Genomic DNA, 57112 nt, shown 5'->3' on the forward strand with positions numbered 1-57112 from the left:
CTCATCCTGCAAGTCATTAGCGATGTCCGTCAGTTTCTCTACCCACGCTAGCACTTCAAGCTCCGACGGCGTTAGTCCCTCTCGAGCGATGTCGGGTAGTGAGAATTTTTTTGGAAGAGTCACGAGTGCGGATCAAATGATGTTGGTGCGACAAACGTTAACATCGTCATCCGCAGTTTACAAGCGCAATCATGAGCGCACGCAACGAAGCTATCGGCTACCTCGACCGCGTGCGCAGATCAAATAACACAGCACGGCGCGTGGTGCTCGCCCCGGGTTATTGAGAAGTTACTTGGTTCACTGGGCTTGAGAATGTCCGGAAGCTGCTGAGCGACGACGTCTTCACGAGTTCGCTCTGGCAAACCGTGGTGTTTGTTGTCGGTTCAGGTGCGTTTGGCGCAACGGTTCTCGGGCTCGCGCTCGCACTGCTGATGCAAAAGGCAAGCGGCGTGGTCGGCAGGGCGGTTTCTGGGATGGCTATTCTCGCGTGGAACCTGCCGCCTATTACGATTGCCGTCATCTGGTACGCAGCAACGACGAGCGGCGGTACATTCCCGCGCATCCTGGGCGATACAAATCACGACTTGCTTTACGCCTACCCGATGCTGGTGGTGTCTATTGCCAATGTCTGGTCGCTTGCCGGGCTATCGATGATTATGTTCTCGGCCGCTTTGCGGAGCATTCCGACCGAGATGGTCGAGGCGGCGATACTTGAGAACGCGAGTGCGACGCAGAGACTGTTCCGCCTGACGCTACCGATGCTCAAGCCGACCATCTTGATGTCCGCGCTCCTGATGACGCTCTTGACCTTTGCGAACTTCACGCTGGTTTATTTGATGACCGGCGGGGGGCCCGACAATCAGACCAATATCCTGCCCATCTACTCATATTTGCAAGGCTTCAAATTCCATAGATTGGGGTACAGCGCGCTTCTTGGAAACGTGATTGTGCTGCTCTCGTCGGCGCTTGGATTGGCCTTCGTGCTCATCGCTCGCCAATACCGCCCGGGGCAAGTTCGCAAGAACAAGCTGAAGGCCATGTCCGCCTAACCTGTTGGAACCAGCATCATGAAGGAACACAGAATGGAACTGTCTGCTCAAAAGATGACGGGAGACTCCGCGCCTCCTGCCGCGCGGGTCAAGCGACGGGCCGAACCGGTGTCCGGCAGGCTATTAGCAAACGTCATTTTGTTGCTTATCGGCGCGTATTTCGTGATCCCTGTCTTGTGGCTTGCGGTGGGCGCCGTCGACAAACACGCGGGTTGGCAAATTCAGCTACCGACGCTGACTTTAGACAATTTCGTCGATGCTCTGTCGCACGGAAACGCGCAAGCACTCTGGAACAGTGTGATTGTTTCAACCATAGCGGCAATCGTTTCGACGGGAGCAGGAACCTTGGCCGCCTACTCGTTTTCGCGGCATCGTATTCCATGGAAAGGCCCCATTCTGCTCGGTATCCTGTTCCTGTCGGGCGTGCCCATTACGATTCTTATCGTGCCGGTGTACAAGATGTTCGCGCGGTACGACATGCTTTCCATGGTCCCGACAGCGGTACTTTTGGGCGTCACGTCGCTGCCGTTCGCCATCTATCTCATCAAGAACACTATTGACGCGATTCCGCAAGACCTTGAAGAGGCAGCCTGCATGGAGCAGGCGGGCACCTTCCGCATTCTTCGCTCGATCATCGTTCCGCTGGCCATGCCGGGCATTGCATCTGCAGCCATCTTCAGCTTCGTCAATGCCTGGGGCAACTTCCTCATTCCGATCGTACTGATTGCTGACCAATCGAGCCAACCCGCACCCATCGCGATCTACAGCTTTATCGGCTCTGCCACGATTCGGTACGGACAAATTGCCGCTTTCTCCATTGTTTACTCGATGCCCGTCATCGCCCTCTACTTCGTGATGTCGCGTTATTTCAAAGGTGGATTCTCGCTAAGCGGTGCCGTACGGGGTTGATAAAAGTGTAGCGTCATGCGTCAGCTGATGGAGTTGGTGTCCGACGGAGGAGGCAACGTAGGGGTTGTTGAGTCCGTCGGATGCGGGTGATGCGCTCAGTGCGTCGAAGTGCGTCGATGTGCGTCGCGAATCGGTCCGGTGCGAAATTGAATTGGCTTTTTTTAGCGCGAATACTGGTGCGCGAGGGCGTAGCGTGAGTGAATGCGTCATGGCCTTTCGTGCGTCAAAATATCGGGAGTGTCGAGTGAAGTTAACAGGCGGCCAGGTTATCGCGAAGGCATTGCGCGCGTACGGGGTGCGATATGTCGCTGGTGTGCCCGGCAATGGAAATAGTGGGGTTCTTGAGGGTCTCAATACACCAGGCGCTAGCGTTCCCTTTATCAGGGTCGTGAACGAGCAGAGTGCGGTCCATATGGCGGACGGTTACTTCCGTGCATGTGGTAGTGCGATGGCTGTCGTGCTTCCTGCAAAAACCGGAATTTTTATCGCCTCTGCGGCGCTTTCGAATTGCCTGTCTGATTCCTGTGGGGTGCTCCTGGTCACTGGAGACCGGGTTAGCGATGACACGACCACCGGCTCAACCAGCTCGACGCAGCCCGCCTCAGGATGGGACGCAGATTCAGCATGCGGCGGCCTCAAACGGTCCTGGAAGGTGCGCGCTTTCTCGGAGCTCTCGCAAGCAATGCATCATGCTTTTGCTAGCGTGCTGGGGGCGAGGCCGGGGCCCGTCCATCTCGAGGTTCCTCTGGAAATTCAGAAGCACACGGACCACGTGCACTCTGAGTCTCTTCAGAACCGACTCGCGCAGGTAGGGCTGCAAGGGGACCCCGCGCTCTTTGAGCGGGCAGCCAGTCTGCTTGCGAGCGCAGAGCGTCCTATCATTCTTGCGGGTGGCGGAGTCGTGGCTGCGGACGCTACATCCGAACTCAAAGAATTGGCCGAAGCCCTTTTGGCGCCAGTGCTGGTTGCGGGTAACGGCATTGGAGCAATCCCTGACGACCACGACCTCAATGCCGGATCCGTTGGCTCGGCGGGAAACGGCTGTGCAACCGCGCTCTTGGGCAAGGCCGATGTCATTGTCGCTGTGGGCAGCCGTCTATCGGACCTGCCCGACATCGATGGCGGTCGGTGGAGCGTATCCGAACTGGCCGGGAAAAAGCTTATCCAGATTGATGTCGAGAGAGACGAGATCGGGAAATGCTGCCCCGTCGAGGTCGGCATTGTTGCCGACGCGAAAAGTGCACTAGCCGACCTCAAGTCCGCATTGAACGGAAAACTGAAGCGTGCTACCGGCGCAAGAAGACAGGCATTCATTGAACTCATGCGGGAGCTGCGTGGGCAATGGCTAAATGCGGTCGCCAGCAAGTCTGGAGCGCACGAAACCTTGATAAGCGCGCCGCGGCCTTTCCTTGAACTCCGCAAGGTGCTCTATCGCGACGCAATTGCGGTCATTGGGTCAGGCGCTCTTGCGCATATCGCGCGTGAGCATTTCCCCGTCTATGTTCCGCGTACCTTCCTGTCGCCGGGAGCCTCTGCGGCCGGTGGTTGGGCTGTTCCTGCTGCCATAGGCGCCAAGCTCGCGATGCCTGCGAGGCAAGTGGTATGTGTGGTTGAAGATAGCGATTTTCTTCAATCGATGCAGGAAATGGCGGTTAGTGTCATGCATTCCATTCCTGTGGTTTTCGTAGTCTTCAATCAAAGTGGGCCGGAATTTGTATCGGGTGCAGTCGGTTCGCTTGGGGTACGGCGGACCATGGGTGAATTCTCCTTGCCGGACGGGCGCCCCTACTCACTTGCATTCTCGGAGATCGCAAGAAGCTTTGGACTTGATGCATGGCGCGTCGAACATGCTTCTCAATTGGAGGGGGTGTTCCGGCGTGCGCTTGATAGCACCGGACCCGCCCTGGTCGAAGTGATGGTGGCGCGGCATGAAACCCATTCGCCACAGAGTCCTAACGATGTGCAACTGCACGCTGCACAACAAGCTAGTGTGGCTTAAGCCAGACCCGTCTGACGATGCGAAGGGGCGGTACGTTTCGGCAGTCGGGGCGATGAATTGACGCGAGCATCAACGTCGTCTCGCTTTATAAGCGTCACAGTGCGTCATATCCGGGGTCTCTCGCGAAATTGAGCTGGCTTTTTTCTCGACTGATACTGGTTTCGCGCTGCAAAAGTGACGCGCTTTTTCACGCATTGATTTCGGACTCCGAATGCAGAGTCTTAGCTAAGTAAGAATTTTCTCGGTGAAGAATTCACTCAATTCTGAGTTGCATCATAAGGGGTAATTATGTCGTTTTTTCTGAAGTCGGCTACCACCCAACCCACTGGCGAAGCTGACACCAGGCAGGTCCGTCGCGTTGTCGAGGAGGTGATTGCCGACATCTCCGCGCGCGGGGATGACGCGCTGCACGAGTACTCCGCGAAGTTCGATAAGTGGAATCCGACGCAGTTTCGTCTGTCGCAAGAGCAAATCGACGCCTGCATTGCCGAGCTGACCGAGCAGGAAATCGCGGATATTAAATTCGCGCAAGAACAAGTTCGCAACTTCGCGCGCCATCAATTGGCATCGATGCATGACATCGAAGTCGAGACATTGCCGGGCGTCATTCTTGGTCACAAAAATGTTCCCGTCCAGACTGTGGGTTGCTACATCCCCAGTGGTAAGTACCCACTGGTCGCATCGGCGCATATGGGCATTGTCACGGCGAAGGTAGCGGGTGTGGACCGTGTGATCGCGACGTCGCCTCCTTTCGAGGGTCGCCTGAGCGCTCCGGTTATCGCTGCAATCCATCTTGCCGGCGCCGATGAGATCTACTGCATCGGAGGCGTACAAGCCGTGACCGCAATGGCACTTGGGATTGGCGAATTTGCGCAAGTTGACATCATCGTTGGCCCGGGTAACGCTTACGTTGCCGAAGCGAAACGTCAACTGTTTGGTCAGGTTGGTATTGACCTGTTCGCAGGCCCGACGGAAACCATGGTTATCGCGGACGACTCGGTCGATGCCGAACTTATCGCGACGGACCTGCTTGGCCAGGCTGAACATGGACCGACTTCTCCGGCAGTGCTCGTTACGACCTCGCGGAAACTCGGCGAAGAGACGCTTGCGGAAGTTGAGCGTCTGCTGAACCAACTCGACACCGCTGAGATAGCTCGCCAGGCGTGGGAAGGCTACGGCGAAATCATCATTTGCGAAAATGACGAAGAAGTGATTCGCGAGTCGGACCGCGTCGCATCAGAACACGTGCAAGTGATGACGCGCGACCCGGACTTCTTCCTGAAGCGTCTTCGCAACTACGGTGCGCTTTTCCTCGGCGCCCGCACGAACGTTGCCTATGGAGACAAGGTTATCGGCACGAACCACACGCTGCCGACATCCGGTGCTGCACGCTTCACGGGCGGCTTGTGGGTGGGCAAGTTCCTGAAGACTTGTACCTATCAGCGAATCCTCACTGACGAAGCGTCCGTACTTGTCGGCGAGTACTGCTCGCGCTTGTGCATTCTTGAAGGGTTCTCGGGTCATGCGGAGCAGGCAAACATCCGCCTGCGCCGCCTTGGCAACATTGACGTGCCCTATGGCAAGGCGGCTCCTGTGCCGGCTGCGACAGCCAAGCGCTGACCCGTCGCTGCGTACTTCGCTAAGACTTGGCTTCGAAGCGAATGCGCTAACCGTGCACCGGTCGCAGCGCGACCTGTGCACGCGTTTGCCGCCAGCTTTGGTGTGACACGCGATAATTGAAAGCGGGAGGCTCGTTGTTGCCAACATAAGCGCCTCCCAAGTCGGCATAGTCAAATATCGGTCCGAGCGAATTTTGCCGTCTCTTCCAGCAGGGCGCGATGCAGCGCAGGCGTGGCGGCGGCGATGACACGGCCATCGCTTGATGGCGTCAACGGATTGCCGTTCCAATCGGTCATAAGGCCTCCGGCGCCATTGACAATTGGCACGACGGGAAGATAGTCGTACGGCTTTAGACCTGCCTCGACGACAGCATCAATGTTACCGGCCGCGAGCATCGCGTAGTTGTAGCAATCGCCACCGTATCTCCGGAAACGCGCCTGGCGACTAAGAGAATCGAACACTTGAAACTCCGTTATGCTGAACATGTCCGGCGAAGTAGCGAACAGGTTGCACTTTCGAAGGTCATCGCAATGGCTCGTTCGGATGACATCCCCGTTGCGCTCGGTTTGGCGTCCAAGCGTAGCGACATAGCGCTCGTCGAGCGCTGGGACATCTATGATGCCAAAGACAGGTTGCGCGTCCTTCAGCAACGCGAGAAGCGTTCCCCAGAGCGGTATGCCACTGATAAAGCTCTTGGTGCCGTCGATAGGGTCAATGACCCAGCAAAGCTCTGCCGACAAATTGACCGACCCTTGTTCTTCTCCGAGTATGCCGTGCGAGGGATAGGTTCGCGCGATCCGGTCTCGAATCATGGCTTCGATTTCGATATCTGCCACCGTGACGGGGCTGGCATCGGCCTTCTGCGCAATGTCGATGGGCTGTCGAAAATAGCGCATGCCAATAGGGCCGGTTTCGTCTAGCGTCGAGCTGGCAAACTGCCGATAGTCTTCGAATAAATTCATAAATCCTTGAACCTGAGAGCGGGGCGTCGAGAGCCACCTTGAAAATAATTCGTTAAGGCCGCAACGCCCCGAGAAGTTGTTTAATTGTAGTCTGCAGTGGTGCTGTAATTGAATGCGCGGACGATAAATTGCACACCAGTGTCGGCATCTGCGCTTGGCGTATTTGTCTAAGTAGTCAATGTCAATGCTGAGGACCGTGATGAGCGAGATGGGTCAACTCGAGATTCAAGTGAGGCGAATGGTGCGTAGTGCGTTGGCCGAGGCGGTCGACGAGAAACGTATCGCCGGCGGCGTAGTTTTGGTTGCACTGGAGAGCGTTGTCATTGCGCAGGAGGCCGCGGGCTTTGCAAATCAAGCGCTTGCCATACCGATGCACATAGATACGCGCTTCAGACTGGCATCAGTGACAAAGCCAATCGTCAGCCTCGCGGCGATCAAACTCCTGGACATTGGCGTCCTTGGTTTGCACGAGCCAGTCTCGGATTGGTTGCCCTATTTCCGGCCGTCCCTCGCAGATGGGCGGCCGCCGGACATTACTCTGCACCATCTGCTGTCGCATTCGTCAGGGCTAAGCTATGGTTTTCAGGAGCCCCCAGGCTCAGAATATGAGCGTTTCGGCATTTCTGATGGGTTGGACTGTTCTGGCCTGAGCCTCGAAGAGAATCTCCGGCGGCTGGCCGCAGCGAAGCTCAAGTTCGAGCCAGGAACAGCATGGCAATACTCTCTCGCGCTTGATGTCGTCGGTGCAATCATTGAGCGGGCGACGGGACGTACGCTGCCGGATGCTATCGATGCATTGATATCCGGTCCGCTTGGACTGGACTCTCTTGCATTCACTGTTGAATCAAAACCTGAGCTTGCGGTTCCTTATGTCGATAGCCTGCAAACGCTGACCGTGATGCCCGAACCGGCGGAAGTTGTGCCCCCGGAAGGGACGAACGCAATCCGTTTCTCTCCTCGTCGCGCGCATACGGTTGGAGAATTTCCGTCTGGTGGCGCAGGGATGGCAGGCGGAGCGTTAGACATCCTGAAGGTCCTTGAGATAGTACGCAAGGAAGGCGCCGGGTTCATGGACGCAAAGCTTGCGCGCCTGATGGGCAGTGCTCAAGTCGGAGCGGACCTGCGAGCGCGAGGCGATGGGTGGGGATTTGGATACATGGGGGCTGTGTTAATGGACCCCTCCGTGCTGAAAACCCCGCAGCGTGTTGGAACAGTAGGGTGGGGCGGAGTGTACGGGCACAGCTGGTTTTTTGACCCCGCAACGAGGCTGACAGTCGTGTCATTGACCAACACAACCTGGGAGGGTGTTGGAGGTCGATTTCCACAGGACGTTCGAGACGCCGTCTATGCAGCTCTCAGATGAAGGGATGCTTTATCAGTCACCCCGGACTTTGCAATGTGATGCTAACTTTACAGCCGATAGCCTTGGCGTGGTCGGGCCGAGCACTATTGGCTTCGGTCAGTGCAGGGCATTAACTGGTAATTTCGACTCGTGTGCCATCGGGGGCCACTATCACAGCCTCATAGAACCCATCGCCCGTGCGACGAGGGCCAGACAACAAGATTCCGTTTGCCGCGCAACGCTTGGCCAACGCGTCGACAGCATCGGCATTGCCAAGCGAAACCGCGATATGGTCCCAGCCGAGGCACTCATCAGCTGCTTTTTCGGCGACCCAAGGCCCCGTCATCAGTTCAATCTGAAGCGAGTCCGGTGTTAGCCTGATGAAGCACGATGTGAATCCAGGACGCCGGGCGCTATGGTAAAGCGGTCCGACTTCGGCATTAAAATACTTACGCCAGAATTCGGCGGCAGTTGTAATGTCGCGTGTCCACAATGCCACATGTGCTAATCGCATACTTTCCTCGTTAGTTTCTCTCAACTGCTCGGATTGACGCGCAGCTGTGAGTTCCTTCATTGCACTGTTGCAGCGACTGCGGATCAGCGGATCAGCGGGTCGCGCTAGACAGTCGGGTTTTGCGAACAGACGTACGGCCAGGGCAACACCGCTTGATTCAAGTCAGTGAGAATGCAGGGGCGTGCCCGTGCTTTGGAAGCGTTATCTCTCATCGTCTTCGTCAACGATTGCCCCAGGCAGGGCGCTCACAATGCGTAGCGAAACCCCACGGTAGCCATCGAGAGAAATTCTCAGTGTGCCTAACTCTTCAAGGTCACCAACAACGGACTCCGCAAGCATGTCGACGACTGGACCAGAAGCAACGCCTGGCAACAATATCAATTCGTCGACAGTGCTTGCGCTGAAATTAAGAGCTGTCACTTGCGTGCCTTTGCCCGCAGGAAGTTCATGAACCATGACGAGCAGGCTGGGCGAGGTGACATCGGGTATGGCTATCTGTTTGCTCGAAGCAATCTTATAGGCTTCGCGCACTGATAAGAGGTGTTTAAGTTGTGAGGCAAAGGAATTGGGATTAGCCAGCTGTTCGGGTAGGGGGCCGTATAAGGCTATTGTCTTAGGGATGCCTTCTCCGGATACGGCTGCGTCCGGATTCTCACCAGTCAGGTCGTAGGCGCCGCGATGAATCCACCGGGTATCGCCGTCTGCCATGCGTTCCTCGACCTTTGCAATGGGTAATGGCAATGCGCCCACAAGGTCCCAACCTGAGATTGCAAAGACGCCGGGTTGAAGAGCGTTATACATCGCAAGCAGCAAGTGAATTTGCTGGATGTTTTCCTTGTCCTGCTCGGTCATGGAGTCCAGCTCACGAATGTTAAGCGCGGCAGTGATAATGCTCGCAGTCGTGCAGGAAACTCCATTTGTGACGAATCTCAGGTTGTAAGGGGCGTGTTCACCGCTTAGGCGTTCGTACATCGTTTCGCGGATGTGTTCGCGGAGAATGTTTCCAGGCCATGTCTGGCCTTGAAACGTGAATGTAGTGTTTGCATGCAAGGTCCAGAAATGTACGAGTTCGAGTGTCAGCTCATCATGATTCTGAAGCGCATGGATCAGGGATCCGGGGTCTATTCCGTACTGGTGCACCGTTTTCAGCATGAGTCGGAGAAACTCGGTATCGCCTGTCAACAGTGCATGCTGATAAGCCGGGCGCGTGATGAAATCATAGGAGAGGTCGGCACCGCCTTTTGACATCGCTGCGATGTCATCGACGGTGAGATTCAGCTCCTGAAAGCTGAAGCCTCCGGCTTTACGTATTGCTCCTCCAAGCAACTGATTGCTGGTAATCGAAAGCGGATGGCTCTCGGACCAGGCATTGCCATGTGGCCGGCGCTCAATGCCCAGAAAACCATTTGCGTCCAAACGGATCCCGCGCGCCCCAAGAACATCGAGGCAGTGGAGGGCGTCCCCAATGATCAGCTGCTGTGCGGCGAAGGTCGGGTCCAGCCAATTAAGCGAGGGCTGTCCCTCTTTGAAGTAGTGCAGGTAGACCCAGCGTCGGGGCACGCCATCGACCCCGACGACGGGAGGCGTTGCGCTCCAATCAGTTTCTTTGATTCCTGGCTCAAAAAAGATGACACGTTGAAGCTGTCCAACTATGTAGCACTTCTCCTTGAGTGCATCCACAATCTTTGGCGGCAAGTTGACCGCATCTCTTCCTTCGGGAACATCAGGAAGAATGCTCCAGTCATCTGGCTTGATTTCGACCATGTGATAGAGGCCGGGATAGTCGCCGTAGTTCATCTCGGCTAACCGGAAGTCGGCTCCCTTTCCTGTGTGCGATGGGATGACGTCGTCGATGACAACTGCATTGTGAGCCGCTGCCATTCTGCTCATCGCGACGAACTCTTCTTCGGTGCCAAAGCGCGCGTCGATTCCGAGACCGATGCGGTCGAAGTTGCCGTCAATCGACGGCGTGAAAGTCTGGCCTGTGAGTCCACCCGCCAGCTTTGTTGGGCCGGGGTGAACAGCTTGGATACCGATTGAGGACAATGCGCGCCAAAGCGCATCGCTGCCGAGGGTTCGAAGGACGGAGTCGCCCGGTGCCGTGATGACCGCCCCGGGATAAGCCGTGAACCACACTGACGACATGGCGCAGGCTATTCGAGGTCTGGACTCGGCATACGGGTGTAACCAGAGTCTGGCTTGTCCGGCGTATGTGCGGGCGCGGGTACGGAGTTGATGAAGCATCGAATGACTGACGAGCCACTCAACATATTCGGCGACTGGAGTATTCACGGCAGGCCTCTTCGGGAAAATGCTGTTTGTGCGCTCACGAAAAATCTCAACTTACGCGCAGTGCTCTCTTGCAAAGGCTATACCCAAAGATGGCTAGGAGCGGTGCGATTTGCAGCGAAAAAGGGATCTGCTTCAAAGTGCGCAAACTTGCGTCACATCGCCTTGATGGCGGGTATGGAAGCGCAGACGTTGCGTTGCGATTTCGCGCATATTGGCGTCACTCAGCGTCGCCTTGCTTCCGAGCCGAGCTATCTTGGGCATCGGTGGCCGTCGAGTCACCGCGCAGTTCGCTTCCATTGAGATGTCTGCAGAGTACTGCACGCAAACCGGCCGTCGTCGCATCCTTAAAGAGGCCATTGCGTTGCGCACATGGTTTCCGCCCACGCGACCGACGCGTTGGTCGTTCTTTCCCTTCACAATGGATGAGTGGCAGAGGGAAAATCTCCTGGTTAGGCGTTGTCGTTTAAATAGTCTGCCTTGCAGAAGTGCGTAAGGCCCCGTCTAACTTGACGATGCGGTTAGTTGGCGAGTAAGAGAACTCCCAGAACGAATATCGATCTGATAAAGATTCTGGGAGTTTCGGAGTGGTCGCCAATGAGCACGCCTGATTTCTTTCGTAGTCGTCTGGACGCGATGATTGATCTGCGTCACCCGCTTGCCGTGTTGGCAACGAAGATGTCGTGGGCTTCAATCGAAACGACGCTTGCTCCCCTGTTCGAGCGACGCTCACGCGATGGGCGCGTGAGCGAAGCGGTTGACCTGTTTGGCTCGAACTCACTGGAACTTGCCGGTGGCGTCAGTGCGGCTGGACGTCCGCGCTTGCCGATGCGGCTGATGGTGGGTCTGCTGTACCTGAAGCACGCCTACAACGAGAGTGACGAAACAGTGTGCGAGCGCTGGGCGCAGGACGTGTACTTCCAGTTCTTTTGCGGCGAGGAGTATTTCCAGCCGCGTCTGCCGTGCGACCCGACCAACCTGGTGCGCTTTCGGCAGGCGCTGGGCGAAGCCGGTGTCGAGGAGCTGCTCGCGGCGACGATCGCGGCTGCGGTGCAGATGAAGGCGGTGACGCCGGTCGAATTCGAGCGCGTGATTGTCGACACCACGGTGCAAGAGAAGGCGATTGCGTATCCGACCGACAGCCGTCTGCTGGAGGTGGCGCGCGCCAGACTCGTTCAGTTGGCGCAACGCGCAGGGTTGGGGCTGAAGCAAACGTACGCGCGCGAAGGCAAGCGGCTGCGGCGCCGCGCAGGCGGGGATGCACATGCGAAGCAGTTCAAGCGCCTGCGTCGTGTACTCAAACGTCAGCGCACAGTCTTGGGACGGTTGCTGCGCGATATCGAACGCAAGCTGTCCGGGGCTTCGGACGAACGGCAGCCACAACTGCGCGTCTGGCTTGAGCGGGCCTGGCGCATTTGCCGCCAACGTCCAAAGGACAAGAACAAACTCTACGCACTGCATGCGCCTGAAGTTGAATGCATTGGGAAAGGAAAGGCACGCCAGCCCTACGAGTTCGGCGTCAAGGTGAGCCTCGCGATCACGGAGAAGCACGGGTTGATCGTCGGTGCCTGGGCGTTCCCTGGCAACCCCTATGACGGCCACACACTGGCCGAGCAACTCGAACAGAGCTCCATTCTGTTGCAGGACCTGCCCGGTACACCGCAGCCGAAGACCGTATTGGTCGATCTCGGGTTTCGTGGCGTCGACTCGGAGGTATCACCAGTACACCTGATTCATCGTGGAAAACACAGGACGCTGACCAGCACGCAGCGCCGCTGGCTCAAGCGACGGCAGGCGATTGAACCGATCATCGGCCATGTGAAGCACGATCACGGTATGCGTCGTTGCTGGCTAAAAGGGCAAACCGGCGATGCGCTGCATGCCGTGCTGTGCGCCACGGGCTACAACCTGCGCTGGCTGTTGCGGGCGATTGTTCGCCTGGGTCTGCGGCCCATCTTTTTTATCCTCGCCTGGCTGCATTGGATCGTCAATGTCCCGTCGCATCCGCTGCTTGCGCACCGGAAACGCTTCCGGCGCCTAACCTTCCCGCTCCCACAAAATGCCCCGATCGGCGTCGTGCATCAAGCAAACTGAATTTTGCAGGGCCGACTAAATACAAAGACTTAAAATTGTCTAGCAGTGGGTATTATTCGGAAAAAACGGCTGCGCAATCGCCCGGGCTAAGGAGCCTTGCAGCGTACCCGCATAATGCGGGTTCATTTTCAGCCAGCGGCAGACCAGGAGACATTTCCATGAGCACACGCGCGTTGTTTCGCGAAGACGCCTATTTGACGCGCTGCGAAGCGTCGATCACGGCTATCGACGAGCTGGGTATCCATCTCGATCAAACCGTGTTTTATCCGCTGGGCGGCGGTCAGGCCGGTGACGCCGGATCGCTGACGCTGGCGGATGGCACACGCATCGAAATAGCGGATACCCGCAAGGCCAAGTTCGAAGGCGCGACGCCCGATGACGCCGTCCACGTGCCTGCGCCGGATCAGGAAGCACTGTTCGCGAAGCTGCAAGTGGGCGATCGGGTGACGGCCGGGATCGACTGGGAGCGGCGCTACCGTCACATGCGCCTGCACACAGCGACGCATCTGCTGTGCGCGGCGCTACCGTATCCCGTCGATGGCTGCAGCATCACCAGCGGCTATGCGCGCATGGATTTCGCGACGGTCGAACCGATCGAACGCGAGGCGCTGGAAATACGCTTGCGCGAGCTGATTGGCGGCGCGCATCCGGTGGCGACCGAGTGGATCACCGACCAGGAGATGGAAGAGCGTCCCGAGCTTGTGCGCACGATGAGCGTAAAGCCACCGGTCGGCATGGGGCGAGTGCGTTTGCTGCGCATCGAGGGTATCGACTTGCAGCCATGCGGCGGTACACATGTTCGCAATACGAGCGAGATCGGTGAGCTGCGGATCGCGAAGGTGGAGAAGAAAAGCGCACGCACGCGGCGTCTCGTGATCGAGTTCGCGTGATGCTCGACGCACGCGCGCAAGCGGTGCTCGACGTTTGGTTCGGTGCGCCGGATTCGGCGGAGTTTGGCCACCCGCGCAAGGCCTGGTTCAAGAAGGACGCAAGCTTCGACGCCATGCTTCACGAGCGCTTCGGCGCTTTGATCGAAGAAGCATTGGAAGGTCGGCTTGCATCGTGGTCCGCGACACCGCTCGGCGCGCTGGCGTTGATCGTGTTGCTCGACCAGTTCACCCGCAATTGTTTTCGCAGCACGTCGCGTGCATTCGCCGGTGATGCTGAAGCGTTAAAGCGGGCTCGTTCGCTGGTTGATTCGCGCGACGAGCTCGCATTGCCGACGATTCATCATCGCGTTTTCGCTTACATGCCGTTTGAGCACGATGAAACCTTGGCAAGCCAGCGCGAAGCCGTGCGTCTGTTACAAGCGCTCTTCGATGAAACCGGCGACGAGGACGTCGAAGACTTTCTGCAATACGCGCGCCGTCATGCTGAAGTGATCGAGCGGTTTGGCCGCTTTCCGCATCGCAACGTTACCCTCGGCCGCGAGACAACGGCTGCAGAACACGCGTGGCTCAAGAAAAAGGGCGGCTTCTAGCGTTCCAACGTTTTAGCGCTTCAACGCCCGCCGGCCACGTCGAGCAATGCGCCGGTCACATACGCCGACGCATCCGATAACAGCCACACAATCGATTCCGCCACTTCATCCGCCGTACCGGGCCGCCCCAGCGGCGCGAGCGCGCCCAACTGCGCTGCGCGATCGGGCTTGCCGCCGCTTGCGTGAATCTCGGTATCGATCAAACCGGGCCGGACGGCATTCACGCGCACGCCTTGCGGACCGAGCTCTTTCGCGAGGCCGATCGTCAAGGTATCGACGGCGCCTTTCGATCCCGCGTAATCCACATACTCGTTCGGCGACCCAAGCCGCGCTGCCGCTGACGACACATTGACGATCGACCCGCCGCGTCCGCCACGTTTGGTCGACATGCGCCGCGCCGCTTCACGCGCGCAGAGATACGCGCCGAGCACGTTGGTATCGAAGACGCGTTTCATGCGCGCGAGGTCCATATCGGCGAGCGCGGAACCGGGCGCGACAATGCCCGCGTTGTTCACGAAGCCATCGATAGGACCGAACGCGCGCACTGTTGCATCGAATAGGGCTATCACGTCGGCCTCTTCGCAGACGTCGCCCTGGATCGCGATCGCGCGGCCACCGGCGGCTTCCACACGGGCAACGGTTTCATCGGCGGCGCTGCGGTTGGTCGCGTAATTCACGCCTATCGACCAGCCGCGCGCCGCGCACAGCAACGCGGCGGCACGGCCGATTCCGCGGCTGCCGCCCGTGATCAACACTACCTTCGACATGGTCAACTCCTCGCTTGGGATATCAAACCGCGTCGCGTTTCTCGGGCCAGCGGTCCACCAGTGGCGGTGTGTAGGCCTTGAGCGCTCCGATAAGCTTCACGGGATCGGCGTTGACTTGCAGCATGTCGAGGAACGGCGCGCGCATGAATCCTTCTTCCACCGTATGGCGCAGCATGGCGAGCAGTGGATCGTAATACCCGTTCACGTTCAGCAGCGCGACCGGCTTTTCGTGATACCTGAGCTGCGCCCACGTGTAGACCTCGAACAGCTCTTCGAACGTACCGACACCGCCGGGCATCGATACAAACGCATCGGCGAGATCAGCCATTTTCTTCTTGCGCTGATGCATGTCGGGCACGACGTACAGCTCCGTCAAACCTTTATGGCCGACTTCCTTGTTCATCAGCAATTCGGGGATCACACCGATGGCGCGGCCACCCAGCGCGAGGACTTCGTCGGCGATGGTGCCCATCAAACCCACGCTCCCGCCGCCGTAGACCAGCGCGAGATCCGCTTCGACCAACGCGCGGCCGAACGCTTTTGCCGCTTCGGCATAGACCGGCCTGGCTCCATTGGCGGAGCCGCAATATACGCAGACTGCTTTCATTAAATAGGTTCCTTAGGGGCGCCGTCTTCCTTCGGCGCGCGGTAATCGGCAAAGACGCGTTCCGGCATTTTCCCCGACACGAGGTCGTCGAAAATCTGCCGTGATCGCCCGCGGAGATAGGGCGCCATCACCGAGATAATTTGCAGGCTCGCTTGATGCAATTCCGCGCGGATCGTGTCCTGCTCGTTGTATTTGCGCGGATTCATGACGAACTGGTACGACAGCCAGTATGTCGCGATCACCCCCATGTTGGTCGCGATCACCTTGATTTCAGCGGGTGTTGCAACCATTTCGTGATCGGTGACCAGTGCCTCGCACAACTGCTGCGCGAAGTTGACCTTGTGAGTGATGATCTGTTTGAAATGCGTTTCCAGCGTGCGGTTGCGGGCGAGCAGATCGTTCAGGTCGCGATACAAAAACCGGTACTGCCACAGGAAATCCGCCATGTACTGCAGGTACGACCACATCTCGTCAATCGTTGGACGATGGTCTTCCGGAAAGCGCAGCCGCTTTTCGATCTGCTGTTCGAACTGCGCGAAGATGCTGTTGATGATGTCGTCTTTGTTGCGGAAATGGTAGTACAGGTTACCTGGACTGATTTCCATCTCTTCGGCGATGGTGGTCGTCGTGACGTTCGGTTCCCCGATATCGTTGAACAGCTTCAGCGATAGTTCGAGAATCCGTTCACGGGTGCGGCGGGGAGGTTTTGCTTCCATGTCGTCCGGACCTGGTTGACCGGTTCCGGGTGGGGGCGGCCGGGTGCGGCCAGCGTGACAGCTTGGGTGACAGCGTCACGAACCCGGAATCGGTGGGTATCTTGGATATCGGACGATTATAAACGGCTGAGTGGGTGCGGAGTCTGCGCAGGGGGCCAGATGCGTGCCGCATGGTGTTAAAAGGCGTTTAAAACAGCATCAGAGCCCATCGCCAGAGTAATGGGCCGACTATCAGGCCCCAGGTGAGCACGCATACCAGCAGGGCGACCATGACCGCCGCGCTGCCGAAATCCTTCGCCCGTTTGGACAGTTCGTGCCGCTCCAGCGAAATCCGGTCTATCGCCGCTTCCACGCTCGAATTCAGTAATTCCACCATCAGCACCAACAGCACGGACGCCAGCAACGCCGCACGTTCAACCGGCGAGACCGGAACGAAGATGCCGCACGGCACCAGGATAGCGGCGAGCGTCAGCTCCTGGCGAAACGCACTTTCTTCGCGGATCGCGACGCGAAAGCCGTTAAGCGAGTTTTTCATCGCGTGCCAGGCGCGGGTCAGTCCGCGGTTGCCCTTGTAGGGATTGAACGGCAACGGAGCGAGCGGATCGTCGGCGCTCAGGGGTTCGCCCGGATGCGGCGAGCCCTCGATGTCGCCGTCTTCGTCGTCATTGCTGAAGGGTTCCCGGTGTATCAAGAGCAGGGATTTCGCTTGCACGGAAGGTTTGGCTTTCACGTTGCGCTTCTTTGAAACTTGCTGTGGTTGGTCTGACGCACGCTCGAAGGCGCTCTGTGGGGCGGGATGACTTCACGAGCGAGCGCTGTGCAGAATTCACCAAAGGCGAGTCTGCCGGCGGCTTGTTGCAGCTGCGGGCGGCCACATCGCATTGTTGCCTTCCTTGGCAGGAGGGTCTCGAACCGCACAGCGCCTTTTAACACCCGCCACGTTGCGCTGAGAGCATCGCGGATTCAATCATGCAGTTGCCCGCGCGAAAGCCAGATTACGCCGTTGCCTGGCTTTGCGTCGCGCCGCGAGTCGCAAGCGGTTTCAGATTAGACGCGAATTGCTCCGATGCCGCCCGCCACGAGAACTTCTCCGCCCACGCACGGGCATCGGCTCGTTCAATCTTCAGTGCCCGCAAACACGCTTCGCGCAGGTCTTCGTCAAGCGCGCCCGGGCCATCGGTGCCGAGCACATCGATCGGGCCCGTCACCGGGTACGCCGCGACCGGCGTGCCGCATGCCATTGCTTCGAGCAGCACGAGGCCGAAAGTATCGGTGCGGCTTGGGAACACGAATACATCAGCGGCCGCGTAGACCTTCGCCAGTTCTGCCTGCGAGAGAACGCCAAGATAGTTCGCGTTCGGATAGCGCGATTTCAGTTCGGCAAGCGCCGGTCCCTCGCCCGCGACCCACTTCGATCCCGGCAGATCGAGCTTCAGGAAAGCCTCGACGTTCTTCTCGACCGCAACGCGCCCGACATACAGAAAAATAGGCCGCGTCGTGTTGAGGACCTTCGAATCCATCGGTTGAAAGATATCCAGATCTACACCGCGTGTCCACAAGACCACGTTCGTGAAACCGAACTTCTCGAGGTCATTTTTTACAACGGGCGTGGGTGCCATCACCGCTTGCGAAGGCTTGTGGAACCAGTGCAAAAACGTGTAGGTTGCCGCGAGCGGGATGTGAAACCGTGCCTGCACGTATTCAGGAAAGCGCGTGTGATATGCGGTCGTGAACGGCAATTTATTGCGCAGGGCGAATGACCGCGCCGCCATGCCGAGCGGACCTTCCGTCGCGATATGCAGCGCATCCGGCGCAAATTCTTCTATGCGTTGCGCGACGCGACGGCGCGGCAGCAGCGACAGGCGTATCTCGGGATAAGTCGGGCATGCGATGGTCCTGAATTCGAGCGGCGTCAGCAATTCCACGCGATGTCCCAGCGCAGTCAGTTCGCGGCTGGTGCTTTTCAAGGTGCGCACGACGCCGTTGACTTGCGGTTCCCATGCGTCGGTAACGATCATGATTTTCATTCGATGGCCTCGATAGGTGAAAGCGCTCAGGCAGTTGCCCCGGCCTTTTGCGAATGGTGTTCAGGAGAGCGCAGGATGGTCCAGTAGATGATCTTCAACTCGCCTTCGAACGTCTCGACAAGCGCCGACAGGCTTTCCACCCAGTCGCCGTCATTGCAGTACAGGACACCGTCGATATCGCGGATTTCAGCTTTATGAATGTGGCCGCAGACAACGCCATCGCAGCCGCGGCGGCGCGCTTCGTCGGTCATCACGTGCTCGAACTTCGAGATGAAGTTCACCGCGTTCTTGACCTGATGCTTGAGGTACTGCGATAGCGACCAGTAGTTCAGGCCGAAGCGGCTGCGCACCCGGTTGAACCAGCGGTTGAGCAGCAGGATCAGCGTGTAGAGCGTGTCGCCGAGATAAGCGAGCCACTTGGCGTGCTGGATCACACCATCGAAGAGATCGCCATGCACGATCCACAGGCGTTTGCCTGCAAGCGTGGTGTGGAAGGCCTCGCTGCGTACATGGATGTCGCCGAAAGCGAGGTCGCAGAACTGTCGCGCGGCTTCGTCGTGATTGCCCGGAATGTAGACGACCTGCGTGCCCTTGCGGGCTTTGCGCAGCACTTTCTGGATCACGTCGTTGTGTGCTTGCGGCCAGAACCAGCCTTTGCGCAGTTGCCATCCGTCGATGATGTCGCCCACCAGGTACAGGTACTCGGAATCGTTATGGCGGAGAAAATCGAGTAGATAGTCCGCCTGGCAGCCACCGGAGCCGAGATGGATATCGGACAGCCAGATCGTGCGGTAGCGATGGTCGGCTGGTTCGTCGTCGGGCCGCAAGGCAGCCTTGGAAGTGGCCTGGGGAGCGAGGCTGGCGCCCGTGGCGTCTGGGGGAGGGGGTGGCACGACGTCGGTGCGGAACGCGATGGCTTCGGCATCGCGGAGGGTAATGCCTAGGAGGTGACTCGCAGACGATTTAGTGGCCATGGGCACGCGCAACGGGTTGCAGTGCGGCCATTGCGCCATGCCCGCGTGACGAAGCCATGACAGTCACGAAAACTTCCCATTACTAAAGATAGCGATAGCAGCGGCGAGTAGGGGGTGAAGGAGGAAAAACGCCGCGAATTGTGGGGCTACGACGTGCTTTGCGGGACCGATGTCGAGCCGGTCCGGTTGACTTTGCGGGCGCCTGCGTCGTATGACCCCCCGATGTTTGTACGCGATTTCGTTTCGTGATCGGGTTCGTTCAGCCAGAAATTGCCTTGGCTGACTATCGTTGCTGAGAAGCTACGGTCGCGCGAAAACTGACATGACGTTTGGAACAATAAGACATGCATGAATCGCCGATGACCGAATGCAATACATCGCCCCAAGAACATGCGGAGCTGAGAGACTTCATCGTGTTGGCATAGCCTATACTTTCGGATTTACGTTGGAATCCTATGCAAATACATAGTGCAACAGTGGGACCGGTCGTTCGAATGTCGACGTGCAAAGTATGCAACGAACCGGCGCCTCTCTACGGCGTCACCGACTTCAACAAGAGTTGCGAAGAGCGGCGCGGACGCTATCTGCCGCTCACCGGCGTGCCGGTTTATTACAACCGATGCGATGCCTGCGGCCTCATCTTCACGACCGCATTCGATCATTGGAGCAAGGCTGACTACCTGCAGCACATTTATAACGATGATTACGTGCTGGTCGACCCTGACTACATTGATTCGCGGCCAACGGGTAATGCCGCTTTCATTCTCGATTTCATCAAGAAAGGCCAGGGGTTAAGGTGTCTCGACTATGGTGGCGGCAATGGCACGTTGACATCGTTATTGGGGGAGGGCGGAGTGGACGGGCACAGTTGGGATCCGATGGATGAAGAAGGGGTGCCACCGTCAGGCTCATTCGATTTCATCAGCGCGTTCGAGGTTCTGGAGCACACGCCCGAACCGCTGGCGACGGTCCGGGAAGCGCTCGGACTGCTAAACGGGCGTGGTGTATTGCTGTTTTCCACGTTAACGATCGATCACGTGTCGCCGCGGGGGATGGACAACTGGTACATCGCGCCTCGCAATGGCCATATTACGCTTTATACGCGACGGTCATTGCAGGCGATGTTTGCGGGATTGGGTTATCGGATCCATCACTTCAACGACAACCTGCATATGGCACTGAAGGAAGATCCAGACTGGCTGAGCTGATACCGGGAAAAGCAAGGTGAAGAGAAGGCTGGATCTCAGCGCTTAACTGAGGCGTCGGATGCCTGAGCTATTTCGTCTTGCCGTGATCCACGGCGGTTCGACGTTGCGAATGCTGGATTAAACCGTCGGCGGGGCCACGCCCACGATCCGCGTTCCGGCCAGCCGGTCATGCAAAAACTGTCGTGCCGGATCGAGCCATACCGCTGCTGCCCAGAGCCCGATCCACACGGTGGTCACTACAAGCGTGGTCGGAACGGAAAGCTTGAGCATCGGGTGCAATGCCAGCGGCGGCAAGAACCATAACCACGCAAACACATAACGCGCGATGGCGCGTGCGGTCGAAACCGGCGCTCCGCGCGCATCAACTACCTTCAGTCGCCAGGTTTTCATGGGGAGTGTCTGCCCGCCATGCGTCCAGAAGTAGACGAAATAAACCGCGAGCACAAACCCGATCCATGCCATCAGCAAATTGTGATGGGTGAGTCCGTTGCGTTGCTGGGTGAGCGTGCTGAACAGATATCCGGCGATAAAAACGATCCCGAACAGGATTACGCCCTCATAGAGCATCGCAGCCAGGCGGCGTCGCAGCCTGGGGGCGGTCGAATCGGGAGACTCGACAGATTGCAGAGAGGATGCGCTCACTTTTGCCTAAGACCCGTTGAATACGGACGGCGCCTGCTGCGGCGAAACCGGAATTGGCGTGGCCGGCACAAAACTGGCGGCGCCGGGAACAGCGGGTGCGGCGGGCGCGGCGTGTGAACCTGATGCCCCCATTTCAGCAACAGCCTCCGAAGCACGTGAATGCTCCCGGGCAGTCATCAGCCGGTCGATATCCTTGACTTCGGTTTTACCGGACGGTGGCGCGCTGACCACGGTCGGGCGGCGTGGTCTCTCAGTCGCGGCGAGTTTTTTCTTCTGATCTTCCGGGAGCTTTTGATAAGCATCCCAAGCGCGCTCCCGTTTTTCAGCGGGTACGGACTTCGAGACCTGATAATTTTCGCGCGCCACCTTGCGCTGGTCCGGCGTCATCCTGACCCATTCGGTCATTCGTTCATGCAGATGTTTTTGCGCATCGGGCGACATCTTCTTGTATCGCGACGCTATCTTGATCCAATTGCGCTTGCGCTCCTCGCTGAACTGATCCCACTGGGAGGCGAACGGCGCGAGCGCGATCCGTTGCGCGTCGGTGAGTCGGGCCCATGCCATAGGACTTGTGGGAGAAGAAAGCGAAGAAAGCGGCGACAGGACTTCGCCCGCGCTCGCCCCGACCGGGGCGGCAGCAACGGGCACCGCCGAAGCGGACGAGTAGAAACGCGGATAGGTGGCAGCAAACGCGACAAGTCCCGCAATTGCGCACCCAAAGACAATCGCGAGGCCGCGCTTGTAACTCACCCGATGACTCCTGCAGTCTTAATGATTGCGCGTCAGGTACGCGTTGAAACCGTGGTCGAGATAGGCGTCGAGCGGAAGATTGTCGCTGAGCATGGCGGCGTCGATATCAGCGAGTTCCGCGGTGCGCTGCTGGTCCTCGAAATAAGCGATGCCAGCCAATCCGATCACAAGGGCGAGCAGCGGCCAAGCCAACGCGAGACGCGAGAAGCGGCCACGTTTACCCGCATGGCCGTAGCCGGCCGGGCCGAGCGAACCCGGACCGGCCATGCCCGCTCCGGCGAGCGCAGGCGCGAAAACCGGCGCCGCGACAGCGACTTTTTCCGGTTTCTTGCGCGCGATCGCCGTCCGGCGAGCCGCCGCCAGCTTGTCGAGCGAAGCGGCGGGCAGCGAATTGATGTTTTCATCGAGCGCGCGGCGTACCTTCAGCGCGAACTCGGTTTCCTTGTGATCGAGAGCGTTGCTCATAGCGTGATTCCTTTCGCCTTCAGCGCGTGTGCCAGCGCGTGCGTGGCCCGCGAGCAATGTGTTTTTACGCTGCCTTCAGAGCAGCCCATTGCAGCGGCGGTTTCGGCGACATCCATATCCTCCCAGTAACGCATGAGAAACGCTTCCCGTTGACGTGCTGGTAGTTTTTGGATCTCCGCGTCGATCAGGTTGAGCACCTGTTCACGCTCGAGCCGGCTCTCGCTGCTTTCCGCACCGACCGTCCCATCCTGCGATTCGAAGGTTTCCAGGGGGTCGAATTCATCGTCGTCGGCGTTGCCGAACGAGGAGAACAGGCTTACCCACGTATTGCGGACCTTTTGTCGCCGGAAATAGTCGTGCGTTGCATTCTGCAGGATACGCTGAAACAAAAGGGGCAATTCGGGCGGAGGCCGGTCGCCATATTTTTCGGCGAGCTTGATCATCGCATCCTGAACGATGTCGAGCGCCGCATCGTCGTCGCGTACGGTGTACACCGTCTGCTTAAACGCGCGTCTTTCGACGCCCGCCAGAAAATCGGCGAGTTCCTTGTCTGATGCCATCCGTGAGGCCCGGCGCAACGAGCGTGCGTCGATAAAGGTTGGTGAGAGGTTAAAGCCTGCGGATGCTAGCAAACTTTTGAGTGAACAGCGAGGAAATGCGCCGCTGTTACAGGCTGAAACACAGCGCTTTCTTCATTATTTCGGATATATCCGAGCCTTTAAGGTCCGATTCCGGCGCGTTTCAGGTGGTATCGCGAAGTTTTTCCTTGACGAGCTTTGTTGGCTCGGGCTATTGTTTCCGACTCGCATCAAAAGTGAACTGTCTCTTTGAGGCGAGCCCAAGAAGCCCGCTTCCCATTTAGACGCGCCGCTTGAACCCGAGCCATAAGCCCGGCAGAGAGCACCCAATCAATTTTTTGCCGAAAATTCGAAAGGTGAATGTATGAATATGCCCAGCGCGGAATTCTCCACGTCGGATACGACTCCCCCCCTCGAAGCTGAATCCATCGGTGGCACCGTGCTCATGCGCGCGCTCGCCGACGAGAAAGTCGAGTTCATTTGGGGCTATCCCGGCGGCTCGGTACTCTATATCTACGACGAGTTGTACAAGCAGGACGAGATCCAGCATATCCTCGTGCGCCACGAACAGGCCGCGGTTCATGCCGCCGACGCCTACGCGCGCTCCACGGGTAATGTTGGTGTCTGCCTCGTGACATCCGGCCCCGGCGTCACCAATGCGGTGACCGGTATAGCCACCGCCTACATGGATTCGATCCCGCTCGTCATCATCAGCGGCCAGGTTCCGACGGCGGCAATCGGCCAGGATGCGTTCCAGGAGTGCGACACGGTCGGCATCACGCGTCCCTGCGTCAAACACAATTTCCTCGTCAAAGACGTGCGCGAGCTCGCCGCGACCGTCAAGAAAGCGTTTTATATCGCCCGTACGGGACGTCCCGGCCCGGTGCTGATCGACATTCCGAAGGACGTGTCGAAGACGCCGTGCAAGTACGAACCGATCAAATCTGTCTCGCTGCGTTCGTACAATCCGGTGACCAAAGGCCACTCGGGCCAGATCCGCAAGGCCGTGCAGTTGTTGCTCTCGGCGAAGCGTCCATACATTTATACGGGCGGCGGCATCATCCTGGCGAATGCAGCGCGTGAACTGAACCAGTTCGCCGACCTGCTCGGTTATCCGGTGACGAATACGTTGATGGGCCTGGGCGGTTATCGCGCGGACAACAAGAAGTTCCTCGGCATGCTCGGCATGCACGGCACGTACGAAGCCAACATGGCCATGCAGCATTGCGACGTGCTGATTGCCATCGGCGCGCGTTTCGACGACCGCGTGATCGGCGATCCGGAGCATTTCGCGTCGCATGCGAAGAAGATCATTCACATCGACATCGATCCGTCGTCCATTTCCAAGCGCGTGAAAGTCGATATTCCTATCGTCGGCGACGTGAAGGAAGTGCTGAAGGAACTGATTGAACAATTGCAGACAGCCGAACACGGTCCCGACACGGCGGCGCTGGCCGACTGGTGGAAGGACATCGAGGCATGGCGTTCGAAGGACTGCCTCAAGTTCGACCGCGCAAGCGAGATCATCAAGCCGCAGTACGTGGTCGAAAAGGCGTGGGAGCTGACCGACGGCGAAGCATTCGTCTGTTCGGACGTTGGCCAGCATCAAATGTGGGCGGCGCAGTTCTACCGCTTCAACAAGCCGCGTCGATGGATCAATTCGGGTGGTCTCGGCACCATGGGCTTCGGCCTGCCGGCGGCGATGGGCGTGAAAATGGCGCATCCGAACGACGAGGTGTTGTGCATTACGGGCGAAGGCTCGATCCAGATGTGTATCCAGGAATTGTCGACGTGCAAGCAGTACAACACGCCGGTCAAGATCATCTCGCTGAATAACCGCTATCTCGGCATGGTTCGCCAATGGCAGCAGATCGAATACAAGAAGCGTTATTCCAGTTCGTACATGGACGCGCTTCCTGACTTCGTGAAGCTGGCTGAGGCTTATGGCCACGTGGGCATGCGCATTGAGCACACGCGCGACGTCGAGCCGGCGCTGAAAGAAGCACTGCGCCTGAAGGATCGCACGGTGTTCCTCGACTTCCAGACAGATCCCACCGAAAACGTATTTCCGATGGTCCAGGCAGGCAAGGGCATCACGGAAATGCTGCTCGGATCGGAAGATCTATAACGCTGTTTTCCCAAGCGCGGCTCGCGTGCGCCCGTCTTCACAAAAGACGATCGTGGCGCGCGGGTTTTGCGGGAACACGCTTATTCACTGGATAAATCAGGAACGTCAATCATGAGACACATAATTTCCGTGCTGCTGGAAAACGAACCGGGCGCGTTATCGCGTGTCGTCGGGCTCTTTTCGGCGCGTGGCTACAACATTGAAACCTTGACGGTGGCACCGACCGAAGACAGTTCGCTGTCGCGGCTGACCATCGTTTCCATTGGCTCGGATGACGTGATCGAACAGATCACAAAGCACCTGAACCGCCTGATCGAGGTGGTGAAAGTGGTCGACCTGACAGAGGGCGCCCACATCGAGCGCGAGCTGATGCTGATCAAGGTGAGAGCGGTCGGAAAGGAACGGGAAGAGATGAAACGGATGGCGGATATCTTCCGCGGCCGCATTATCGACGTCACCGAAAAAAGCTACACGATGGAACTGACGGGCGCGAGCGACAAGCTCGACGCATTTATTCAGGGGCTGGACGCAACGGCGATTCTCGAGACCGTGCGCACAGGCAGTTCCGGCATCGGCCGGGGCGAGCGAATCCTGAAGGTCTGAGAGCGCCTGAACAACGCGTACGTTTTTTAGCACCCAATTTCACAAATTAAATTCAAGCAAAGGAACCACCATGAAAGTTTTCTACGACAAAGACGCTGACCTCTCCCTCATCAAGGGCAAGCAAGTCACGATCATCGGTTATGGCTCGCAAGGCCATGCACACGCGCTGAACCTGAAGGAAAGCGGCGTGAACGTGACGGTCGGTCTGCGCAAGAACGGCGCATCGTGGAGCAAGGCTGAGAAGGCCGGCCTGAAGGTCAAGGAAGTGGCTGAAGCCGTTAAGGGCGCGGACGTGGTCATGATGCTGCTGCCGGACGAGCAGATCGCTGAAGTCTACAAGAACGAAGTGCATGACAATGCCAAGGAAGGCGCTGCACTGGCATTCGCGCACGGCTTCAACGTGCATTACGGCCAGGTTATCCCGCGTGCTGACCTCGACGTGATCATGATCGCCCCGAAGGCGCCGGGCCACACGGTTCGCAGCACGTACTCCCAGGGCGGCGGCGTTCCCCACCTGATCGCTGTGGCGCAGGACAAGTCGGGCGCAGCTCGCGACGTCGCATTGTCGTACGCAGCAGCTAACGGCGGCGGCCGTGCCGGCATTATCGAAACGAACTTCCGCGAAGAAACGGAAACCGACTTGTTCGGCGAGCAAGCTGTGCTGTGCGGCGGTACGGTCGACCTGATCAAGGCCGGCTTCGAAACATTGGTGGAAGCGGGTTACGCGCCGGAAATGGCGTACTTTGAATGCCTGCACGAACTGAAGCTGATCGTTGACCTGATCTATGAAGGCGGCATCGCCAACATGAACTACTCGATCTCGAACAACGCCGAATACGGCGAATATGTGACAGGTCCGAAGATCGTGACGTCGGAAACGAAGAAGGCAATGAAGCAAGTGCTGACGGACATCCAGACCGGCGAGTACGCAAAGAGCTTCATCATCGAGAACAAGGCCGGTGCGCCGACGCTGCAATCGCGCCGCCGCCTGACGGCTGAGCACCAGATCGAAACGGTGGGCGCCAAGCTGCGCGCCATGATGCCGTGGATCGCGGCAAACAAGCTGGTTGATCAGTCGAAGAACTAAGCAGCTTTAGAACTAGCAGCCAGGAACTAAAAAAGCTGAACGACCGGCCTCATGGGCCGGTCCTAGTGAAGACCGCAAGCCGTCCGGTGTCGCTTGGCGCCGGACGGCTTTTGCTATCCTACGGTTTTACTAAAAACATAGAACTCGTTCATGAACTATCCACATCCGATCATCGCGCGTGAAGGCTGGCCGTTTATTGCCATTGCGGCTGTCATTGCCGTGTTGATCCAGGCCATCGGCGGCTTTGGTTTTGCCTGGCCGTTCTGGCTATTGACGATCTTCGTCGTCCAGTTTTTCCGTGACCCCGCCCGGCCAATTCCGGTTCAGGCGAACGCCGTGTTGTGTCCCGCCGACGGCCGTATCGTCGCTGTGGAGACCGCGCACGACCCGTACGCGGGCCGCGAAGCGCTGAAGATCAGCGTGTTCATGAACGTGTTCAATGTCCACTCGCAGCGCTCGCCGGTCGATGGCGCCATCAGCAAGGTGGAGTACTTTCCGGGTTCGTATCTCAATGCCGCCGTCGACAAAGCTTCGACCGAGAACGAACGCAATGCCATCGTGATCCAGACTGCGGCGGGGCATACGGTGACCTCGGTGCAGATCGCCGGACTGATCGCACGGCGCATTTTGTGCTACGTCCATGTAGGCGAGCCGCTTAACCGTGGCCAGCGTTATGGCTTTATCCGCTTCGGATCGCGGGTCGATGTGTATTTGCCGGTGGGCAGCCGTCCGCGGGTGGCGATTGGCGAGAAGGTGTCGGCTTCGTCTACCATCCTTGCCGAGTTCGCAGAGTAATCAGCCAGAGAATCAAAGCAAGTAAAGCGGTAAAACCAGGCTGCATAACGGAGGACTCGATGGCGGCACTCAAACCGCGCCGAACGCGAAGCACGGCAACACCCCCGCGGGCGTTTCGCCGCAATAAATCGGCGCAGGACATCGGCGTGCTGGAAACGCGGCGTGCGAAGCGGCAACAGTTTTTGAGGAAACGCGGCATTTACCTGCTGCCCAACGCGTTCACCACGGCCGCGTTGTTCTGCGGCTTTTTTGCCGTCGTTCAAGCCATGAACGTACGCTTCGAGATCGCGGCCATCGCGATCTTCGTAGCCATGGTGCTGGACGGCATGGATGGCCGGGTCGCGCGCATGACGCATACGCAGAGCGCGTTCGGCGAGCAGTTCGACAGCCTCTCCGACATGGTCTCGTTCGGCGTGGCGCCCGCGCTGGTGATGTACGAATGGATCCTGAAGGACCTGGGACGCTGGGGCTGGCTTGCGGCGTTCGTCTATTGCTCGGGTGCTGCATTGCGCCTCGCGCGCTTCAATACGAACGTGGGCGTAGTCGATAAACGCTATTTCCAGGGTCTGCCGAGCCCGGCGGCGGCGGCGTTGATTGCGGGTTTCGTGTGGCTCGCCACCGATAACCGCGTGCCGCTCAAGCTGGTCTGGCTGCCGTGGGTGGCGTTTGCGCTGACCATCTATGCCGGTGTCACGATGGTGTCAAACGCGCCGTTTTACAGCGGCAAGGCGCTCGATGTGCGGTTCCGCGTCCCGTTCGCCGGCGTGTTGCTGGTGGTGGTGGCGTTTGTGCTGGTATCGTCGGATCCGCCTTTGATGTTGTTCGGCTTGTTCGTGCTGTACGGTTTTTCCGGTTACGCATGGTGGGGGTACATGGCCATGCGCGGCCGGCCAAATCCGGCCAGATCGTCTGAAAAAGCGCATTGAAAGCACAGCGCGCATCGGCTAGAACCCGGTGCGCGCTGTTTGCTTTTGCGCGCCTCGTGGCCTGAAAGCATGCGGGTAACCCCTGCAGCCAACCTTGATTGCCCCGATCGGAAAGCCCAATTGCACGCTCTCAAAAATCTCGCTATAGTCTGTAAATGATTTTTTTCGCCCATCCCCTCTCGTCTTTCCTAGCTGGTGCGCCGCTACGCGCGCTACCGCTACTAGCGCGCCTGCCGCGCTAAACTTCCCGCCTCCCGTCTGCTCGTTCGTGGTTTTCGACGCCAGCGGTGGCGCGAACACCCGGATTCCGTATTGTTTTTCCCCTTCGTTTTCAAAACTCTAAAACTCCCCACTGGAGCCCGACATGGCAGACAAACTGATCATTTTCGACACGACCTTGCGCGATGGCGAGCAATCCCCCGGCGCGTCGATGACCAAGGAAGAGAAGATCCGGATCGCGAAGGCGCTCGAACGGATGAAGGTCGATGTGATCGAAGCTGGCTTCGCTGCCAGTTCGAACGGCGATTTCGACGCGATTCACACCATTGCCGGCTTGATCAAGGACAGCACGATCTGTTCGCTCGCCCGCGCCAACGATAAAGACATCCAGCGCGCCGCCGACGCCCTGAAGCCCGCCGATCACTTCCGCATCCACACGTTCATTGCCACGTCGGCGCTGCATATGGAAAAGAAGCTGCGCATGAGCGCGGATCAGGTCTACGAGCAGGCGCGTCTCGCCACGCGTTTCGCCCGCAAGTTCACCGACGATGTGGAGTTCTCGCCGGAAGACGGCAGCCGTTCGGATCTCGATTTCCTGTGCCGGGTGCTGGAAGCAGTGATCGATGAAGGCGCGACCATCATCAATATTCCCGATACGGTCGGCTACGCCGTGCCGGAAGGCTACGGCAACTTGATCAAGACCATCCGCGAACGCGTGCCGAATTCGGACAAGGCGGTTTGGTCCGTGCATTGTCACGATGACCTCGGCATGGCGGTCGCGAATTCGCTGGCCGGCGTGCACATCGGCGGCGCGCGTCAGATCGAATGCACCATCAACGGTCTGGGCGAGCGCGCGGGCAACACGGCGCTGGAAGAAGTGGTGATGGCGATGAAAACGCGCAAGGATTATTACGGGCTGGAACTTGGTATCGATACAACGCATATCGTGCCGACCTCGAAGCTTGTCTCGCAGATCACCGGTTTTGTCGTGCAGCCGAACAAGGCTGTGGTCGGCGCGAACGCGTTTGCGCATGCTTCCGGGATTCACCAGGATGGTGTGCTCAAAGCGCGCGATACCTACGAAATCATGCGTGCCGAAGACGTGGGCTGGTCGACCAACAAGATCGTGCTCGGCAAGTTGTCTGGCCGCAATGCGTTCAAGCAGCGCCTGGAAGATCTCGGCGTGACGCTGGAATCGGAAACGGATGTGAACGCCGCGTTTGTGCGCTTCAAGGAACTCGCCGATCGTAAATCCGAGATTTTCGATGAAGACATCATGGCGATCGTCTCCGAAGAATCAGCGGAAATGCAGGCGAAGGAAACGTTCCGCTTCGTGTCGCTGGCTCAGCACTCGGAAACGGGCGAGCAGCCGCATGCACGTGTGGTGTTTGCTGTCGATGGCATTGAAGTGCAGGGCGAGGCGCGCGGGAACGGTCCGGTCGACGCCACGCTCGTCGCCATCGAATCGAAGGTTTCAAGCGGTGCGGAACTGGTGTTGTATTCGGTGAATGCGATTACCACGGGCACGCAGGCTCAAGGCGAAGTGACCGTGCGTTTGTCGAAGAGCGGCCGGATCGTGAACGGCGTGGGCACGGACCCGGACATTGTGGCGGCGTCGGCGAAGGCGTATCTCGCGGCGCTCAACAAGTTGCATTCGAAGGTTGAGAAGCTGAATCCGCAGCTTTCCTAAATTGATTCGATGAATCAATTCGATTGAGTAAAGCGCGTATCCGGCGCTTCATCGGTTAAAAAACGGCTCTCGCCAAAAACGAGGGCCGTTTTTCATTGCAGCTTCATTAGACGGACGCTCGTTTAAAAAACGCCATGCGTTGTTGCAAACCCGGCCGTTCGCGCGCCGTGCGTTCAAGCTGGCGGCATTCCACATGGATGCTGCGCTCGGGGGCATCGGCGACGAATTGATCGATGAGTTCACGCACGTCGGGATCGACGAAATCGGCGCGGCTCGCATCCACGATGACGGTCGCGTTGTCCGGAATTTGCCGCAGGTGGTGCTTGAGCGACACCTTGCCGAGAAACGACACGTCCTTGCGAAACGACAGCAGGAAGTGATCGTCATGCTGCGCGATGGTGATAGGCCGCTGCAGATTCGCGCGAATCGCCATTCCGATACTGCACGCAATACCCAGCAGGATGCCGATCAGCAGATCGGTCGCGAGCACGCCCACAATTGTCACGATGAACGGCGCAAAGCGTTCGAATCCCTGCTTTGCAACGGCCGCGAACAACGAAGGTTTTGCCAGCTTAAGCCCTGTGAAAATCAGGATCGCGGCGAGACAGGCCAGGGGAATCAGGTTGATCACCGCTGTCAGCGCAAACACGCTCGCGAGGAGCAGTAAGCCGTGCACGACAGCCGACCAGCGGCTCTGCGCGCCCGCGTGGACATTGGCGGAGCTACGCACAATGACCGAGGTAATCGGCAACGCGCCGATCGCGCCCGCCATCATGTTGCCGATACCTTGCGCCTTGAGTTCGCGGTCCGGATGCGCGGTGCGCTTCTTCGGATCGATCCGCTCGACAGCCTCAAGGCTCAGCAACGTTTCCAAACTTGCGACGATGGCAAGCGTCATCGCGAGGCGCCAGACATCTGGATTGACGAGTTGCTCGAAATTCGGCCAATCCAACGCAGCGTTCAACGCGGCGAACGAAGCCAACGACGGCAGCGAAACACGATGCTCCGCCGGAGGCGCAAAACCCGGCGCGGCGTAATCGAGCGCCAGCGTGATCACGATGCCGAGCATGACAACGGCGAGCGGCGCGGGCACGGCGCGTACGAGCGCGAAGCGGCGCATCGCTTTCGTTTCCCAGCCGGCCAGAATCGCGATCGACACGACGGCTACCGCGCACGCGGCAAGCGACATCGCGCCGAACGGCGTCGTAATCGTGCCCGGCAATTGCGCCGCAACCTGAGCGCCGCCGTTGGCAAAACCGGCAGCAAGCGGCACCTGCTTGAAGATCAGCAACAAGCCAATGGCCGCGAGCATGCCTTTGATGACCGACGACGGCACGTATGCCGCGAAGCGTCCGGCCTTCAGCACGCCGAAACCGAACTGGATCACGCCCGCGAGCATCACGGCCATCAGGAAGGTCGAAAAACTGCCGAGCTTGGCAATGCCATCCACGACAATGACGACCAGTCCCGCCGCCGGCCCGCTCACGCTCAGGTGCGAGCCGCTCAGCAGCGCGACGACCAGCCCGCCAATGATGCCCGACAACAAGCCGGCAAACGGTTCGACGCCGGATGCGTTGGCAATGCCGAGACATAACGGCATCGCGACAAGAAAGACGACAGTGCCCGCGAACAGATCGCGCGGAAAGGTTGCAAACGTTTCACGTAGTGTCATGAGTTTTTTTGGGCGCGAGTTGGGCCATGCGATGCCGGGAAGGTATCGCATGGTGAAGGTTTTAAACGTGGGATTGAGCGGCTAGTGCGACTAGCGGCTGATGGCTTCGATCACGCGCTGGGCTGCCCCAGGTGCAGGTTCTGCCGCTTTCGCCGCTGCATTTGAAGAGCCCGCGGGCGCTCCCCCGGTTTCTGCACCGGCGGGGTCTCCAGATGAAAGCACCTTGATGCGGCCATCGCGCAAACCGAAGATCCAGCCATGAACGCGCGGTGGACGCTCGGCGTCGCGCACGATGGGGGTGTCGCGCAGCGCACTCACTTGTTCGAGCACACTCAGTTCCGCCAGTCGGTCGATGCGTGAATCCATCGTGCCGATGACGTCGAGTTCGCCGCTGTGCTCGCGCGCCAGCGCACACAGCGGGGCAATGCGGCGGTTGACGTGGTGCAGGGCGTCGGACAACGGCAGCAATGAAGCGCGCACGCCGCCGCACCCGTAGTGTCCGCACACGATCACGTCGTCCACTTTCAGCACCCTCACCGCATACTCGAGGACGCTCATCATGTTGTCGTCGGTGTCTGAAAACAGGTTGGCGATGTTGCGATGGACGAACAGATCGCCCGGTTTGGAATGGGTGATGGTTTCCGCAGGTACCCGGCTGTCCGAGCAACCAATCCATAGGACGGTCGGACTTTGGCCCTGGGCCAGGGTTTCGAAGAAATCCGGGTCGCTGGCGGCAATTTCAGCCGCCCAGCCGACGTTTTCAACCAGCATGCGTTTGGGTCGACTCATGGCTATCAGCTCCAAAGCGTAACAACAGGACACCATTGCAACAGTGAGATCACCGCTGGAAATGGGCTTCCGGCATCATAGCTTCGTCGCGACGAAACCTTACAAATTACTTTCGATGAAAAGATTCCGGCAGTCAAGGTCAAAAAAATGCCGCTTTTTCGGGCGGCATTTTTTTTCTTCGACAAAAAATTTCTTCGATGCTTGCAAGTGATATCAGAAGAAATTCCTTTGATCGGGATCGTGGAGCGGGTCGGGCGTTTTTTGCGTCAGGCGCAGCGTGCCCTGATCGTCGAAGTAAAAGCTGTACATCATGTACCAGACGTTCGCCTCCATATACCGGTACGTCCAGACTTCGCGTTTCATCAACGGGAAGTAAGACGTCTCCACCGGACGGCCGAAATTGATCAGCACGTCCTTGCGCGTCCAGGTACCGATCTGCGCTTTGTAGAACTCGTTTTCATCGAGGACCTGACGCACGCTTACGATTTTTCCCGATGCATCGATATCCGCCGCCGTGGTCACCTCGCCCAGCGGTTGAGTCGGCCACATCAGGCGGCGGCCACCGTCCGGCAGGTCATAGACCTCTCTCGGCGGCCCCAGCTTCGCCGTGATCGTGGACGAGTCCGCGCCCGCCTGATAGTTCTGCCACGGCTGTGCGCACGCTGTGAGCAGAAGGGCGAGTGCCATTGCTGCCGCGGGTTTTCGTATTGCCTTGCTCAACATCGAAGCCTCCTTCGTATTCGTATCCACGCCGTAGCCACGACTGGTCGTGGTTTTTCTGCTGATCTGCGCTGCATTGCCTATTTTGACATGCGGGGTAGGCGGGTGGTTTTGATCGCGGTCGCCGGTTCGCCTTTCGTTCGGAGCAGGGCGTGCATGCGGTTGTAGATGAAACGCGCAGGCTCGGGTGGCTATTCCATTTCCGTTCGCATTTTCTCAGGCGGTTGCACGCAGCGTGCCGAACGCCCTATGATCCGCGATTCGCCTTGCTGTCATTTATTCACGGATGGACTGTAATGGACTGTATGGGTCTCGGCCTTGGCTTGTCGCGCGTGGTTTCACACAACGCCGGTAAGCGGTGTCTGCCGGCACGGTGGTCCCGGCTGCTCAGCCGCGCATCGCATGCAGGCAAGCGCCTGAGCGGTCTGTTCGGTCAGTTAATTGTGGCGTCTTGCGTTGGCAGCATGTTGGTGGCTCCCGCGTGGGCGGCGGATGCCGCTCCCGGCTTGCCCCCCATTCGCATTGCGATGATCGAAGGCATGTCCGGTCCGTTCGCGAACGCGGGCGCGGCCGTCGAGCGTAATTTGCGCTTCGGTGTCGAGCGCTTAAACGCGAACGGCGGCGTTACCTTGCCCGATGGCAAACACACGTTGCAACTCGTGGTCCTCGACGGCAAGGGCAGCAGCGAAGCCAGCCTCGTCCAGTTGCGTGCGGCCATTGACCAGAATATCGGCTTTGTCATGCAAGGCAACAGCTCGGCGGTTGCCGCGGCGCTTATCGACGCGATCAATAAACAAAATGCCCGCGATCCGGAACACCGGGTGGTGTTCCTCAATTATTCCGCCGACGACCCCGCGCTCACCAACGCGGATTGCAGTTTCTGGCATTTTCGCTTCGATGCCCACGCCGGCATGCGTATGAATGCGCTCGCCGATGTCATCCGGCAAGATCAATCGGTAAAGAAAGTCTATTTGTTCAACCAGGACTACAGCTTCGGCCACGACGTCAGTCATGAAGCCCAGCGTGCGCTCAAGGAGCGCCGTCCGGACATCGCGGTCGTCGCCGATGAATTCATCCCCGCCGGCCGCGTGAAGGACTTCGCGCCGTACATTGCCAAGATTCGCGCAAGCGGAGCCGACGCGGTGATCACCGGCAACTGGGGCAACGACCTGACGCTGCTCGTCAAAGCCGCCCGCGAGCAAGGGCTCGACACGCATTTCTATACGTTCTACGGCAACAGCCTGGGGGCGCCCGCCGCTCTGGGCGACGCCGGCGTAAAACACGTCGTGGCGGTGGCCGACTGGCATCCGAACGCAGGCGGCGCGGCGTCGGATGCTTATTACGAAGCGTTCCGCACCCGTTTCCCTGCGCCCGCCGACGATTACCTCTTCCTGCGCATGCCGCTCATGATCGAGATGCTCGCGCAGGCCATGGAGAAAGCGCACAGCGCCGACCCGACCGCGGTCGCTCGCGCGCTGGAAGGGATGAAGCTGGACAAGGGTTTCCAGGCGACAGAAATGCGCGCCGCCGATCATCAACTGATCCAGCCCCTTTACGTGATCGAAATGGATAAGGCGGGCTCGTCCGGCGTCAGCGGTGTGCGTTTTGACAACGAAGGTTCCGGCTTTGGCTTTCGGACCCTGCTCAAGATACCGGCAGCCCAGACAGCGATGCCGACTACGTGCCAGATGAAGCGCCCGGCGTCGTAAAAACAGCGAGCTTGGGCGCAGGCCTATTGCATCATTTCACCCGTCGTCCCGAACCGGGTCGACGGCACAAACCGCTGTGCTATAATTCGCGACTTGCCGTATTGGGAGCGGGTTGGAAAGATCGTAAAGCCCAAGATTGTAAAACCCGCCCGTATAGAACCTTGTCCGGCAAGTGAATCAGAGTTTGTCCAAGTAATGTAGAAAACCCACGGCACGGCCCTTCTTCCGTGACCGCCTGTCCGTTTCAAAGGAAAATCAAATGTCGACCGTAGCAGCAGTTGCTCATGCAAAGAAGTCCGACGTCGTCGCAGAATATGCGCGCGCCGCTAATGACACCGGATCGCCAGAAGTGCAAGTTGCACTGCTGACCACCCGTATCAATGAACTGACCGTTCACTTCAAGGCTCACACGAAGGATCACCACAGCCGCCGCGGCCTGCTGCGCATGGTGAGCCGCCGTCGTAAGCTGCTCGATTACCTCAAGGGCAAAGACGCTGACCGTTATCGCTCGCTGATCGAGAAGCTGGGCCTGCGCAAGTAAGCGGCCAGCGTTCACACCGAAATGCCTGTGTCAGTCTGCTGATACAGGCATTTTGTTTTTGAACGGCGCGCTCTTCATGGGCGCAGAAGTGAAAGTAGCGGGAAATATCGAAGGCTTGCATTAAAGCCAACCCCGGATCGGAAGCCGATTCGACTACAGGGCCGGGCCTCGCGGCAGAGCTTTGTGTCATTCCAGCGCGTCATGCGCATCGCGTGTCGTGTTGCGTTGGAATGACATACACCCCTCTTTTCGCGCGGTTCCGGTCATCGCTTGGCTTCGCAGTTTTTTCAGTGTGTGCACGGAATCCGGATGCTCCGGAGTCCACGACAACACGCTCGGACAAGCGCGAGGCATAACGAAGAAGGAGTGAGAATGTTTAAAAAGATCGTCAAGGAATTCAAGTGGGGACAACACAACGTTCGCCTGGAAACAGGGGAAATCGCGCGCCAGGCAAGCGGCGCCGTGATCGTTGATATTGAAGATACCGTGGTGCTCGCGACGGTTGTCGGCGCGAAGACGGCAAAGCCGGGCCAGGATTTCTTCCCGTTGACCGTCGATTACCTGGAAAAGACCTACGCAGCCGGCAAGATCCCGGGTGGTTTCTTCCGTCGCGAAGGCCGCCCGTCGGAAGGCGAAACGCTGATCTCGCGCCTGATCGACCGTCCGTTGCGCCCGCTGTTTCCGGAAGGCTATTACAACGAAGTCCAGGTGGTGATTCACGTTCTGTCGCTGAATCCCGACGTGCCCGCCGACATCCCCGCGCTGATCGGCGCGTCGGCAGCGCTGGCTATCTCCGGCCTGCCGTTCAACGGCCCGGTGGGCGCTGCCCGCGTCGCGTATATCAACAATGAATACGTGCTGAACCCGACCCGTCCGCAAATGAAGGAATCGGCGCTCGATTTGATCGTCGCCGGTACGGAACGCGCGGTGTTGATGGTGGAATCGGAAGCGCAGCAACTGACTGAAGAAGTCATGCTGGGCGCCGTGGTGTTTGGTCATGATCAAATGCAAGTCGCGATCGACGCGATCCACGAACTGGTTGCCGAAGGCGGCAAGCCGGAATGGGACTGGACGCCGGCACCGAAGAACGAGCCGCTGATCGCGCGCGTGGCGGAATTGGCACAAGCCGATTTGAATGCCGTCTATCAGATCCGCGACAAATCGGCTCGCACCGCGAAGCTGAAGGAAGTCTACGCAGCAACGACCGCGAAGTTGACCGAAGACGCAGTGGCAGCAGGCCAGACGCCGGCTGACAAGGCGACCATCGGCAACGTGATGTTCGACATCGAAGCAAAGATCGTCCGTACGCAGATTCTGAACGGCGAACCGCGTATTGACGGCCGCGACACCCGCACCGTCCGTCCGATCGAAATCCGTACCGGCGTGCTGCCGCGTACGCACGGTTCGGCTCTGTTCACGCGCGGCGAAACGCAAGCGCTCGTGATCGCGACGCTGGGCACGAAGGGCGACGAACAGAACATCGACGCGCTCGAGGGCGAGTATCGTGAACGCTTCATGCTTCACTACAACATGCCTCCGTTCGCGACCGGCGAAACGGGTCGCGTCGGTTCGCCGAAGCGCCGTGAAATCGGTCATGGCCGTCTGGCCAAGCGCGCATTGGTTGCAGTGCTGCCGAGCGCCGACGAATTCGGCTACTCCATCCGCGTTGTATCGGAAATTACGGAATCGAACGGTTCTTCGTCGATGGCATCGGTCTGCGGCGGCTGTCTCGCATTGATGGACGCTGGCGTGCCCATGAAGGCGCACGTCGCAGGTATCGCGATGGGCCTGATTTTGGAAGGCAACAAGTTCGCGGTGCTGACCGACATCCTCGGCGACGAAGATCACCTCGGCGACATGGACTTCAAGGTGGCCGGCACGGCGCAAGGCGTGACCGCGCTGCAGATGGACATCAAGATCCAGGGCATCACGAAGGAAATCATGCAGGTCGCGCTCGCGCAGGCGAAGGAAGGCCGCATGCATATCCTGAGCAAGATGACGACCGCTGTTCCGGGTACGAACACGAACCTGTCGGATTACGCGCCGCGCATGATCACCATGAAGATCAATCCGGAAAAGATCCGCGACGTGATCGGCAAGGGCGGTTCGGTGATCCGTGCGTTGACCGAAGAAACCAACACGACCATCGACATTTCGGACGACGGCGTGGTGACCATCGCGAGCACGAGCAGCGAAGGCATGGCGGAAGCGAAGAAGCGCATTGAGAACATCACGGCTGAAGTGGAAGTGGGTCAGGTCTACGAAGGTCCGGTACTCAAATTGCTGGACTTCGGCGCGATCGTGAATATTCTTCCGGGTAAGGATGGTCTCCTGCACATCTCGGAAATTGTCAACGAGCGCATCAAGGACATCAACGACTACCTGAAGGAAGGCCAGATCGTGAAGGTCAAGGTCATCCAGACAGACGAAAAGGGTCGTGTCCGTTTGTCGGCGAAGGCTTTGTTGAACGAAGGCGGCGCGCCTGTCGAGCCGATCCAGCCGACGCAGCAGTAATGCGGTAAGTTCGGAGTGGCCGGCGCGTGAAGTTCGCGCGCCGGCCGTTTTTGAATGCGATGGTCAAGTGAGATGGTTCGCATGTGATTCGATGTTATTGCGGGTTTCGGGGCAATGAGCCCGCAATGCCATGGGGTTATGCATCGGTGTTGGGCGAGTGAGTGTGACTTGAAGGGAATAAGCAGATGAAAGCCATCGAAATCACCGAGTTCGGCTCGCCCGATGTATTGAAGCTGGGCGAGCGCCCTATGCCCGAGCCGAAGGCCGGCGAAGTGCTGATCAAGGTCGCGGCATCGGGCGTGAATCGTCCGGACGTGTTCCAGCGCAAGGGCGCTTATGCGCCGCCGCCGGGTGCGTCGGATCTGCCGGGGCTGGAAGTCGCGGGTGAGATCGTGCGCGGTGACTTCGATCCGAAGCACAATCCGTTCGGTTTGAAAGCAGGGGACCGCGTGTGCGCGCTACTCGCGGGCGGTGGTTACGCCGAGTATGCGTGCGCGCCGTTGGAGCAGTGCCTGCCGGTGCCGAAGGGGTTGACGGACATCGAGGCCGCATCGCTGCCGGAAACGTTCTTCACGGTCTGGAGCAACGTGTTCGAACGCGCGCATCTGGGCAAGGGCGAGAACGGCGCTGAAGAAACGCTGCTGATCCAGGGCGGCTCGAGCGGTATCGGCGTGACCGCTATTCAGATTGCAAGGGCGCTGGGGCATCGCGTGTTCGTGACGGCCGGGAGTGACGAAAAGTGTCAGGCGTGTGAGAAGTTGGGTGCGGAACGCGCGATCAACTACAACACTGAAGATTTCGTCGATGTCGTGAAGTCGCTGACGAACGACCGTGGCGTGGATGTGATCCTCGACATGGTCGCAGGCGACTATCTTCCGCGCGAGCTGAAGGCGTTGGCCGATGGCGGCCGGGTGGTGGTGATCGCCACGCTGGGTGGTTCGAAGGCCGAGATCAACCTCAACGAAGTCCTGCGCCGCCGTCTGGTCATCACCGGTTCCACTTTGCGGCCGCGCTCGGTCGGGTTCAAGGGCCGGGTCGCGCTGCAACTGAAGACCCAGGTTTGGCCGGAAATCGAAGCGGGACGGATCAAGCCCGTCATTCACCAGGTCTTCCCCGCTGATCAGGCCGCCGCTGCTCACACCTTGATGGAGGGCAGTACGCACATTGGCAAGATCATGCTGGACTGGAGTCAGGTCGCCTGATTCCGGGTCGCGGAGTTGAAATGAGCGGCGCATCAGGTTTCGTCTCGTGACCGCGTCGTTTGACCGCGTTGTTTGACCGTTTTCCGCCTGGCACAGTAAAATCGCGTGTTGTGCTGGCACGTTGCGTCCGAAAGTTCCATTTTTTCTATTTCAATGATCGGCAGCCTCGCTGCTACGACGAGACAAATGCCGAAAGAACAAGCCAAACGCGCAAAGCTGGTGATCGGTAACTGGAAGATGCACGGCCGTCTGGCTGAGAACGCGGTCCTGATGCAGGCGGTGGCCACCGGCGCCACGACGTTGCAGAAGGGCGTGCGCGCAGCGGTTTGCGTGCCCGCGCCGTATCTTGCGCAGGCTCAGGCGCTGCTGGGAGGATCGGTGGTCGCATGGGGTGTCCAGGACGTGTCAGCCCACACGCAGGGCGCCTATACCGGCGAAGTCGCCGCAGGCATGGCAGCGGATTTTGATGCAACATTCGCGATCGTCGGTCACTCGGAGCGGCGCGCCTATCACGGCGAGCATTCGGACCTGGTCGCGGTGAAGGCGCAGCGAGCCCTGGAAGCGGGGCTGACGCCTATCGTGTGTGTGGGCGAAACGCTGGAACAGCGTGAGAACGGTTTGACAGAACAAGTGGTCGGCACGCAACTGGAAGCCGTGTTGCTGGTGCTGAGCGAAGCCCAAGCGGCAAAGATTGTCGTGGCGTACGAGCCGGTCTGGGCGATCGGCACGGGGAAAAGCGCGACGACAGCGCAGGCGCAACAGGTTCATGCATTCCTGCGCGCGCAACTGGCGGGCAAGAGCGCAGCAGTGGCGGACGTGCCGGTGTTGTACGGCGGCAGCGTCAAGCCGGAAAACGCGGAAGAGTTATTCGCTCAACAGGACATCGACGGCGGATTGATTGGCGGCGCATCGCTGAAGTCGAACGATTTTCTTGCGATTTGCCAGGCGGCACAAAACGTTTCGGTTTAATCACCGAGTTTAAGCTTTCGAAAATGTAAGCATTAAAAGCGTGGCGCAACAGTGTCATGTGAACATTAAAGAGTCGGGTGAACGGAATGCTGTATTTAAAGACTTTGATTATCGTTGTCCAGTTGTTGTCGGCGTTTGGTGTTATCGGGCTGGTATTGCTGCAGCACGGTAAAGGCGCCGACATGGGCGCAGCCTTCGGTAGCGGGGCGTCGGGGAGCCTGTTCGGGGCGACCGGATCGGCCAACTTCCTGTCGCGGACGACAGCCGTGCTCGCCGCCGTGTTTTTCATCTCGACACTGACACTCACGTACCTCGGCAGCTATAAGCCGGCAGCCTCCGCAGGCTTGCTGGGCGGGGCAGCGGTGACTGCGCCCGCAGTCCATCCGGGCATTGGCGCATCGGCTTTAGCGACACCCTCGGCACCTGCTTCGGCACCTGTTGCATCGTCGGGTCCTGGCGCTGACGTTCCGAAATAATTTTTCGCCTGGATCGCTTTTTGTGCGTTGAACAAACTGGTTAACCCGGTTATAATTTTGTTCTTGAAGCGATTCCCGGCAATAAGAAGTTGTTTTCCCGGATTGCAAGACAGTGCCGACGTGGTGAAATTGGTAGACACGCTATCTTGAGGGGGTAGTGGCGAAAGCTGTGCGAGTTCGAGTCTCGCCGTCGGCACCAAAAGTTATCCAATGCCAGCCGCATGCATTGCTTCGGCTGGCATTGTCACTTCTGGCGAGTGAAGTTGCTCAAGGTCTCTTGTGCACGTTTCTCGGCTTTAGTTGAAAATCGGCGGGGCAGTCGTCCCGGCCGGCACACCAGATCAAACCGATTTGAGGATAGTCGTGAATCTCTCAGCCTATTATCCCGTCTTGCTGTTCCTTGTCGTAGGCACCGGTTTAGGTATCGCGCTGGTCGGCATCGGTAAGATCCTCGGTCCCAATAAGCCTGACACTGAAAAGAACGCACCTTACGAGTGCGGCTTCGAGGCATTCGAAGACGCTCGTATGAAGTTCGATGTGCGCTACTATCTCGTCGCCATTCTGTTCATTATTTTCGACCTCGAAACCGCGTTCCTGTTTCCGTGGGGCGTTGCCCTGCGCGACATCGGCTGGCCCGGTTTCCTGTCAATGATGGTTTTTCTGCTCGAGTTTCTGCTTGGTTTTGCCTACATCTGGAGAAAGGGTGGGCTGGACTGGGAGTAACGGTGTAACGGGCGGGTTGAAGATCACCGGATTGCTGGGCGGCTTTGGCTGGCTGCTCATCTGGAGTGAAAGCAAATGAGTATCGAAGGGGTCTTGAAGGAAGGGTTTGTCACCACCACGGCTGACAAGCTGATCAACTGGACGCGCACGGGTTCGCTGTGGCCCATGACGTTCGGCTTGGCGTGTTGTGCGGTCGAGATGATGCATGCGGGCGCTGCCCGCTACGATCTGGATCGTTTTGGCGTGGTATTTCGTCCGAGTCCGCGGCAGTCGGACGTGATGATCGTCGCCGGTACGCTGTGCAACAAGATGGCGCCGGCATTGCGCAAGGTCTACGACCAGATGGCCGAGCCGCGCTGGGTCATCTCCATGGGTTCTTGCGCCAACGGCGGTGGTTACTACCACTATTCGTATTCGGTTGTGCGCGGATGCGACCGGATTGTACCGGTCGATGTCTATGTGCCCGGATGCCCGCCGACGGCTGAAGCGCTCGTGTATGGCGTGATTCAGTTGCAGGCGAAGATTCGTCGCACCAGCACGATCGCTCGTCAGTAATTGTCGTTAGTCTGTGCGCCCATCAGTCGTGGCGCACTCATGGCATACATTAGGCGCGTCAGTCGGCGTTGTTGAAGTCCGTGAAGTCCCATTAAGCGTCACCAAGGCCAGAGCCTCCCCAATATGGCAAGCAAACTCGAGACCCTGAAAGCGAACCTCGAGGCGGCGTTCGGCGACCGCCTGCAAAGCATCACCGAGTCGCTCGGGCAACTGACCATCGTCGTCAAGGCAGCGAACTACGCTGACGTGATCCTCAAGCTGCGCGACGAGCGCTCGCTCGGCTTCGAGCAACTCGTCGACCTGTGCGGCGTCGACTACTCCACGTACGGCGAGGGCGCCTACGAAGGTCCACGTTTCGCGGCCGTCCTCCATCTTCTTTCGATCGCGAACAACTGGCGTCTGCGCGTGCGCGTGTTCGCACCGGACGACGAAGTGCCGATCGTGCCATCTGCTGTCGACGTCTGGTCGTCGGCGAACTGGTACGAACGGGAAGCATTCGACCTGTTCGGTATCGTCTTCGAAGGCCACCCGGACCTGCGCCGGATTCTCACCGACTACGGTTTTATCGGCCATCCGTTCCGCAAGGACTTCCCGGTGTCGGGTTATGTCGAAATGCGTTACGACCCGGAAGAGAAGCGCGTCGTGTACCAGCCAGTGACGATCGAGCCGCGCGAAGTCACGCCGCGCGTGATCCGCGAGGACCGCTATGGCGGTCTGAAACACTAAGAGAACGCCATGGCAGAGATCAAGAACTACACGCTCAATTTCGGTCCGCAACATCCGGCCGCGCACGGTGTGCTGCGCCTTGTGCTGGAACTGGACGGCGAAGTGATTCAGCGCGCCGATCCGCATATCGGCCTGTTGCATCGCGCGACTGAAAAGCTCGCGGAATCGAAGACATTCATTCAGTCCGTGCCGTACATGGACCGTCTCGACTACGTGTCGATGATGGCCAACGAGCACGGCTACGTGCTGGCGATCGAGAAGCTGCTCGGCATCGACATCCCCATTCGCGCGAAATATATCCGCGTGCTGTTCGACGAAATCACGCGCGTGCTGAACCACCTGATGTGGATCGGCTCGCACGCGCTCGACGTCGGCGCCATGGCGGTGTTTTTGTACGCATTCCGCGAACGCGAAGACCTGATGGACGTGTACGAAGCGGTCTCCGGCGCACGGATGCACGCAGCGTATTACCGTCCGGGCGGCGTGTATCGCGATCTGCCTGACGCAATGCCGCAATACAAAGCGTCGAAAATCCGCAATGCGAAGGCGTTGTCGCGGATGAACGAAACCCGTCAGGGTTCGTTGCTCGATTTTATCGAAGAGTTTTTCGGCCGGTTTCCGAAGTGCGTCGACGAGTACGAGACGCTGCTGACCGATAACCGTATCTGGAAGCAGCGGCTGGTCGGTATCGGCGTAGTCAGTCCTGAGCGCGCGTTGCAGCTCGGCATGACCGGCGCGATGCTGCGCGGCTCGGGCATTGAATGGGATCTGCGCAAGAAGCAGCCGTACGAAGTCTATGATCAGCTCGACTTTGACATTCCAGTCGGCGTGAACGGTGACTGCTACGACCGTTATCTCGTGCGCGTGGAAGAGATGCGTCAGTCCACCCGCATCGCGAAACAATGTATTGACTGGCTTCGCAAGAATCCAGGCCCTGTGATGGTCGACAATCACAAGATTGCGCCGCCGTCGCGCGTCGGCATGAAGACCAACATGGAAGAGCTGATTCACCATTTCAAGCTCTTCACGGAAGGTTTTCACGTTCCCGAAGGCGAGACCTACGCGGCAATCGAGCATCCGAAGGGCGAGTTTGGCATCTATCTGATTTCTGACGGTGCAAACAAGCCGTATCGACTGAAGATTCGTGCTCCGGGTTATGCGCATCTTGCTTCGCTCGACGAAATGGCTCGCGGTCACATGATTGCGGATGCGGTGACGATCATCGGCACGCAGGACATCGTGTTCGGTGAGATCGATCGCTGAGATGCAGTCGAGAGGATTTTGCGCCGCACTACGCCGGTCTGCACGCGCAACAGCGTTGAGCATGCCGGCGAACCAACAACAGCAGGACGCCAGGTCTGCCGCAAAAGAAGGGCGCGGCGGGTTTTCGTTCGGTAGGAACTGAAAGAGTCGTGTCTGAAATGATCTCAGCTGAAGGCCTGAAAGAAATCGATCGCGCGATCGCGAAATATCCCGTGGACCAGAAACAGTCCGCGGTGATGTCGGCGTTGACCGTCGCTCAGGAAGAGCACGGCTGGCTATCGCCGGAACTGATGCAGTTCGTGGCCGACTACCTCAGCATGCCCGCCGTGGCCGTGCAGGAAGTGGCGACGTTCTACACCATGTACGACACCGCGCCGGTCGGCAAACACAAGATCACGCTCTGTACGAACCTGCCGTGCCAACTCGGTCCGGACGGCGGCTCGGAAAGCGCTGCGCAATACCTGAAGCAAAAGCTCGGCATCGACTTTGGTGAAACCACCGCCGACGGCAAATTCACCTTGAAAGAAGGCGAATGTTTCGGCGCGTGCGGCGATGCCCCCGTGATGCTCGTGAACAATCACCGTATGTGCAGTTTCATGAGTCGCGAGCGGATCGACACGCTCCTCGAGGAACTATCGAAATGACGTCTCTTCACGACCGCCACATCCAGCCCCTGATCCTCGCCGGCCTCAATGGCGACAACTGGCACCTCGAAGACTATGTGGCGCGCGGCGGTTACGCCCAGCTGCGCCGCATCCTCGAAGAAAAAATTCCCCAGGAGCAGGTCATTGCCGACGTCAAGGCGTCGGGCCTGCGCGGCCGCGGCGGTGCGGGTTTTCCGACCGGTCTCAAATGGAGCTTCATGCCGCGTCAGTTTCCGGGGCAGAAGTACCTCGTCTGCAATTCGGACGAAGGCGAACCGGGTACGTTCAAAGACCGCGACATCCTGCGCTGGAATCCGCATTCGCTGATCGAAGGCATGGCCATCGGCGCGTATGCCATGGGCATCACGGTCGGCTACAACTATATTCACGGCGAGATTTTCGAGGTCTACAAGATCTTCGAACAGGCGCTTGAAGAAGCGCGTGCGGCCGGTTATCTCGGTGCCAATATTCTGGGCTCGGGCTTCTCGTTCGAACTGCATGCGCACCATGGTTACGGCGCGTATATCTGCGGCGAAGAAACTGCGTTGCTCGAGTCGCTGGAAGGCAAGAAAGGCCAGCCGCGCTTCAAGCCGCCGTTCCCGGCGAGCTTCGGCGTATATGGCAAGCCGACCACGATCAACAACACCGAAACGTTCGCAGCCGTGCCGTTCCTGCTGGCTATAGGTCCGCAGAAGTATCTCGAGATCGGCAAGCCGAACAACGGCGGCACGAAGATCTTCTCGGTGGCCGGCGACGTCAATTTCCCTGGCAACTTCGAAGTGCCGCTTGGTACGTCGTTCGCCACCTTGCTCGATCTGGCTGGCGGCGTGCGCGGCAAGTCGGTGAAAGCGGTGATCCCGGGTGGATCGTCGGCACCGGTGATTCCAGGCGAGATCATGTTGAACACCGACATGGACTATGACGCCATCGCGAAAGCCGGATCAATGCTCGGTTCGGGCGCCGTGATCGTGATGAACGAAACGCGCTGCATGGTGCGCTCGCTGCTGCGTCTTTCGTACTTCTATTACGAAGAGTCGTGCGGTCAATGCACCCCTTGCCGTGAAGGGACGGGCTGGCTGTATCGCGTGGTGCATCGGATTGAACACGGACTCGGGCGCAAGGAAGACCTGGACCTGCTGAACTCGGTCGCCGAAAACATCATGGGCCGCACCATCTGTGCTCTCGGCGACGCGGCGGCCATGCCGGTTCGCGGCATGCTGAAGCACTTCTGGGACGAATTCGAATATCACGTCGAGCATAAACATTGTCTCGTCGACGGACATGCGCATCACGCGCCTGCGTCCGAAGCGCTTACCGCGTGATCAGTGATCAGGCCAAGGACCGTTCCCCATCATGGTTGAATTAGAAATCGACGGCAAAAGTGTAGAAGTCCCAGAAGGCAGCATGGTGATCCAGGCTGCGCATAAGGTCGATACATACATTCCTCACTTTTGCTATCACAAGAAACTGTCGATCGCGGCGAACTGCCGGATGTGCCTGGTCGAAGTCGAGAAAATGCCGAAGGCGGTTCCCGCCTGCGCCACGCCGGTATCGGCGGGCATGATCGTGCGCACGAAATCGGACAAGGCCGTGAAGGCGCAGCAGTCCGTGATGGAATTCCTGCTGATCAATCACCCGCTCGATTGCCCGATCTGCGATCAAGGCGGCGAATGTCAGTTGCAGGATCTGGCCGTGGGTTACGGCAAGTCACAGTCGCGCTACAACGAAGAAAAGCGCGTCGTGTTCCACAAGAACGTCGGACCGCTGATCTCGATGGAAGAGATGACGCGTTGCATCCATTGCACGCGTTGCGTCCGTTTCGGTCAGGAAGTGGCCGGCGTGATGGAACTCGGCATGCTGGGTCGTGGGGAGCATTCGGAAATCACGTCGTTCGTTGGCAAGACGGTGGACTCGGAACTGTCGGGCAACATGATCGACCTGTGCCCGGTCGGCGCGTTGACGAGCAAGCCGTTTCGCTATAGCGCCCGTACGTGGGAGTTGTCGCGCCGCAAGTCGATCAGCCCGCACGATTCCGTCGGCGCGAACCTGGTCGTGCAAGTAAAGAACAACCGCGTGATGCGCGTTCTGCCGATGGAAAACGAAGCCGTCAACGAATGCTGGATCTCGGACAAGGATCGCTTCTCGTATGAAGCGCTGAACAGCGACGAACGTCTCACGCAGCCCATGCTGAAGCAGGGCGGCAAGTGGATCGAGACCGACTGGCAAACGGCGCTGGAATATGTGGCCAAGGGTATCAAGGGCATTACGGCAGATCACGGCGCGAATCAGATCGCGGCCCTTGCTACGCCGCATAGCACCGTCGAAGAACTGTATCTGCTGAAGCAATTCGCTGAAGGCGTGGGGTCGCCGAATGTCGACTTCCGTCTGCGTCAGAGTGACTTTTCGGCGCCGGTGTCGGACAGCGCGCCGTGGCTTGGTATGAAGATCGCAGACCTGACGAATATCGACACGGCGTTTGTGGTCGGTTCGTTCCTGCGTCGCGATCATCCGCTGTTAGCGGCACGACTGCGTCAGGCCGCCAAGGGCGGGGCGATGCTCACGTTCCTGAACGCGACCAATGACGACTCGCTGATCCCGGCTGCGCATCGCGTCGTCGCGGCGCCGTCGGAATGGCTCGACCGCCTCGGCAGTCTGGCCGCAGCGGTGGCTGAAGCACGTGGCGTTGCGGTGCCGGAAGCGTTCGCTGGACATGAAGCGTCGGCGGCAGCGAAAGATATTGCCGCGTCGTTGTCGGCGGGTGAAAAGCGCGTGGTGTTGCTCGGCAACAGCGCGGTTCAGCATCCGCAGTTTGCGCAGATCCAGGCGGTATGCCAGTGGATCGCTGACAACACCGGCGCCACGCTGGGTTTTTTGACGGAAGCGGCCAATACGGTAGGCGCACATCTCGTCGATGCACTGCCGGGCGCAGGCGGACTGAACGCACGTGAAGTATTCGAACAGCCGCGCAAGGGTTACGTGCTGTTCAACGTCGAGCCCGCATTCGATACCGCCAACCCAGCTCTTGCGCTCGCCGCATTGAAGCAGGCAGAAATGGTTGTCGCATTGTCGGCATTCAAGCATGGCGCCGATTACGCCGACGTGCTGCTGCCGATCGCGCCGTTCACGGAAACATCGGGCACGTTCGTCAACGCTGAAGGTACCGCGCAGACGTTCAACGGCGTGGTGCGCCCGCTGGGCGAAACGCGTCCGGGCTGGAAGGTGCTGCGCGTGCTCGGCAGCATCCTCGGCCTGAAGGGTTTCGAATTCGAAACGGCCGAAGACGTCCGCGACGCCGCATTGGGCACAGGCGATCTGACGGCGCGTCTGTCGAACAAGACGAACGTGGCGATCAAGGCGGTGCCGAAAGCGGCTGCTGTGAAGCAAGGCAGCTACGAACGTCTCGCCGACACGCCGATTTATCACGCCGACGCATTGTCGCGTCGCGCTGAATCGTTGCATCTGACGGCTGCGGCGCGCGACGCGAACGTGGTCGGCCTGCCGACGTCACTGTTCGAGAAACTTGGTCTGAAAAACGGCGACGCAGTACGTGTTGCTCAAGGTGATCTCGCGGTGGTCCTTCCGGCAGTTCGCGACGCGAACCTGGCGGAAAGCGTGGTGCGTGTATCGGGCGGAACGTCGGCCGGTGCAGCGCTCGGGGCTCTGTTCGGTGAACTGGTAGTGGAGAAGGCGTAAATGGGCTTGTTCGATACGATCAACGCAGGCGGGACGCAGATTCTCGGCGTCGCCTGGCCGACGGTGTGGGCGTTAGTCCGCATTCTCGTGGTCTCGGTAGTGATCCTGCTGTGCGTGGCGTACCTGATTCTTTGGGAACGCAAGCTCATCGGCTGGATGCACGTGCGTCTCGGCCCGAATCGCGTGGGTCCGCTCGGTCTGTTGCAGCCGATCGCCGACGTGCTGAAGCTGTTGCTGAAGGAAGTGATTCAGCCAACGCAAGCGAGCCGCTGGATCTACCTGATCGCGCCAATCATGACCGTGGTGCCCGCGTTTGCGGTGTGGGCGGTGATTCCGTTCCAGGCCAAAGCGGTGCTCGGCGACGTCAACGCGGGCTTGCTCTACGTGATGGCGATTTCGTCAGTCGGCGTGTACGGCGTGATTCTCGCCGGCTGGGCGTCGAACTCGAAGTACGCGTTCCTCGGCTCGATGCGCGCGGCCGCCCAGATGGTGTCATACGAAATCTCGATGGGTTTCGCGCTCGTCGTCGTGCTGATGGTGACCGGCAGCCTGAATATGTCGGCCATCGTGGTGTCGCAGGAACACGGTATTTTCGCGGGCTGGGGTATCAACTTCCTCTCGTGGAACTGGCTGCCGCTGTTGCCCATGTTCGTTGTGTATTTCGTGTCGGGCATTGCTGAAACGAACCGCCACCCGTTCGACGTGGTGGAAGGCGAGTCGGAGATCGTCGCGGGCCACATGATCGATTATTCGGGCATGGCGTTCGCGCTGTTCTTCCTGGCCGAGTACATCAACATGATCGTGATCTCTGCGATCGCAACCACGTTGTTTCTTGGCGGTTGGAGCGCACCGTTCGGTTTCCTGTCCTTCATCCCGGGCATTTTCTGGTTCGTGCTGAAGATCTTCTTCCTGCTGTCGGTGTTCATCTGGGCCCGTGCGACGTTTCCGCGTTATCGCTACGACCAGATCATGCGTCTCGGCTGGAAAATCTTTCTGCCGGTGTCGGTGGTGTGGGTGGTCGTGGTCGGTTTCTGGATCATGTCGCCGCTGAACATCTGGAAATAATGGGCGGATGAAATAACCATGAACGCACTACAGAATTTCTTTAAGACGTTTTTCCTGACCGAGTTGCTGAAGGGTCTGGCGCTGACAGGTGGCTATCTGTTCCAGCGCAAGATCACGGTTCAGTTCCCGGAAGAGAAGACGCCTATCTCTCCGCGTTTCCGTGGCCTGCATGCATTGCGTCGTTACGAAAACGGCGAAGAGCGATGCATCGCGTGCAAGCTGTGCGAAGCGGTGTGCCCGGCGCTCGCCATCACGATCGAATCGGAAACGCGTGCCGACAACACGCGCCGTACCACGCGCTACGACATCGACCTGACCAAGTGCATCTTCTGCGGTTTCTGTGAAGAAAGCTGCCCGGTCGATTCGATCGTCGAAACGCACATCCTCGAGTATCACGGCGAGAAGCGCGGCGACCTGTATTTCACGAAAGACATGCTGCTCGCAGTGGGCGACCGTTATGAAACGGAGATTGCTGCTGCGAAGGCGGCCGATGCGCCTTATCGGTAAAGCGCGGTAAAGCGGAGCGGGGCAGAGCAAGTTGAATACCGCCGCGCCCCTTGCTGTTCCTGCATTTGAATTGACCTGCTGTTCCGGCCCGCGCGCCAAGGTTGTAGGTCGTGTTCTAAAAAAACGCGACTCGGCGCGCTTGTGTCAAAACACAAAGCCTAACGATGAACCGGTAATCATGGAATTCACGACCGTACTGTTTTACATCTTCGCGCTGCTGCTGGTTGTCTCGGCGCTGAAGGTGATCACTTCGCGCAATCCGGTGGCCTCCGCGCTGTTCCTCGTGCTCGCGTTCTTCAACGCGGCCGCGATCTGGATGCTGCTTGAAGCCGAATTCCTCGCCATTCTGCTGGTTCTCGTCTATGTCGGCGCGGTGATGGTGCTATTCCTGTTCGTGGTGATGATGCTGGACATCAACCTGGACGTGCTGCATGGCGACTTCAAGAAGTTCGTGCCCATAGCCAGCATCGTGGGCGCGATCATCATCATAGAAACCGCGCTGATTCTCTGGCACGGTTACGGCGCGACGGTGGCGCCGGTGCGCGACGCGATGTTGGTCAACGGGGTGGGTTCCGGCGTGGGCCCGAACGAGGTGATGTCGAACTCGCAGTTGATCGGCAAGGTCATCTACACCGACTACATCTTCGCGTTTGAAATCGCCGGCCTGATCCTGCTGGTGGCAATCATCGCAGCCGTCTCGCTGACCGTTCGCGAGAAGAAGGACAGCAAGCGCCAGCGCATCAGCGACCAGGTCAAGGTACGTGCGCAAGATCGCGTGCGGATCGTCAAGATGAAGTCCGAGACAGAAGCGCCGGACGCCACGACCAATCCGCCCGTGACCGGCAATGCCGGCGCCGGCACGGTCGACAACAAAGGCTGAGGAGATAAATAACCATGTTGAGTCTTGCCCACTACCTTGTGCTTGGCGCGATCCTTTTCGCGATCAGCATCGTCGGCATTTTTCTGAATCGACGTAACGTGATCATCATCCTGATGGCAATCGAACTGATGCTGTTGGCGGTCAACACGAACTTCGTCGCCTTCTCGCATTATCTCGGCGACATCCACGGACAGATCTTCGTGTTCTTCGTGCTGACGGTCGCGGCGGCTGAAGCCGCAATCGGCCTCGCTATCCTGGTCACGTTGTTCCGCAGTCTCGACACGATCAATGTCGAAGATCTCGATCAGCTCAAAGGTTAATTTCAGGCAAGACAGATATGTCCACGACACTCAATGAAAACCTTTTGCTCACGATTGCGCTGGCGCCGCTTGCCGGTTCGCTGATCGCCGGGCTGTTCGGCTGGAAGATCGGGCGCAAGGCTTCGCACCGCATCACGATCCTCGGCGTGATGATCTCGTTTGTACTCTCGTGCTTCGTCCTCGTCGACGTGATGCAGGGCGCGAGCTTCAACGCGACCATCTACGAATGGATGACGGTCGGCCCCCTGAAGATGGAGATCGGCTTCCTGGTCGACTCGCTCACCGCGATGATGATGGTGATCGTCACCTTCGTTTCGCTGATGGTGCACATCTACACGATCGGCTACATGGCCGATGAAGAGGTGGGCTACGAGCGCTTCTTCTCGTACATCTCGCTCTTCACGTTCTCCATGCTGATGCTCGTGATGAGCAACAACTTCCTGCAGTTGTTCTTCGGCTGGGAAGCGGTGGGTCTCGTGTCGTACCTGCTGATCGGCTTCTACTACACCCGTCCGACTGCCATCTACGCGAACATGAAGGCGTTCATCGTGAACCGCGTGGGCGATTTCGGATTCTTGCTCGGCATCGGCTTGTTACTGGCGTTTGCGGGTTCGCTGAATTACGGCGATGTGTTCGCTCACCGTACCGCGCTGGCAGGCATGACGTTCCCGGGCACGGACTGGGGTTTGCTGACCGTCGCCTGTATCTGCCTGTTCATTGGCGCGATGGGTAAGTCGGCGCAGTTCCCGCTGCACGTGTGGCTGCCGGACTCCATGGAAGGCCCGACGCCTATCTCGGCGCTGATCCACGCGGCAACCATGGTGACGGCCGGTATTTTCATGGTCACGCGGATGTCGCCGCTGTTCGAACTGTCTGATTCGGCGTTGTCTTTCGTGACGGTGATCGGCGCGATCACGGCGCTGTTCATGGGCTTTCTTGGTGTGGTGCAGAACGACATCAAGCGCGTGGTGGCTTACTCCACGCTCTCGCAACTCGGTTACATGACGGTGGCGCTTGGCGTGTCCGCTTACCCAGTTGCCGTGTTTCACCTGGCTACGCACGCGTTCTTCAAAGCGCTGCTGTTCCTTGGCGCCGGTTCGGTGATCATCGGCATGCACCACGACCAGGACATGCGCAACATGGGCGGCCTGCGTAAGTACATGCCGATCACATGGATCACGTCGCTGATCGGTTCGCTGGCGCTGATCGGTACGCCGTTCTTCTCGGGTTTCTACTCGAAGGATTCGATCATCGATGCTGTGAAGGCGTCGCACATCGCAGGTTCGGGTTTCGCGTATTTCGCGGTGGTCGCAAGCGTGTTCGTCACGGCGCTGTATTCGTTCCGCATGTACTTCCTGGTATTCCACGGCAAGGAGCGTTTCCGCGGTCCGAAGCACCCGGAAAGTCCGATGGCGATCGAAGCGGCCGCGCATGCACACGATGCACACGGTCACGATGCACACGGCCATGACGATCACGATCACGGTCATGGTCACGGCCCGCACGTTCCGCACGAAACATCGTGGGTCATCACGCTTCCCCTGATCCTGCTGGCGATTCCGTCGGTGATCATCGGTGCTATCGCGATCGGCCCGATGCTGTTCGGTGACTTCTTCGCGCACGGCGTGGTGTTCGACAAGGTGATCTTCATCGGCGAAAACCATCCGGCGCTGCACGAAATGGCCGAGGAATTTCACGGCTGGTTTGCGATGGGCCTGAGTTCAGTCGAGGGCTTGCCGGTGTGGCTGGCGCTCGCGGGCGTGGTCGTGTCGTGGTTCCTGTACTGGAAGCGCACGGATCTGCCGGGCGTGATCAAGCAACGCTTCCTGCCGATCTGGACCTTGCTCGACAACAAGTACTACCTCGACAAGATCAATGAAGTCGTATTTGCGAAGGGCGCGGTCGCCATTGGCCGCGGACTGTGGAAAGAGGGCGATGTCGCGGTGATCGACGGTATCGTCAACGGTCTCGCCAAGTTCGTCGGCTGGTTTGCCGGTGTGATTCGCTTCCTTCAATCCGGTTACATCTATCACTACGCGTTCGCCATGATCATTGGCATGTTGGGGCTCTTGACCCTGTTTGTAACGCTCGGCGGCAAATAAGGCGGGGACACCTATCTATGCACTCTTTACCAATTCTTAGTCTCGCGATCTGGACGCCGATCATTGTCGGCATCCTTGTACTGGCAATAGGCAATGACAGCAATCCGGGCCCCTCGCGCTGGCTAGCGTTGATCGGCTCGATTCTTGGACTGATCGTCACCATTCCCCTGATTACCGGCTTTGACAACGCTTCGGCCGCGCTGCAGTTCGAGGAGAAGGCCGTCTGGATCGACCGCTTTAACATCTCGTATCACCTGGGTGTCGACGGCCTGTCCATGTGGTTCGTCGTGTTGACCGCGTTGATCACGGTGGTCACGATCATCAGCGCGTGGGAAGTCATCACGGTTCGCGTGGCGCAATACCTGGCCGCGTTCCTGATTTTGTCGGGCCTCATGATCGGCGTGTTCTCGACCGCTGACGGCATGTTGTTCTACGTCTTCTTCGAAGCAACGCTGATTCCGATGTACATCATCATCGGCGTGTGGGGCGGCCCGAACCGCGTGTATGCAGCGTTCAAGTTCTTCCTGTACACGCTGATGGGCTCGCTGCTGATGCTGATCGCGCTGCTGTATCTGTACACGCAGACGCACACGTTCGATATCGCGACGTGGCATGCGCTGAAGATCGGCTTCACGCCGCAGATATTGCTGTTCATCGCCTTCTTCCTGGCCTTTGCCGTGAAGGTGCCGATGTGGCCGGTCCACACGTGGTTGCCTGACGCCCACGTGGAAGCGCCGACGGGCGGCTCGGTCGTGCTGGCCGCGATCATGCTGAAGCTCGGTGCGTACGGTTTCATCCGCTTCTCGCTGCCTATCGCGCCGGATGCCAGCCATTTCCTGGCGCCGGTGGTGATCACGTTGTCCTTGATCGCGGTGATCTACATCGGCTTCGTGGCGCTGGTGCAGGAAGACATGAAGAAGCTGGTGGCGTATTCGTCGATTGCGCACATGGGCTTCGTCACGCTTGGTTTCTTCATCTTCAGTACGCTCGGCATGGAAGGCGCGATCATTCAGATGATCTCGCACGGCTTTGTCTCGGGCGCGATGTTCCTGTGTATCGGCGTGCTGTACGACCGTATGCATTCGCGCCAGATTGCGGACTACGGCGGTGTGGTCAACGTCATGCCGAAGTTTGCCGCGTTCGCCATGCTGTTCGCGATGGCCAACTGCGGTTTGCCGGGTACCTCGGGTTTCGTTGGTGAATTCATGGTGATTCTGGCTGCCGTGAAGTTCAACTTCTGGATTGGTTTCCTGGCTACCTTCACGCTGGTTCTCGGCGCGGCTTACACGCTCTGGATGTACAAGCGCGTGCACTTCGGCGCGGTTGCGAACGAGCATGTGGCGAAGCTGAAAGACATCAACAAGCGCGAATTCTTCATGCTCGCCGTGCTTGCTGTATTCACGCTGTACATGGGCCTGTATCCGAAGCCGTTCACCGACGTGATGCACGCATCCGTAGAAAATCTCCTCTCCCACGTCGCGCAGTCCAAACTGCCGCTGGCCCAGTAACGCGTGCGGAGGAAATAAAAGATCATGCAAAACGCCCCCATGAGTGCCCTGTTACCCGATGGACTGTTGATGTTGATGGTCGTCGTGGCCTGGTTGAACGACACCATCTTCGGCACGAAGAGCCGTCACACGACCTACCTGATTTCGGTTGTCTCGACCGTTGTGGTCGGTGTGTGGTTCGCCTTCCAGGCGCTCGATCCCACGCCGCACTACTTCTTCACGCGCATGTACGTGGTCGACCCGTTCGCGAGCGCGATGAAAGCGGTCGTGACGCTCGGCTTCGCGGTATCGATCATCTATTCGCGCAAGTATCTTGAAGATCGCGACCTGTTCCGCGGCGACTTCTTCCTGCTTGGTTTGTTCTCACTGCTCGGCCAGTGCGTGATGATTTCCGGCAACAACTTCCTGACGCTGTATCTCGGCCTGGAACTGATGTCGCTGTCGTTGTACGCAGTGATCGCGTTGCGCAAGGACTCGCCGCAGGCCAACGAATCCGCGATGAAGTACTACGTACTGGGCGCGCTCGCTTCGGGTTTCCTGCTCTACGGTATCTCGATGCTGTACGGCGCGACCGGCTCGCTCGAACTGAACGAAGTGGCGAAAGCAATCGCAACCGGCCGCATCAACGACGCAGTCCTGTTGTTCGGCGTGATCTTCGTGGTGGCGGGCGTGGCATTCAAGATGGGCGCGGTGCCGTTCCACATGTGGGTGCCTGACGTGTACCAAGGTGCACCGACCGCGATGACGCTGCTCACCGGCGGTGGCCCGAAGGCCGCGGCGTTTGCATGGGGGCTGCGTTTCCTCGTGATGGCGCTGTTGCCGCTGGCGGTGGACTGGCAAGAGATGCTGGTGATCCTGGCCGCGTTGTCGCTGATCGTGGGTAACGTGACCGGTATCGTGCAGAAGAACATCAAGCGGATGCTCGCGTACTCGGCTATCTCGAACATGGGCTTCGTGCTGCTGGGCATGCTGGCGGGTGTTGTCGACGGCAAGGCTGACGGTGCCGCGAACGCGTACAGCTCGGCCATGTTCTACAGCATCATCTATTTGCTGACCACGCTCGGCACCTTCGGCGTAGTCATGTTGCTGGCACGCAAGGACTTCGAAGCCGAAACGCTTGACGACTTCAAGGGCCTGAACCAGCGTAGCCCGGTGTTCGCGTTCGTGATGATGATCATGATGTTCTCGCTCGCCGGCATTCCGCCGATGGTCGGCTTCTACGCGAAGCTTGCCGTGCTCGAGGCCACCATGAACGCCGGCCTGACGTGGCTCGCGGTGCTGGCCGTCCTGTCGTCACTGGTGGGTGCGTTCTACTACCTGCGTATCGTCAAGCTGATGTACTTCGATGCACCGACCGACGCATCGCCGATCGTCGCGGACAACCTGAAGCGCGCGCTGCTCGCGTTCAACGGCCTGGCTGTGCTGGTGCTCGGCATTGTTCCCGGACCGTTGATGAACGCCTGTCTGGCCGCGATCACGCACACCTTGCCGTTCCAGTTGTAATGTCGGCAGCGGGCTGGTTTATCGTGTTGTTGGCGTTGGTCGGCGCCAACCTTCCGTTTGCGAATCAGCGTCTTTTCTCTGTCGTCTCACTCAAGACGACGAAGAAAAGCGGCTGGATTCGCATCGCGGAATTGATCGTGCTTTATTTTGTCGTGGGCGCACTCGGCTTTATGCTTGAGGCGCGTGCGGGCAACCGCTTCGAGCAGGGCTGGCAGTTTTACGCCGTGACCTTCAGCCTGTTCCTGGTGCTCGCGTTCCCCGGCTTCACGTTCCAGTATCTCGTCAAGCGCCGCTGACGGCGAAGGCCGTCGTGGCTTGATCTTCGCGTTTCACTTTAAAGTTGAGCGCGTTTCTCTCAAGGTGCACGATGGCTGACCAACCTCTCGATTTCCCCGATTCCGACGATGGCCTGATCGAGAAGACGGTCGAGAGCAAGTTGCTCTATCAGGGCAAGTTCCTCAAGCTAAAGATCGATACGGTCGAACTGCCCGATGGCAAGCACGCCACGCGCGAGTTCGTCGAACATTCGGGCGCCGTCATGATCCTGCCGCTGTTTGATGACGGCCGCGTGCTGCTTGAGCGGCAGTATCG

At 58.8% G+C, this 57112-nt stretch carries 53 protein-coding genes, 1 tRNA gene and 1 pseudogene (1 of these 55 cut by a window edge); 39 read left to right on the top strand and 16 right to left on the bottom strand.

What is annotated here, in order from left to right:
* Positions 1 to 365: 365 nt before the first annotated feature.
* The 4 genes from BSU04_RS35545 (at position 366) to hisD (ending at position 5577) form a co-directional block, all read left to right on the top strand.
* The gene (locus BSU04_RS35545) at positions 366 to 1049 is read left to right on the top strand and encodes a carbohydrate ABC transporter permease (protein ID WP_218827395.1); all 684 of its coding nucleotides are present in this window, start codon (positions 366 to 368) and stop codon (positions 1047 to 1049) included.
* 33 nt (positions 1050 to 1082) lie between these two features.
* Positions 1083 to 1958 (top strand): carbohydrate ABC transporter permease, encoded by an 876-nt coding sequence (locus BSU04_RS35550; protein WP_218827396.1) that lies wholly within the window; start codon positions 1083 to 1085, stop codon positions 1956 to 1958.
* Between the two features lie 208 nt (positions 1959 to 2166).
* Positions 2167 to 3957 (top strand): thiamine pyrophosphate-binding protein, encoded by a 1791-nt coding sequence (locus BSU04_RS35555; protein WP_089164927.1) that lies wholly within the window; start codon positions 2167 to 2169, stop codon positions 3955 to 3957.
* Positions 3958 to 4245: 288 nt separating this feature from the next.
* The gene (hisD, locus tag BSU04_RS35560; RefSeq protein WP_089164928.1) at positions 4246 to 5577 is read left to right on the top strand and encodes a histidinol dehydrogenase; all 1332 of its coding nucleotides are present in this window, start codon (positions 4246 to 4248) and stop codon (positions 5575 to 5577) included.
* A gap of 170 nt (positions 5578 to 5747) precedes the next feature.
* On the opposite strand, the gene BSU04_RS35565 is transcribed toward hisD, so the two are convergent.
* Complete coding sequence (locus tag BSU04_RS35565; protein ID WP_089164929.1) at positions 5748 to 6539, bottom strand: inositol monophosphatase family protein; 792 nt, start codon at positions 6537 to 6539, stop codon at positions 5748 to 5750.
* Positions 6540 to 6792: 253 nt separating this feature from the next.
* Between BSU04_RS35565 and BSU04_RS35570 the strand changes: the two genes are divergently transcribed.
* On the top strand, positions 6793 to 7902 hold the full coding sequence (locus tag BSU04_RS35570; protein WP_218827397.1) for a serine hydrolase domain-containing protein: 1110 nt from the start codon (positions 6793 to 6795) through the stop codon (positions 7900 to 7902).
* Positions 7903 to 8011: 109 nt separating this feature from the next.
* Here BSU04_RS35570 and BSU04_RS35575 read toward each other — a convergent pair whose 3' ends face one another.
* Both BSU04_RS35575 and treS read right to left on the bottom strand, forming a co-directional pair.
* Positions 8012 to 8455 carry a VOC family protein gene (locus tag BSU04_RS35575; RefSeq protein WP_256983707.1) on the bottom strand — a complete coding sequence of 148 codons (444 nt, stop codon included), beginning with the start codon at positions 8453 to 8455 and terminating at the stop codon, positions 8012 to 8014.
* 141 nt (positions 8456 to 8596) lie between these two features.
* On the bottom strand, positions 8597 to 10687 hold the full coding sequence (gene treS / locus BSU04_RS35580) for a maltose alpha-D-glucosyltransferase (protein ID WP_089164931.1): 2091 nt from the start codon (positions 10685 to 10687) through the stop codon (positions 8597 to 8599).
* 594 nt (positions 10688 to 11281) lie between these two features.
* On the opposite strand from treS, the gene BSU04_RS35585 reads away from it, so the two are divergent.
* The 3 genes from BSU04_RS35585 to BSU04_RS35595 all read left to right on the top strand — a co-directional run bounded on the left by BSU04_RS35585 (position 11282) and on the right by BSU04_RS35595 (position 14258).
* Entirely contained in the window at positions 11282 to 12778 is a 1497-nt protein-coding gene (locus BSU04_RS35585; RefSeq protein WP_256983708.1) for an IS5 family transposase, read from the top strand.
* Positions 12779 to 12936: 158 nt separating this feature from the next.
* Positions 12937 to 13668 carry an alanyl-tRNA editing protein gene (locus tag BSU04_RS35590; protein ID WP_089164932.1) on the top strand — a complete coding sequence of 244 codons (732 nt, stop codon included), beginning with the start codon at positions 12937 to 12939 and terminating at the stop codon, positions 13666 to 13668.
* Positions 13668 to 14258 carry a DUF924 family protein gene (locus BSU04_RS35595; protein ID WP_089164933.1) on the top strand — a complete coding sequence of 197 codons (591 nt, stop codon included), beginning with the start codon at positions 13668 to 13670 and terminating at the stop codon, positions 14256 to 14258. The genes BSU04_RS35590 and BSU04_RS35595 overlap by 1 nt, the downstream gene beginning before the upstream one ends.
* Before the next feature lie 20 nt (positions 14259 to 14278).
* Here the strand turns inward: BSU04_RS35595 and BSU04_RS35600 are convergent, their stop codons facing one another.
* The 6 genes and pseudogenes from BSU04_RS35600 to BSU04_RS35625 form a co-directional block, all read right to left on the bottom strand.
* Positions 14279 to 15025, bottom strand: a complete 747-nt coding sequence (locus BSU04_RS35600) for an SDR family oxidoreductase (RefSeq protein WP_089164934.1) — start codon at positions 15023 to 15025, stop codon at positions 14279 to 14281.
* Positions 15026 to 15047: 22 nt separating this feature from the next.
* On the bottom strand, positions 15048 to 15632 hold the full coding sequence (locus tag BSU04_RS35605; protein ID WP_089164935.1) for a TIGR00730 family Rossman fold protein: 585 nt from the start codon (positions 15630 to 15632) through the stop codon (positions 15048 to 15050).
* Positions 15632 to 16348 (bottom strand): TetR/AcrR family transcriptional regulator, encoded by a 717-nt coding sequence (locus BSU04_RS35610; protein WP_089164936.1) that lies wholly within the window; start codon positions 16346 to 16348, stop codon positions 15632 to 15634. The genes BSU04_RS35605 and BSU04_RS35610 overlap by 1 nt, the downstream gene beginning before the upstream one ends.
* Positions 16349 to 16535: 187 nt before the next feature.
* Positions 16536 to 17036 (bottom strand): diacylglycerol kinase, encoded by a 501-nt coding sequence (locus BSU04_RS35615; protein ID WP_373452906.1) that lies wholly within the window; start codon positions 17034 to 17036, stop codon positions 16536 to 16538.
* A gap of 307 nt (positions 17037 to 17343) precedes the next feature.
* On the bottom strand, positions 17344 to 18375 hold the full coding sequence (locus BSU04_RS35620) for a glycosyltransferase family 4 protein (protein ID WP_089164938.1): 1032 nt from the start codon (positions 18373 to 18375) through the stop codon (positions 17344 to 17346).
* Between the two features lie 26 nt (positions 18376 to 18401).
* Positions 18402 to 19247: pseudogene (locus tag BSU04_RS35625) on the bottom strand (UDP-2,3-diacylglucosamine diphosphatase); the annotation flags it as partial.
* A gap of 596 nt (positions 19248 to 19843) precedes the next feature.
* Here BSU04_RS35625 and BSU04_RS35635 point away from each other — a divergent pair.
* Positions 19844 to 20557, top strand: coding sequence for a class I SAM-dependent methyltransferase (locus tag BSU04_RS35635; RefSeq protein ID WP_218827398.1), 714 nt, complete (start codon positions 19844 to 19846; stop codon positions 20555 to 20557).
* A 117-nt stretch (positions 20558 to 20674) separates the two neighbouring features.
* On the opposite strand, the gene BSU04_RS35640 is transcribed toward BSU04_RS35635, so the two are convergent.
* The 4 genes from BSU04_RS35640 to BSU04_RS35655 are packed head-to-tail and all read right to left on the bottom strand — an operon-like array spanning position 20675 to position 22974.
* A complete protein-coding gene (locus tag BSU04_RS35640) occupies positions 20675 to 21199 on the bottom strand; it encodes an RDD family protein (RefSeq protein WP_256983710.1) in 525 nt (174 codons plus the stop codon).
* 6 nt (positions 21200 to 21205) lie between these two features.
* Entirely contained in the window at positions 21206 to 21949 is a 744-nt protein-coding gene (locus BSU04_RS35645) for a DUF3106 domain-containing protein (RefSeq protein WP_089164942.1), read from the bottom strand.
* An 18-nt stretch (positions 21950 to 21967) separates the two neighbouring features.
* Positions 21968 to 22414, bottom strand: a complete 447-nt coding sequence (locus BSU04_RS35650) for a DUF3619 family protein (RefSeq protein ID WP_089164943.1) — start codon at positions 22412 to 22414, stop codon at positions 21968 to 21970.
* A complete protein-coding gene (locus BSU04_RS35655; protein ID WP_047844602.1) occupies positions 22411 to 22974 on the bottom strand; it encodes an RNA polymerase sigma factor in 564 nt (187 codons plus the stop codon). The genes BSU04_RS35650 and BSU04_RS35655 overlap by 4 nt, the downstream gene beginning before the upstream one ends.
* Here BSU04_RS35655 and BSU04_RS45950 point away from each other — a divergent pair.
* The 7 genes from BSU04_RS45950 (at position 22961) to BSU04_RS35690 (ending at position 30440) form a co-directional block, all read left to right on the top strand.
* Complete coding sequence (locus tag BSU04_RS45950; RefSeq protein ID WP_144021457.1) at positions 22961 to 23245, top strand: hypothetical protein; 285 nt, start codon at positions 22961 to 22963, stop codon at positions 23243 to 23245. The two genes, BSU04_RS35655 and BSU04_RS45950, sit on opposite strands and share 14 nt — an antisense overlap.
* 111 nt (positions 23246 to 23356) lie before the next feature.
* Entirely contained in the window at positions 23357 to 25120 is a 1764-nt protein-coding gene (locus BSU04_RS35660) for an acetolactate synthase 3 catalytic subunit (protein WP_089164944.1), read from the top strand.
* 111 nt (positions 25121 to 25231) lie between these two features.
* Positions 25232 to 25723: an acetolactate synthase small subunit gene (ilvN, locus tag BSU04_RS35665; RefSeq protein ID WP_047844600.1), complete on the top strand. Its 492-nt coding sequence runs from the start codon at positions 25232 to 25234 to the stop codon at positions 25721 to 25723.
* 70 nt (positions 25724 to 25793) lie between these two features.
* Positions 25794 to 26810, top strand: a complete 1017-nt coding sequence (gene ilvC / locus BSU04_RS35670; protein ID WP_031360656.1) for a ketol-acid reductoisomerase — start codon at positions 25794 to 25796, stop codon at positions 26808 to 26810.
* Between the two features lie 150 nt (positions 26811 to 26960).
* Entirely contained in the window at positions 26961 to 27605 is a 645-nt protein-coding gene (locus tag BSU04_RS35675) for a phosphatidylserine decarboxylase (RefSeq protein WP_062084542.1), read from the top strand.
* Positions 27606 to 27664: 59 nt separating this feature from the next.
* A complete protein-coding gene (pssA, locus tag BSU04_RS35680) occupies positions 27665 to 28531 on the top strand; it encodes a CDP-diacylglycerol--serine O-phosphatidyltransferase (RefSeq protein WP_089164945.1) in 867 nt (288 codons plus the stop codon).
* 364 nt (positions 28532 to 28895) lie between these two features.
* Positions 28896 to 30440 (top strand): 2-isopropylmalate synthase, encoded by a 1545-nt coding sequence (locus BSU04_RS35690; RefSeq protein WP_089164947.1) that lies wholly within the window; start codon positions 28896 to 28898, stop codon positions 30438 to 30440.
* Between the two features lie 106 nt (positions 30441 to 30546).
* On the opposite strand, the gene BSU04_RS35695 is transcribed toward BSU04_RS35690, so the two are convergent.
* The 3 genes from BSU04_RS35695 to BSU04_RS35705 form a co-directional block, all read right to left on the bottom strand.
* A complete protein-coding gene (locus BSU04_RS35695) occupies positions 30547 to 32112 on the bottom strand; it encodes a SulP family inorganic anion transporter (protein WP_089164948.1) in 1566 nt (521 codons plus the stop codon).
* Between the two features lie 90 nt (positions 32113 to 32202).
* On the bottom strand, positions 32203 to 32901 hold the full coding sequence (locus BSU04_RS35700; RefSeq protein WP_089164949.1) for a carbonic anhydrase: 699 nt from the start codon (positions 32899 to 32901) through the stop codon (positions 32203 to 32205).
* Between the two features lie 213 nt (positions 32902 to 33114).
* Positions 33115 to 33624, bottom strand: a complete 510-nt coding sequence (locus BSU04_RS35705; protein WP_089164950.1) for a hypothetical protein — start codon at positions 33622 to 33624, stop codon at positions 33115 to 33117.
* Between the two features lie 461 nt (positions 33625 to 34085).
* On the opposite strand from BSU04_RS35705, the gene BSU04_RS35710 reads away from it, so the two are divergent.
* The 23 genes from BSU04_RS35710 to BSU04_RS35820 all read left to right on the top strand — a co-directional run.
* Positions 34086 to 35330, top strand: coding sequence for a branched-chain amino acid ABC transporter substrate-binding protein (locus tag BSU04_RS35710; protein WP_089164991.1), 1245 nt, complete (start codon positions 34086 to 34088; stop codon positions 35328 to 35330).
* Positions 35331 to 35589: 259 nt separating this feature from the next.
* Positions 35590 to 35871: a 30S ribosomal protein S15 gene (gene rpsO, locus BSU04_RS35715; RefSeq protein WP_031360663.1), complete on the top strand. Its 282-nt coding sequence runs from the start codon at positions 35590 to 35592 to the stop codon at positions 35869 to 35871.
* 366 nt (positions 35872 to 36237) lie between these two features.
* Positions 36238 to 38385 carry a polyribonucleotide nucleotidyltransferase gene (gene pnp, locus BSU04_RS35720; protein WP_179258557.1) on the top strand — a complete coding sequence of 716 codons (2148 nt, stop codon included), beginning with the start codon at positions 36238 to 36240 and terminating at the stop codon, positions 38383 to 38385.
* Positions 38386 to 38570: 185 nt separating this feature from the next.
* On the top strand, positions 38571 to 39587 hold the full coding sequence (locus BSU04_RS35725) for an NAD(P)H-quinone oxidoreductase (protein ID WP_089164952.1): 1017 nt from the start codon (positions 38571 to 38573) through the stop codon (positions 39585 to 39587).
* A gap of 186 nt (positions 39588 to 39773) precedes the next feature.
* Positions 39774 to 40556 carry a triose-phosphate isomerase gene (gene tpiA / locus BSU04_RS35730; RefSeq protein WP_089164953.1) on the top strand — a complete coding sequence of 261 codons (783 nt, stop codon included), beginning with the start codon at positions 39774 to 39776 and terminating at the stop codon, positions 40554 to 40556.
* 86 nt (positions 40557 to 40642) lie between these two features.
* The gene (secG, locus tag BSU04_RS35735) at positions 40643 to 41032 is read left to right on the top strand and encodes a preprotein translocase subunit SecG (protein WP_089164954.1); all 390 of its coding nucleotides are present in this window, start codon (positions 40643 to 40645) and stop codon (positions 41030 to 41032) included.
* Between the two features lie 114 nt (positions 41033 to 41146).
* A tRNA-Leu gene (locus BSU04_RS35740) sits at positions 41147 to 41231 on the top strand.
* Between the two features lie 164 nt (positions 41232 to 41395).
* Positions 41396 to 41755, top strand: a complete 360-nt coding sequence (locus BSU04_RS35745) for an NADH-quinone oxidoreductase subunit A (RefSeq protein ID WP_089164955.1) — start codon at positions 41396 to 41398, stop codon at positions 41753 to 41755.
* A 75-nt stretch (positions 41756 to 41830) separates the two neighbouring features.
* Entirely contained in the window at positions 41831 to 42310 is a 480-nt protein-coding gene (locus BSU04_RS35750) for a NuoB/complex I 20 kDa subunit family protein (RefSeq protein WP_027819582.1), read from the top strand.
* 123 nt (positions 42311 to 42433) lie between these two features.
* The gene (locus BSU04_RS35755) at positions 42434 to 43036 is read left to right on the top strand and encodes an NADH-quinone oxidoreductase subunit C (RefSeq protein WP_089164956.1); all 603 of its coding nucleotides are present in this window, start codon (positions 42434 to 42436) and stop codon (positions 43034 to 43036) included.
* 9 nt (positions 43037 to 43045) lie between these two features.
* A complete protein-coding gene (locus BSU04_RS35760; protein WP_089164957.1) occupies positions 43046 to 44299 on the top strand; it encodes an NADH-quinone oxidoreductase subunit D in 1254 nt (417 codons plus the stop codon).
* A gap of 158 nt (positions 44300 to 44457) precedes the next feature.
* Positions 44458 to 44943: an NADH-quinone oxidoreductase subunit NuoE gene (gene nuoE, locus BSU04_RS35765; RefSeq protein ID WP_089164958.1), complete on the top strand. Its 486-nt coding sequence runs from the start codon at positions 44458 to 44460 to the stop codon at positions 44941 to 44943.
* Entirely contained in the window at positions 44940 to 46265 is a 1326-nt protein-coding gene (nuoF, locus tag BSU04_RS35770) for an NADH-quinone oxidoreductase subunit NuoF (protein ID WP_089164959.1), read from the top strand. The genes nuoE and nuoF overlap by 4 nt, the downstream gene beginning before the upstream one ends.
* 31 nt (positions 46266 to 46296) lie before the next feature.
* On the top strand, positions 46297 to 48636 hold the full coding sequence (gene nuoG / locus BSU04_RS35775; protein WP_089164960.1) for an NADH-quinone oxidoreductase subunit NuoG: 2340 nt from the start codon (positions 46297 to 46299) through the stop codon (positions 48634 to 48636).
* The gene (nuoH, locus tag BSU04_RS35780) at positions 48637 to 49701 is read left to right on the top strand and encodes an NADH-quinone oxidoreductase subunit NuoH (RefSeq protein WP_089164961.1); all 1065 of its coding nucleotides are present in this window, start codon (positions 48637 to 48639) and stop codon (positions 49699 to 49701) included.
* Positions 49702 to 49719: 18 nt separating this feature from the next.
* Entirely contained in the window at positions 49720 to 50208 is a 489-nt protein-coding gene (gene nuoI, locus BSU04_RS35785; RefSeq protein ID WP_031360675.1) for an NADH-quinone oxidoreductase subunit NuoI, read from the top strand.
* 178 nt (positions 50209 to 50386) lie between these two features.
* Complete coding sequence (locus BSU04_RS35790; RefSeq protein ID WP_089164962.1) at positions 50387 to 51088, top strand: NADH-quinone oxidoreductase subunit J; 702 nt, start codon at positions 50387 to 50389, stop codon at positions 51086 to 51088.
* A gap of 14 nt (positions 51089 to 51102) precedes the next feature.
* Entirely contained in the window at positions 51103 to 51408 is a 306-nt protein-coding gene (gene nuoK, locus BSU04_RS35795; RefSeq protein ID WP_031360677.1) for an NADH-quinone oxidoreductase subunit NuoK, read from the top strand.
* A gap of 17 nt (positions 51409 to 51425) precedes the next feature.
* The gene (nuoL, locus tag BSU04_RS35800; RefSeq protein ID WP_089164963.1) at positions 51426 to 53510 is read left to right on the top strand and encodes an NADH-quinone oxidoreductase subunit L; all 2085 of its coding nucleotides are present in this window, start codon (positions 51426 to 51428) and stop codon (positions 53508 to 53510) included.
* A 17-nt stretch (positions 53511 to 53527) separates the two neighbouring features.
* Positions 53528 to 55018, top strand: coding sequence for an NADH-quinone oxidoreductase subunit M (locus BSU04_RS35805; RefSeq protein WP_089164964.1), 1491 nt, complete (start codon positions 53528 to 53530; stop codon positions 55016 to 55018).
* 24 nt (positions 55019 to 55042) lie between these two features.
* Complete coding sequence (nuoN, locus tag BSU04_RS35810; protein ID WP_089164965.1) at positions 55043 to 56521, top strand: NADH-quinone oxidoreductase subunit NuoN; 1479 nt, start codon at positions 55043 to 55045, stop codon at positions 56519 to 56521.
* Positions 56521 to 56817 (top strand): DUF2818 family protein, encoded by a 297-nt coding sequence (locus BSU04_RS35815; RefSeq protein WP_089164966.1) that lies wholly within the window; start codon positions 56521 to 56523, stop codon positions 56815 to 56817. Before nuoN ends, BSU04_RS35815 begins: the two co-directional genes overlap by 1 nt.
* A gap of 71 nt (positions 56818 to 56888) precedes the next feature.
* Positions 56889 to 57112 carry the 5' portion of an NUDIX domain-containing protein gene (locus BSU04_RS35820; RefSeq protein ID WP_089164967.1) on the top strand. The gene runs 379 nt beyond the window's last position, so 224 of the gene's 603 nt are visible here — the first part of the coding sequence; its start codon is at positions 56889 to 56891; its stop codon lies off the right edge, out of view.

The organism is Caballeronia sordidicola (assembly GCF_002220365.1).
Lineage (GTDB): Bacteria > Pseudomonadota > Gammaproteobacteria > Burkholderiales > Burkholderiaceae > Caballeronia > Caballeronia sordidicola_C.

What these genes read in the sequence shown, in the direction of transcription:
- BSU04_RS35610 (WP_089164936.1), bottom strand. Translation starts at nt 16,348, where the DNA reads ATGGAAGCAAAACCTCCCCGCCGCACCCGTGAACGGATTCTCGAACTA.
- hisD (WP_089164928.1), top strand. Translation starts at nt 4,246, where the DNA reads ATGTCGTTTTTTCTGAAGTCGGCTACCACCCAACCCACTGGCGAAGCT.
- BSU04_RS35695 (WP_089164948.1), bottom strand. Translation starts at nt 32,112, where the DNA reads ATGACACTACGTGAAACGTTTGCAACCTTTCCGCGCGATCTGTTCGCG.
- BSU04_RS35635 (WP_218827398.1), top strand. Translation starts at nt 19,844, where the DNA reads ATGTCGACGTGCAAAGTATGCAACGAACCGGCGCCTCTCTACGGCGTC.
- BSU04_RS35585 (WP_256983708.1), top strand. Translation starts at nt 11,282, where the DNA reads ATGAGCACGCCTGATTTCTTTCGTAGTCGTCTGGACGCGATGATTGAT.
- BSU04_RS35710 (WP_089164991.1), top strand. Translation starts at nt 34,086, where the DNA reads ATGTTGGTGGCTCCCGCGTGGGCGGCGGATGCCGCTCCCGGCTTGCCC.
- BSU04_RS35700 (WP_089164949.1), bottom strand. Translation starts at nt 32,901, where the DNA reads ATGAGTCGACCCAAACGCATGCTGGTTGAAAACGTCGGCTGGGCGGCT.
- BSU04_RS35620 (WP_089164938.1), bottom strand. Translation starts at nt 18,375, where the DNA reads ATGAAAATCATGATCGTTACCGACGCATGGGAACCGCAAGTCAACGGC.
- nuoG (WP_089164960.1), top strand. Translation starts at nt 46,297, where the DNA reads ATGGTTGAATTAGAAATCGACGGCAAAAGTGTAGAAGTCCCAGAAGGC.
- BSU04_RS35660 (WP_089164944.1), top strand. Translation starts at nt 23,357, where the DNA reads ATGAATATGCCCAGCGCGGAATTCTCCACGTCGGATACGACTCCCCCC.
- BSU04_RS35815 (WP_089164966.1), top strand. Translation starts at nt 56,521, where the DNA reads ATGTCGGCAGCGGGCTGGTTTATCGTGTTGTTGGCGTTGGTCGGCGCC.
- nuoL (WP_089164963.1), top strand. Translation starts at nt 51,426, where the DNA reads ATGTCCACGACACTCAATGAAAACCTTTTGCTCACGATTGCGCTGGCG.
- BSU04_RS35705 (WP_089164950.1), bottom strand. Translation starts at nt 33,624, where the DNA reads ATGTTGAGCAAGGCAATACGAAAACCCGCGGCAGCAATGGCACTCGCC.
- BSU04_RS35605 (WP_089164935.1), bottom strand. Translation starts at nt 15,632, where the DNA reads ATGAAAGCAGTCTGCGTATATTGCGGCTCCGCCAATGGAGCCAGGCCG.
- nuoK (WP_031360677.1), top strand. Translation starts at nt 51,103, where the DNA reads ATGTTGAGTCTTGCCCACTACCTTGTGCTTGGCGCGATCCTTTTCGCG.
- BSU04_RS35590 (WP_089164932.1), top strand. Translation starts at nt 12,937, where the DNA reads ATGAGCACACGCGCGTTGTTTCGCGAAGACGCCTATTTGACGCGCTGC.
- rpsO (WP_031360663.1), top strand. Translation starts at nt 35,590, where the DNA reads ATGTCGACCGTAGCAGCAGTTGCTCATGCAAAGAAGTCCGACGTCGTC.
- BSU04_RS35725 (WP_089164952.1), top strand. Translation starts at nt 38,571, where the DNA reads ATGAAAGCCATCGAAATCACCGAGTTCGGCTCGCCCGATGTATTGAAG.
- BSU04_RS35550 (WP_218827396.1), top strand. Translation starts at nt 1,083, where the DNA reads ATGGAACTGTCTGCTCAAAAGATGACGGGAGACTCCGCGCCTCCTGCC.
- BSU04_RS35805 (WP_089164964.1), top strand. Translation starts at nt 53,528, where the DNA reads ATGCACTCTTTACCAATTCTTAGTCTCGCGATCTGGACGCCGATCATT.
- secG (WP_089164954.1), top strand. Translation starts at nt 40,643, where the DNA reads ATGCTGTATTTAAAGACTTTGATTATCGTTGTCCAGTTGTTGTCGGCG.
- nuoN (WP_089164965.1), top strand. Translation starts at nt 55,043, where the DNA reads ATGCAAAACGCCCCCATGAGTGCCCTGTTACCCGATGGACTGTTGATG.
- BSU04_RS35655 (WP_047844602.1), bottom strand. Translation starts at nt 22,974, where the DNA reads ATGGCATCAGACAAGGAACTCGCCGATTTTCTGGCGGGCGTCGAAAGA.
- nuoE (WP_089164958.1), top strand. Translation starts at nt 44,458, where the DNA reads ATGATCTCAGCTGAAGGCCTGAAAGAAATCGATCGCGCGATCGCGAAA.
- nuoH (WP_089164961.1), top strand. Translation starts at nt 48,637, where the DNA reads ATGGGCTTGTTCGATACGATCAACGCAGGCGGGACGCAGATTCTCGGC.
- pssA (WP_089164945.1), top strand. Translation starts at nt 27,665, where the DNA reads ATGGCGGCACTCAAACCGCGCCGAACGCGAAGCACGGCAACACCCCCG.
- BSU04_RS35675 (WP_062084542.1), top strand. Translation starts at nt 26,961, where the DNA reads ATGAACTATCCACATCCGATCATCGCGCGTGAAGGCTGGCCGTTTATT.
- BSU04_RS35790 (WP_089164962.1), top strand. Translation starts at nt 50,387, where the DNA reads ATGGAATTCACGACCGTACTGTTTTACATCTTCGCGCTGCTGCTGGTT.
- BSU04_RS35755 (WP_089164956.1), top strand. Translation starts at nt 42,434, where the DNA reads ATGGCAAGCAAACTCGAGACCCTGAAAGCGAACCTCGAGGCGGCGTTC.
- nuoI (WP_031360675.1), top strand. Translation starts at nt 49,720, where the DNA reads ATGAACGCACTACAGAATTTCTTTAAGACGTTTTTCCTGACCGAGTTG.
- BSU04_RS35575 (WP_256983707.1), bottom strand. Translation starts at nt 8,455, where the DNA reads ATGAAGGAACTCACAGCTGCGCGTCAATCCGAGCAGTTGAGAGAAACT.
- BSU04_RS35760 (WP_089164957.1), top strand. Translation starts at nt 43,046, where the DNA reads ATGGCAGAGATCAAGAACTACACGCTCAATTTCGGTCCGCAACATCCG.
- nuoF (WP_089164959.1), top strand. Translation starts at nt 44,940, where the DNA reads ATGACGTCTCTTCACGACCGCCACATCCAGCCCCTGATCCTCGCCGGC.
- ilvC (WP_031360656.1), top strand. Translation starts at nt 25,794, where the DNA reads ATGAAAGTTTTCTACGACAAAGACGCTGACCTCTCCCTCATCAAGGGC.
- BSU04_RS35650 (WP_089164943.1), bottom strand. Translation starts at nt 22,414, where the DNA reads ATGAGCAACGCTCTCGATCACAAGGAAACCGAGTTCGCGCTGAAGGTA.
- BSU04_RS35565 (WP_089164929.1), bottom strand. Translation starts at nt 6,539, where the DNA reads ATGAATTTATTCGAAGACTATCGGCAGTTTGCCAGCTCGACGCTAGAC.
- BSU04_RS35600 (WP_089164934.1), bottom strand. Translation starts at nt 15,025, where the DNA reads ATGTCGAAGGTAGTGTTGATCACGGGCGGCAGCCGCGGAATCGGCCGT.
- BSU04_RS35690 (WP_089164947.1), top strand. Translation starts at nt 28,896, where the DNA reads ATGGCAGACAAACTGATCATTTTCGACACGACCTTGCGCGATGGCGAG.
- tpiA (WP_089164953.1), top strand. Translation starts at nt 39,774, where the DNA reads ATGCCGAAAGAACAAGCCAAACGCGCAAAGCTGGTGATCGGTAACTGG.
- BSU04_RS35555 (WP_089164927.1), top strand. Translation starts at nt 2,167, where the DNA reads ATGGCCTTTCGTGCGTCAAAATATCGGGAGTGTCGAGTGAAGTTAACA.
- BSU04_RS35595 (WP_089164933.1), top strand. Translation starts at nt 13,668, where the DNA reads ATGCTCGACGCACGCGCGCAAGCGGTGCTCGACGTTTGGTTCGGTGCG.
- ilvN (WP_047844600.1), top strand. Translation starts at nt 25,232, where the DNA reads ATGAGACACATAATTTCCGTGCTGCTGGAAAACGAACCGGGCGCGTTA.
- BSU04_RS35750 (WP_027819582.1), top strand. Translation starts at nt 41,831, where the DNA reads ATGAGTATCGAAGGGGTCTTGAAGGAAGGGTTTGTCACCACCACGGCT.